Origin of the sequence: Gilliamella sp. Pas-s25 (assembly GCF_009795885.1) — a bacterium.
In the GTDB taxonomy this organism is placed as follows: Bacteria; Pseudomonadota; Gammaproteobacteria; order Enterobacterales; family Orbaceae; genus Gilliamella.
Genome location: NZ_WTEV01000003.1, coordinates 57672 through 115342 on the forward strand (window position 1 = coordinate 57672; position 57671 = coordinate 115342).

Here is a 57671-nt window from a genome sequence, read left to right on the forward strand (position 1 = left end):
GAAAAATCATTTAATGATGGTTTAAATATATACATATGCTGTGACTAGACAGCTTGATTCATACATCAAAGTCAAATCTGAACGGTTGTACAGAAGAGTTTAGCAATGTAAACAGTGAAATACGATGGGAATGTAGCTATCAGCCTGATGGACTGATAAAAATTCCTGATATGAAACTTGTTATTAGTAAATTAGAGTACATACAGATTTGGGAAACTTTATTTAAAGAATTATCTACGCTTATTGAAGAAAAGCTTAATAAAAAAATTAATCTACCCTTTTAATAATGTTTAAAAGTATTTAATTGGTTTGGAAAGTATAAATATCAGTCCAATGACCTTGTACGGTTCGGCAACAAACAGCCACGTTGGGGTTTTACTTATGGCAATGGCGGTACCAGACCAACCGAAATAGAATACTCAGTTTTCCAAAATGGGAAAATGCGTTAAATCATGTTGTTAAAAATGAGGCTAACTAAATGGATATTGAAATTGCGAAAAATATATTAAAAGAATTTATTATTGCTATGAATCATTGGGAAGTTCATTATTATCCATTAGTAAAAAATGATTCATCAAATGATATTCGTTTAAAAATGATGAATGATTTAAATTTTATATTTAATAAATTTTGCACAAAAAAAGAACGAAAATATGGTAGGCAAATTTCATTAGGGTGTGGAAATCCGCCTGAATATTCGCCAGATGAAAAGATATTAAAAACTGAAGAATTAAAAGGTAATAAAGCAGCTATTTATACCCAAGAACAACATGGGGTTGAAGATCAATTTCGCTATACTCTGCATTATACAAATCATGAGTGGCGTATTGATAAAAAAGAAGTTTATGATGACTCTGACAATAAATGGAAAAAATATGTACTGTAACAGATAAAAACTAGCTTATGATCCGATCGACAACATCAGCATTATCAATTTGTCTACTGTTAACCAAATACGATGCAAAACACCACTTTAGGGAAACAAGTACGAATCAATAGAGTAAAATATCAAATATTACAGGGACAATATTTAGACAGAGAAACCGGCTTACATTACAATACTTTCAGGTATTATGATCCGGATATTGGTAGATTTACTTAGCTCGTCCCGATTGGAATGCTGGACGAACTGGACCAATTAATATGGGTAGTGATACGGCTAAAAAATTAGGTATAGATAATATTCTACAAAGATTATCTAGAATATCTGGAAATAGGCCTGTAAATGCTATGATCTTTAAGACTTCAGTTGAAGTCAAAGCTAAAGGAATCAGAATTCCAGGGAAATGTGGCGGGCGATAAATGAAAAAATTATATTTTCTAAAATATGGCAGTAATAAATCTAAAAAAGAGATAAGTGAATTGTTGAATAATAAATGGGATATAACTTGCTCTGAACATGATAGCTCTTATTTTGGGGTGTACTTCTCTTACTGTGGTCTTTATGCGGACACATTAACTATTACAGATAATTATATCCCGCTATCCGACGAGTGGTTAGATGAAGAAAATAAAGAATTCTGTACATTAATAAAAGTATCTTTTATCAATGGAAAAAATGCTGATAAATTAAATAGATATAATTTTTTAAAAAATGTACTTAATCAGGTCGATATTCTATCGATGATAAGTGACGAATATTTTGAAGAAAATTAATCAATAAATAATATGACGCCGATTGAGTATAAAACACTAAAACAGGCAGCTTAATTTTCTACGTGAGTTGTGTACTAGGTTTGGGGTAGTTACATACAATCAAAATGTTAAATAAATTTAAATTTTGGATATCCAAAAATACTAACTACTCTTATGTTTATCATAAAAATGATTTATCAGAAAGTATCGTTATCGATTTTGAAAATGATATTTATATTGCTCGATTTACTGTTTGGGCTGATCTAAGTTGCATGTCAGAAATAATAAATTTAAATACTGATCAATATAAAATTAATAAAAGAGAAGAATTTACTTCACTTGATGAATTGCTATCTATATTTAGAATTTTTTCAGATTATTTAAATATAAAAAATTAAAATAAAAAATATATTTTTTATACATTTATATTATTAAAGATTTTATTGGATATCATGAACCATTGAAAAAATAGATTGATGTAGAAGAAGCTATTGATAAACTAATTTCGCCTGAATTAGATTGCAGACAAGAAATTATAAATAAATGCCTAGACTTAGGTATAACAAAAGATAATGCTTTAAACAAAACAAAAAAATTTGAAAATATCGTAGAACTATGACTAAAGATGACGCATTACATTTCTTATCAAGACATCAGCCTATGCCTTCTGATAAAGAGCTAACTCAAGATATCATTGATAAATATGATGACGTAAGAAAATTTTTTATTAAAAATCCAGATAAAAGGGCAATTGAGTTATTTTTAAGATCTTTTGGCGAGGGTGATGGATGGGGTGTATATCAGCTAGTAGAGGATTTTTTTTATCAATGCGATGATATTGATGTTAAAAAAGAGATCAAAAAAGTTCTTGAAGATACAACAATACCCGACAATATTAGGTATTGGGCTACACAAATAGCCACAGCTTTTAGTGATGAAATATTAAGAGATGGACTTCAAATATCTTTGTTATCTAAAAATATCGATATAAGAGATGTCGCTAAGATAGCAATTAATCAATTAGATGAATGTCAAAAAAATCAAACTAATTAGCATTGTAAATGGAAGCATAAAGCAATCCATATAAACACACTAGTCATAATGTTATAAATATAGTAAGGGATGTAGATAAATGGTAAATATTAATGAAATTCGAGATTTTATAAATAGCTCATTATATAAAACGGCATTAGATAAATTGGAGAAAAAATATAAAATTACAACAAACGGAAAAGAGTTACCATCGGTATTGTTTGAATATAATGCCAATGATATAAATTTGTCTGGTGCCACTTTATCTGATTTAGAAAACATATATGTCGAATAGTCTTGCTTCTTTTTTGAAATATATAGCGATTAAGTTAATCGTCCTTCTTGATGAACCAGATGAACAAGAAGGGAATGATGAAAAGGATGTCACTATTGCAGTTGATGCGCCCTATGAAGATTTTCTTATTATTCATTTATTAGAATATTATTTACTTACTAACGATGTTGATAACCTGATTAATTATCTAAAAAAAATAAAAATACCTTATAGTAAGAAATATTGTGGACAGTTAAAGAAAATATATGCATTACTTTAATAAAAAAATCGGCAAGATTTACAATCTTTAGCGATAAAAAAAGTGAATGAACTTATACATAGGCTTATCATCATTCATACGTAAATAATTGAGAGACTATTAGAAAAATAAAAAAGCGTGATTTACCCACTGATATACAAAAAAAGTATTATCACAAGATGCACATAAAGATTATTTTTTATGTTTGGATTATAGTCGTCTTTATGTGGCTAAGAGATAGGAATATCTAAAATTTCATCTAGAGAGGTTGCTCCAAAAATGCCGTTTTCAACTACTTTAGAGCGGTGTTTTACAACTAAAACCAGTGGTAAGTCGATAAAATTAAGGTATAAACAATATGAATACAGAAGAAATCAAAACCAAATACGGTATAATTTATGCACGAAGCGCATTAATGTTATCTGACGTTAAATTAGAATGTATACCATTCACTTTGGTTGTTGATACATCATTAGCGTTATCGTGCTGTAAACCGAAGATATCGAATGTTCCAGAAGTTAAAGTTACATTTACTTTCAGTGATATTTATAGTTTATTTATTTATAAAATGGATGAGTACCCTTATGAACAATATTTAAAATCTAGTTTCGATTTAGTTGATGAGGTTCATAAAAAAGGCAGGCAACGTATAGTACTTAGTACTTATGATCATATTTTTGATGTAATAGGTAGATATGAAATTAAATATTACTAAAAATAAAAGCATAGAAGCTGGTTCTATAATTAAATGTATGTAGGATAAAAAGCTACGACAACGCTAGTAGTAATTAAGCTAATAAAAGTTTAATGTCAACAATGGCGGGATGGATATGGGCTCTAATATTAAACTGGGCTTGTAAGATGGAGAGTTAGATGAATATACATGAAAGATGGTTAACTTTTGTATTAATTGATAATAATAATTCATTTAAAGAAATGTTGACTGAGATAGAACTAGCATTTAAATGTAAATTATCCTGTAAAGATGAAAAAGGTCGTTATATTGCTAGAGCTGAATTGGATAATTTTAGTATTGCTGTTATTGACAAAATTGATAGGCTTAGTGAATTATTATGCGATGAACATTATACCTTTGAAATAACAATAATTTCTGATAAATACTTTAATTCTAAATTTGAAAGTTATATAAAAGAAATCCTAACTAATAATTTCATACAATGGGAACGGCCAATTTGGGCGCCTTTCGAAGTTACTCCACTGAGTGAGCGAAATAATTAAATACTCCCTAAAGGAAATATCATGAGTGTGAAAAATAATGGTAAGTTTACTTGTATAGGTGCATGCTAGTGACGCAATTAGAAAAAAATCTTGATCTTTTAAAGATTCTTACTTACAAAATTAAAACTTGGGATAGAGGAAATGATTATATAGCGCTATCAAAGCTGATATCTGATTTAGAAAAACTTACTAGAAAAGAATACTCTTTGTATTATAAAAAGTTTTTTACTGATATCTCATTAGCTGAACAATTAATCCAATTGTATAAAAATGAAAATTTAAACAAAGAAACCATTATAAATATAGTATCTTGTATAGGTAATATGATAGAACGATATAGCCTGCCTCCTTTAAATGATTTTTTTGATTTTTTCAATGAATTAAAAACTATTAAGAAAATTGATTACTATGTTTCTTTATTTATTACTGAATTTCCTCAGTTTTATAAGGACAACAAAAAATGGGATTACCTATTATCAATTCTAAATATAAGTCCTAAAGCGAAATCAGAAAGAAATTTTTACATTGAAATAAAAAAGATTTTAAATCGTAATGAATCCATTCCAAATAACTATATAGATCTATTTATCGCTTCTTTTGAAGAAATGTATAATAAAGCTAAAAATGATTTTTATAAAAATGATTATAAAGAAATAATTTTGAAGCTAAGCAAGTTAAAATAAATTTTTTAAAATAGAATATACAGTTTTTGGATTGTGTAACTATAATGATTAATTTAATAATTACTTCTGATACTATTCGTGTATCAAAAAGTAAAATATCAACTCAAGTATTTTCGGAAATATATTTTCAAATCGGAGATATTTGCTTTCCAGACGAAAAATGGGACGATTTCACAGTAATTATATTAAACTGGTGGTTAAAAGAAGCTCATAAAATTCAACAAAAGAACATAGTCCATTTTATCTTTATGGATGGACCATTCTATTTTGAGTTTTTTTAGTTAATAAAATTTGTAGTATCAGATTTATAAATAATAGGTATGATAAACACGAAATAGTATATAGCGGTGCAATAGCTCCAATCATTTGTTTAAACTATTAATGAAAAATGCAAATTTATTAATTCGTAACTTACCTCGTGAAGCAGAAGAATTAAGAGACGTAAAAGAGTTAAAAGAAAATTTGAAATTAATACAAAATGAGAGTAAATATTTTCGAGATTGGATTTATTGATACAAATATTTTAGTATGATGTATTTTTATACCGAGTAAATAATTTAAACCTTAAGTGGCAATATGTATGATGAATATATCTATCACACCAAGAATTGGAATTTGAATGAGTAAATTAAACATATTCCAGCTAACTTTAAATAAAAGTTATTATACATACATCAATTCTTCCATTTTTGACCTCTAACATAAGCTATTAGTTCATTTTTATTGTGTGGCTCATCAGGAATTTTCAAAAATGAATCATAGCTACAATAACCAATAATCGATGATTCTATATCCGCTAAATAATCAAAAGCAGCTTCAGGTATATCATCATAATCCGTATCAGATAAGTTATCTTTTATATATACAAAAGCAAAGTTATATATTCTGTGCCTATCCCATTTAGAACGTACTAATTGCTCAAAGAATAAATCCATTAACCGCTGTGAATTATCATTTATATCCCATAAGCGCATTATTTTTTTTAAATCTGCAAATGCCTTTTTTTCATCAATGAAATCGCAATACATATTGACAAATAGCTCCACGAAGAATGTAACGTTTGAGACTGACCTAATAAACATCAGTAGCAAAATCCTGTTGTTATTTCTTAAGGTGCCATATCTCTTTCCCCTTTGGCAGACTCAGTTTTAGCGGGTAAATACGTTATCCTTTTTGTTTAGATTTTTATTCCTTTATATACATAAATAGGTTTCATTGTTCCTCTTTCGCCATTTTCGCCAAGACAAAAGGTAAAATCTTTATTAACAAAATAAGTAGCCGGAAATAAACCATCACGTCTATTTTCAAGATAAGATAAAAAATTTTTTAAAGAAGATAAATATAGCTGCATATTCTTTCCTTTTCCATCAACTAGTATATAACCCTGTATATTTATATCTATATCAAGATGGCGAATATCCATTGCTCCTTGGGGCGCCATGTATTGATTCCATAACGGACCATGGGTTTGCATATCTTTTTTTATAAAAGGCTTTCTAAAATTATGAATAATCGCTTTTCTAATTTCAACTGCCTTATTGTTCTCAATTTCAATATCAAAAAACTTGGTATATGTCGAAAATAATATGTTCATATGTTAATGCCATATATCAAAAATACGCGTCTGTCTGCAATTATATTTTTTTATTCGTTGAAGCTCATCAAATGGGACTGTACCTATGATAACCATAGCTATGGTATCCAAATTCGATATAAAATACCTTCTAGTGTGTTGCAATGCGTTCGTTTATTGTAAAAGTAGAAGCTCAACAGCCCTTACCTAGTGATTTAAGCGATTAACTGTGGCTTTGATATAATGCGTCTAAAATATATCGTAATTGTTTGACCTCTAATTGACCGGGTGCTGATGCATTTTTAGCAGCGCCAAAGGTCATTGCTGAGCCAAATGTGGAACCTGCTATGCGGCTAATGATACCAAGATCTGCCATCGCCATAGTGATAATGGGTTTTGTGGCGTATTTTTCGTTCATTTCAGTGGTTGCAGCAAGCAAGGTTAACACATCATTAGTTGTTTGTGGCATGACGGCAATTTTAGGTATATCGGCACCAAGGTCTTGCATCTTTCTTAATCGATAGATGATATCGCTTTTAGCGGGTGTTTTTTCAAAATCATGGTTTGATGCAACAACAAATACTTGGTTTTTGTGTGCAACAGTAATCATATCTTTTACGTAATCATCGCCAATAAATAATTCGACATCAATCAAATCGACAAGTCCACTACAAGCCATTTCTTTGTTTAATTCAATATATGATGTTAATGGCCAAGGTTTGACACCACCTTCATTTGCGGTTCTAAAGGTGAATAAAAGCGGTTTATTCGGTAATAAATCGCCTATTGTTTTTGCCATCTCTTTTACTGCATTGATATTATCAACGTTCGTAAAGTGATCAACTCGCCACTCTAAAACATCAAAATCAATAGATTGTAAAAGTTTAACTTCATCAATTAATTCTGCTTTAGTTTTACCAACAATTGGCACAATAATTTTGGGCGCGCCCAAACCGATCTTAAGTTGTTTGATAGTGACTGTTTTCATTTTATATCCTGTTAATCGTCGATGCTTTTATTATAGGGTTTTATTTTATGGGTTAGATCAAATAAAATAAAAGAGTAAAAAAGTTGATATAATGTAATAACACTTAGTTCAACTAATCATTAAAGCCCATTTGTTCTTTCACATATTCAATAGGGGCATCTTCACCTGTCCAAATTTTTATTTGCGCAGCGCCTTGCCATAACATCATGCCTATACCATTTAATGTTTTACAGCCTTGTTGTTCAGCTATTTCGAGTAGTTTTGTTTTACGTGGACTGTAAATACAGTCTGTAACAACAAGATCAGGACTTAGCATTGTTGGATCAGTAATTAAGCTTTGTCCTTCTAATGGTTTCATCCCAACACCTGTTGCATTACAAAGAACCGCACTCGTTGCAATTTCTTGGCGTAGCTGATCTTTATCAGCTAGATCGATAACACGCACATGACATTGGGTATTTTGATTCAATTTTTTTGCAACCGCTTCGATCTTGGCATAGCACTCATCTTTTTGGTTAAAGATGGTGATCTGTTTTACACCATCAAGCGCAGCTTGTACCACAATGGCTGTCGCAGCGCCGCCGGCACCAAGGATGGTTATTTTTTTTCCTATCACATTAATGTTGGCTTCTTTAAGCATACGCATATAACCCATTCCGTCAGTGTTATAACCGATTAAAACCCCATTATCATTTAAAATAGTGTTACATGCGCCACTCATTTCAACAGCAGGTGTTAACTTATCAAGGTATTGGCAGACAAGTTGTTTATTAGGCATAGATACTGCACTACCACGTAAACCTAATGCCCGAAGTCCTTTAATTGCATCAGGCAGTTTTTTTTGGTCAACTTCAAATGCTAAATAAACATAAGGCACATCTAGTTTTGAATAGATGGTATTTTGCATTTGAGGGGATAAACTATGCCGAATAGGGTAAGCCATTAAACCAATCAATAAAAAATGTCCGTCGATATTATTTCTCATTAACCACTCTCCACAGTCGCCTTGTTTTTTTAGTCAGGCAATTTATTTTTAAAATTCTTTAGCAATACGTTTTTGGGTTTGTGTATTAGATAGGAGTGAGTATACACTATCGATTGCACTTTCAACATCTATCGCCTAAAATAATAAGCTTTTCTTCTTAACTAAGAATTTATTTATGAATATTGTGCTTGATTTGTTCTCGTCAATAAATGCAGTTGTAGTTGCGGTAATTTGCATGCTAATTTTGTCTCTTTGCCGTGTTCATGTCGTTATTAGCTTAATTATAGGTGCATTTGTTGGTGGGTTATTTAGCCATTTATCGTTGAAACAAACCATTGATGCATTTAATACTGGGATCAGCAATGGGGCGAATATTGCACTTTCTTATGCGATGTTAGGCGCATTTGCAGTGGCGATATCAAAATCTGGCTTACCTGAATTATTGGCGGATAAAGCGATCAAGCAGCTTACATCAAGTGATGCGAAAAGACGTATTAAATGGGTTTTAATTGTCATTATTGTGCTTGTTAGTATTTCTTCACAAAATGTGATTCCTATTCATATTGCCTTTATACCGCTTTTAATTCCGCCACTTTTATATGTGATGTCGCGATTACAGCTTGATAGAAGGATGATTGCTTGTATTATGACATTTGGGTTAATTACGCCTTATATGTTTTTACCTGTGGGATTTGGGAATATCTTTTTAAATCAAATCTTATTAAAAAATATTACTGCATCAGGCATGGATGTGAGTCATGTTAATGTGATGCATGCAATGGCGATTCCCGCGTTAGGTATGTTTATTGGTTTATTATGGGCTATCTTTGTCAGTTATCGTAAGCCTCGAGAATATAAAATCATTCAGGGTGAGACCAATTTAGATGCGTTAAACAATGTGAATAAGCGGTCTTTGATTGTTTCATTATTGGCAATTTTTCTCTCTTTTACTGTGCAACTTTACACTGGATCAATGATTTTAGGTGCTTTAATTGGCTTTATTTGCTTTATTGTATCGGGTTCAATTAAATGGGGTGAAGCGGATGGTATTTTTACTGACGGCATCAAAATGATGGCAATGATCGGTTTTGTGATGATTTCAGCACAAGGTTTTGCCGAAGTATTAAAACAGACTCATGAAATCGAACCACTTGTTATTCATAGTGCGGCTTTATTTGCTGGCAATAAAGTGATTGCTGCTTTTGTTATGATGTTAATTGGGCTGATTATTACCTTAGGTATTGGCTCGTCATTTTCGACAGTCCCTATCATTGCTGCAGTTTATGTGCCACTTTGTGTGCAGCTTGGTTTTTCGCCAATTGCAACAGTGTGTTTAATTGGCGCATCTGGTGCAATTGGTGATGCAGGATCGCCGCCTTCAGATACCATTTTAGCAACCTCTGCAGGGCTAAATCATGATGGGCAACATGACCATATTCGCGATAGCGTTATCCCAACATTTACCCATTTCAATATTCCGTTATTTATTGCCGGTTGGGTTGGATCGTTAATTTTATAATCAACTATTGTTGAATTTAGGTTACTATCATTATGAATAATCGATCACATCAAAATATTCGAGCTATTTGTGCACAAGCTATTTTTAATGTGCTAGAAGAAGGTCAATCATTAAGTGCTACATTGATAACTTTAAATCATAAAATAGCCGATAAAGATAAGGCATTAGTACAAGAGATCTGTTTTGGTGTGATGCGAGTATTGCCAGAACTTAATTTTTATATTCATACTTTAATGAGTAAAGTGTTAACCGGTAAGAATAGAATTTTGCACTATCTATTGTTAGTGGGGATTTACCAGACTCTTTATACTCGAATCCCAGAACATGCCGCAGTTGGCGAAACAGTCAATGCTGTCAATACACTTAAAAAAACACAACTTAAAGGGTTAATAAATGGCGTACTACGCGAATTTTTACGCCAGCAAACCTCATTACAACAAAAATTTACGCAAGATAGCAAGCAACAAAACCAGCAATCATTACACCCAAGTTGGCTGTTAACTCGTCTTAAACAAGCCTATCCACAGCAGTGGCAGGCTATTGTCAATGCTAATAATCAAAAGCCACCAATGTGGTTACGGGTTAATCTTAATCGATATACAGTCAGTGAGTACCAACAATTACTCGCTGAGCAACAAATTGAGTCTGATGTCTTGCCTGAGTTACCTAGTGCACTGCGATTATTGTCGCCTGTCAATGTGACTAAATTACCCTATTTTGATGAGGGCGCAGTTACGGTACAAGATCTGTCTGCTCAATATGCAGCTTATTTGTTAGCACCACAAAATGGCGAGTATATTTTGGATATGTGCGCAGCACCTGGTGGTAAAACCACACATATTTTAGAAGTTGCCCCAAAAGCACAAGTTTTAGCTGTGGATGTTGATTCTAGCCGAGCGAAGCGCATTCACGAAAACCTAACTCGATTAAACTTATATGCCGAAGTTAGAGTTGGCGATGGATTAACCCCAGAACGATGGTGTGAAGGGCAACAATTTGATCGCATTTTACTTGATGCACCTTGCTCGGCAACAGGGGTTATTCGCCGTCATCCAGATATAAAATGGTTACGCCGAGATAGTGATATTGCACAATTAACAGCGTTACAATATGCGATTTTAAATAGAATTTGGCCTTATTTAAAAACCGGTGGCACGTTAGTGTATGCGACTTGTTCCATTCTACCTGACGAAAATAAATTACAAATAGATCGTTTTTTACAAGAAAACACCAGCGCCAAATTACAAGGTGAATTTAAACAATTTTTACCTACTGAAAATGGTGGTGATGGTTTCTTTTATGCGATTTTAAAAAAGCATAGTTGATACAACATAAAATATGATTATTTATTAATTATTATAAATATCATATTGATTTTTATTAGTTATATTTGTTTATAATTTCAACTAACTGCTGACCGTGTTGTTGTGCTTTTGTTTTTATTTTAGCTTGCACTTCTTCAACCTCTGGTGAAACACCATATAAAAGTCTTGGTGGCAGATATTCCATTTGCGCATATAAGGCAGATACTTTGACGGGCTCTAATAAATTATCCATTAAATCGTTACGATATTTTTTATAATTCTGTTCTTGTTGTCCTATAGTTAAACTTGGTAATAGTTTTTTACCTTTTAATTTATCGCCTTTGGAGCCATAAGCAAATTGGTAAGTGAATACTTCATCAAACCATATTTTTAATATTGCCGGCATGTTATACCAGTACATTGGATATTGTAAGATGATAAGGTCATGTCTGAGCAATGCGGCTTGCTCCTCTTGCACATTGATTTGATAGTTTGGATAAAGCTTGTGAATATTGCGAATTTCAATATCCTCAACTTTATCTTGTAGTGTTTCGATAATTGTTTTATTGGCGATAGACTGTTTAATGTTGGGGTGACCTAAAATAATTAATGCCATAATGATACCTTTTCCCTTTTTTTGCTATTAAAATGATAGTTACTCTAATTAGTTTATTCGTAAATAAGCTTATAGCAATATCTATCAAACTTGATAGTTAGGTGAATTAATGCAAATAGATGAACAAAGACCATTAAAACGTTATAACAATAAAACTTATGATTGTCCTATTAGTCTATCAATGGATTTAGTTGGTGGAAAATGGAAAGGGGTGATAATTTATTATTTGCTTTCTGGTGAAAAAAGATTCAGCGAATTGAAAACCATTATTCCTCATATTACCGATATGACATTAAGTATACAACTTAAAAAATTAGAGGAGGATGGGTTAATTACTCGACGCGTTTTTGGTGATAAACCCCCTTTAAAAGTTGTCTATAAATTAACTCCATTGGGTGAAAAATTGGGGCCTATATTAGAGCAACTTTGTTTATGGGCGTTGAATATTTAATATCAATATAAGTATCGCGGTGGAATGATTAAAGGCAATTTACAGACTTATCCATTTTGTCAAAAAGTTTCAGGTAACATGGTGTTTTAGTATAAAAGCAGGTAGAAAAATAACGAAATCCTAACTTGGACAATCTGTAGTAGTTATGGTAAATTTTGGGCTTGTTTTATGTTCTGAAGACTTTCTAATATGGCTTACACGCTCACCTACAATGATTTACCTGAAAATATCCAACATTGGCAAGGATTACCACTTTCATTAAATGGTTGTGAAGTGGTTCCTTTAGATTATAATGCAGGTAAAACAGGCTGGATTATTTATGGCAAAAAATTAAATAAAACAGTCTTATCAAAATTCCAAGATCAACTTGCTATGCCAATGGTGATTGTATCATCATGGAAAATCAAAACCTATCAGATTGTTCGCATTGCCGGTGTCATGCCGAAAAAAGCTAAAAGTATTTCATTCACATTAGGTATCGATGTTTCGCCAATTGATAATTTACCAACACTTCATTCCCCAGGTTTATTGGTGATGGATATGGACTCAACAGCTATTGGTATTGAATGTATTGATGAACTAGCTAAATTGCATGGTGTTGGGCAGCAAGTGGCGGAAGTGACTGAACAAGCGATGCGCGGTGAACTGGATTTTGCAACAAGTTTGCGCAAACGTGTGGCAACGTTAAAAGGAGCACATCAAGATCTTTTACTGCAAGTAAAAAATAGCTTACCCCTTACGCCAGGTTTGACCTATTTAGTAAAAGAATTGCACAAAAAAAATTGGCATGTTGCTATTGCCTCAGGCGGTTTTACCTATTTTGCTGATCACTTAAAGCAAAAGTTAAAATTAGTTGATGTTTATGCCAATCAGTTAGACATTAAACATGGCAAGTTAACCGGTAAAGTGAATGGCCAAATTGTTGATGCAAAATATAAAGCAAGGACATTACAACAATTAGCAACAACACTCAATATCCCCATTGAACAAACGGTGGCGATTGGTGATGGAGCCAATGATTTAATGATGATTCGTATAGCGGGTTTAGGCGTTGCTTATCATGGTAAGCCCAAAGTGGTTGAAAAGGCACGAATCAGTATTAATTATGCTGATTTAACGGGGTTATGGTGCATTTTATCAACCAGTTTATTAAGTGAAGGTTAGGAGATTAAATTGGCAAAAGCAGTAAAACGTGCTTACGTTTGTAATGATTGTGGCGCAGATTACCCGCGTTGGCAAGGGCAATGTAGCTCATGTCATGCTTGGAACACGATTACCGAAGTTAGACTGGCTAGCACCTCATCACGTAATGACCGATTAACCGGTTATGCGGGTAGTGGGATTGGGCAGGCTAAAATTCAAAAATTATCCGAAATTAGTTTAGAGGCTTTGCCAAGATTTTCCACCGGTTTTTCAGAATTTGATCGTGTGCTTGGTGGGGGGGTAGTACCCGGTAGCGCGATTTTAATAGGGGGGAATCCTGGTGCAGGTAAAAGCACGTTGTTACTGCAAACCATGAGTAAGCTCTCATCACAAATGAATACACTGTATGTAACCGGTGAAGAATCACTTCAACAAGTTGCGATGCGTGCACATCGCTTGGGTCTACCTGCTGATAATATCAATATGCTGTCCGAAACAAGCATTGAGCAAATTTGCCTGCTTGCTGAACAGTCACAACCTAAACTTATGGTAATTGACTCTATTCAAGTGATGCATCTTACTGATATCCAATCCTCTCCCGGTAGTGTTGCACAAGTTCGAGAAACAGCGGCCTATTTAACACGTTTTGCCAAAACCAAAGGCATTGCCATTATCATGGTAGGGCATGTGACTAAAGATGGTTCGTTAGCAGGTCCCAAAGTGCTTGAGCACTGTATTGACTGTTCTATTTTATTAGATGGTGATGCTGATTCTCGTTTTAGAACGCTACGCAGTCATAAAAATCGCTTTGGGGCAGTAAATGAGCTAGGTGTTTTTGCTATGACCGAACAAGGTTTAAAAGAGGTCAGTAATCCATCAGCAATATTTTTAAGCCGTGGCGATGAGATGCTACCGGGTAGTTCGGTAATGGTATTGTGGGAAGGTACTCGCCCATTACTGGTTGAAATCCAAGCGCTGGTTGATCATTCCATGTATGGCAATCCAAGACGTGTAACTGTTGGGTTAGATCAAAATAGACTTGCGTTATTGCTTGCGGTGTTACACCGGCATGGAGGATTGCAAATGGCCGATCAAGATATTTTTGTTAATGTGGTTGGGGGCGTTAAAGTCACCGAAACCAGTGCGGATTTAGCATTGATAGCCGCACTGGTCTCGAGTTTTCGCAATCGTCCACTACCACAAGATGTTGTTATCTTTGGTGAGATTGGTCTTGGTGGCGAAATTCGACCGGTACCAAGTGGGCAAGAACGTATCTCTGAAGCGGCTAAACATGGGTTTAAAAAAGCAATTGTGCCTATCGCCAATATGCCAAAGAAGAAACCCGAAAATATGCAGATTTTTGCCGTTAAAAAAGTGTCTGAAGCGTTAGATATTTTAGGTGATTTTTAAAAGCTATCTCAATTATCAACCGCTAAAATTACTCCGCCGAGGGTTCTCGGCGGATAAGATTGGCTTTATTGTCTATTAAATTTGCGAATAACCTTGTTTTTAATAACAAATTTCATAGCAAGGTTGATAAGCACTTCCCCCCGGCAATTTCATTCGGTCTTGTTTAACGAAACTACGCAATAAGTTATCAAGTTGCTGCATAATTTCAATATCACCTTGTAATTTATATCGACCATGTTCGCTAATTTGCTTCATACCAAACTCTTTCACGTTACCTGCAACAATACCAGAAAATGCACGACGCAAATCAGCGGCTAATAGTTCCACAGGTTGATCACGATGAAGATTTAATGACGCCATATTAACGTGGGTTGGTTCAAAAGGATGTTGCAATGATTCATCGATTTTCAATAGCCAGTTAAAACCATAAGCATCGCCCGTTTTTAAGCGTGAAGATTTAACATGTTTAACGCCATCTTTCATAATACGTGCAACTTGTTCCGGCGAGTCGATCACGATTTGATAAAGCTTCGTTGCTTCATCGCCTAATGTGCTACGAATAAAATTATCTATTGAAGCAAAATAGTCCTCACACTCTTTTGGTCCTGTCAGAATAAGAGGAAATGTTTGGTGTTCATTGGCTGGGTTTAATAAAATACCTAGAATATAAAGTAACTCTTCGGCGGTTCCCGGTCCACCTGGAAAAATGATAATGCCATGTGCCATGCGCACAAAAGCTTCAAGGCGTTTTTCGATATCAGGCATAATAATCAGTTCATTGACTAGCGCATTAGGTGGTTCTGCTGCAATAATTGATGGCTCTGTCATACCAATAAAGCGGCTTTCTTTATAACGCTGCTGCGCATGACCAACCGCAGCGCCTTTCATTGGTGCTTCCATAACACCAGGGCCACAACCGGTACAAATGTTAAGCTCACGTAAACCCAGTTGCATACCCACTTGCCGAGCATAGTAATATTCGCGTTCGTTAATAGAATGCCCCCCCCAACAGACAACCAAATTGGGCTCTTCACCCACATGGAGCGCATTGGCATTACGTAAAATTGAAAAAACAAGGTTGGTAATATAAAACGAATGATCTCTTTCAAATTTGATATTGGAGATAAGCTCTTTAACGGCGCTAATTTGACTGTTCAAAAAAAGGATATCACGTAATACAGCAAATAGATTGGCTTGAATCGAACGAATAATTCGCCCATCAACAAACGCGCTTTCCGGCGCATTAATCAATTCTAATTTTACGCCCCGTTCTTTACTAATGACATTAATTTCAAAAGACTGGAATCTATCTAACAGATCTTTAGTATTATCGGTTTTAGTACCAGCATTTAGTGTGGCTAACGAACAATTTCTAAATAATTGATAGAGCTCGCTATTGGCTGATTTTTTTAAAATATCGACTTCAGCTTGAGCAAGTAAATCCATGGATCCGAATGGGCTAATATGGGTGATCATTACAACCTCCATTTGTTGTTTTTATCGACAAGGCGACCATTATATACTCAAACTGATTGAATAAGTAAAGTTGATAACTTCAATAACTTCAAATATCTTTTTTAGTTGATTGATATTTTTAATATGATTAGAATTATGTTTTTTTGATAACTTCTCTTGATAGTGGATTAAAAGATAAGATTGATATCTCAAAAATAATATTTAATAATAATCAATAAATTAATTAATGAGAGTGATTTGTGAAGAATGATTTTTGTTTATTAAAAGGAACAGTCAGTTGTTTAACGGTAAGCCAAAATAACCAAGAAACTGACACTAAGCTGACGGCGACGGAGCGAATAGAAAAAGATCTTTATGCGGTGTTTTGTTCAATTATAGCATTTATTTGCTTTTTTATTTGTTGCCGCCCACCTTTAAAAGGGCAACACTTTTGTTGCCATATCGGCAATAAAAAAGTAGAGGGAAGACTTAACACGATTGGTTTTAATGAGGGCGATTATGTTGAAATGCTTGTTAAGCCACAAAAAAATGATGTTTACCAGCCTTATGCAGTACGAATTCCAAAACAACATGCGATAATTTTCCCGCAAAATATTGGTTTAACAACGTTCGCACTTTTAAAAGTTAGTTTTATTTTGATGACGATATTTGCCGTTGTTATCCTGCTTTTTTTGTTAATTATTGAACTATTTAACGGTTGTTCATTAAATTATATTTTTAACATATTTAAATACAGTTTTTTGGGTTGGATCATTGCAATTATTGCTGCTTTTTTGATGGGTGGAGGAGGATACTCTTTTATTTCCAATCAAATTTATGCCTGTTTGGGGTATGAAAAACCGTGGAAATATGATTCTGAAAAAGAAAAGGAACGCTTTAAAAAATTGTATCGAATCAATGACCCTGAAATATTTAACGATCCACAGACCCCTGACTTTGAAAAGTTAAAAAAATTTAAAGCATTAACAGATTACTACTGTAGAACGCCAACTTTACCTAATTGGGTTAAAGTCATTGATGAACGAAACAAAAAATAACAAATAATTGAACAGATAAATATAAGGAATAAAAAATATGGAACAGAATATAGGCGATAACCATTATTACCAAATTATTACTGGTTATATCACCGATTTGGAGGTCTATGACACGCGAGAAAGTTATCTTAATGCTCGCAAACTAGCTGGACGCCCTGATGTCAATTTACTCACAATAGGGCATTTAGATTTAGTTTCTATGGCTAATAGTATGAAAATAACTTCAGCAAAAATTGAAAACATTGATTACGATACAGCCGATATTGAGCAGTATTTTTGCTGTAAATTAGGTGATAAGGTGATTGAAGGCGCATTTTGTCGAACCTTTTTTAATGAGGGAGACTACGTGGAGGCGGTTGTTGATCCACTAGCTGGTGGAAGCTATTTTGCTTATGCATTACGCCGTCCTGCCGATAAGCTTTTATGGTTACATCCTTATGCAACAGAGGGAACAGAAGCTGGCAATTCAAAACTAAATATACCTATTTTACCGCGCATTTTCTTTATTGGTGCTGGAGGATTGGGGGTATTTACTTTCTTTTATTTTGTAGTAATGGCCTTTTCTAAAAATGATTTTTCGCTACTTCTTATGGCTGTTATGGGGGGATTAGTTTTTATTTTACCAACTTATTTATGCTCTTCTGCATTAAAAAAATCAAAATCTGGTTCTGCTATTGCTGATAAGATTTTTGCGACTTTGGGGTATAGTAATCCTAAAACGTTTGATATTGAAAAAGAATATAATGTTTTTGTCGACAAATTATTCGATTTATATAAACAATATTGTGAAAATCACAATGGATATTTAGCGACTGATGAAGATACATATAATGAGTTTATTGATCATTATATACATCAGCAATCAGAAGATGATTCTCAGGACGATATATTACTAAAACAATATTTACGTCAAACCAAAAAAATAGACGGGATTCAATGGGTATTCTTTTATGCTAATACGCCAACTATTCCTAGCTATATTAACGTTATTCATACCGAAAACAGCAATGATAAAAGCGGGCAATAGCTATTATTGTTAATTTTCACCACTTTTAATTAAGTCCAAAAAACACGGGAAAACTCCCGTGTTTGTCATTATTTATATTTGAACTGCTCTATTGGTTCGTCATCAATTTCCTGAATGTGTCTACCTAGTTTTAAAAAAATCAAACGATATTGAAAGGACGCGGTTTACGTCCTTTTTAATTCATAAAATTGGAGTGGTAGGTATCTCCTTTTATTAATATCAATTCTTGCTCTAAAAAGGTATGCAATTTTCGCGTATCTTTTGTACTTCCTCTTCGCTATCTAAAGAATTGCTGATTTTTTGGATTTCAACATGGTTTTTATCGTATTGAGTGTAATTAATACAATTGAATACGATAGGATGCCGATAATTGCCAAAAAATTTAGGCGTAACATCAATAATTTTGATGTTTTTTGGCTGTTGAGATACTGGCTGATTAGCAAAAAAAGCATTATTTTTAAAAAAATAATAGCCACCACTAATAACCAATACTAGAAAAACAGCTCCTAATACCCAAAGTACTTTGTGGCTAATTGATTTACTTTTTTTTTCAATAACAATATTACTCATATCTTATTACCTATATTAACTTACTATCACAACACGAACCTGCATTGAATGCGGCGGTTTGATTTATTTGTTTTAGTTAAGCATTATCATACTTAGCTAGTTATTCATTTATATCTAAATGTGTTAACGGAAGAAAACGATATAAATTACGATAGTTGCTTAATATGTTATTCACTTCTGCTTGTTGTTCTTCGGTTAATTGAGCACTGATTTGCGCTACTTTTGTTGTTGCTTTGGTTTGATTATATTCAACTAATAAACGATACCAAACTAAAGCTAACACATTATTTTGAGGGATTTCTTTACCTTGCTCATGCATTTGTGCAAGTTCAAACCATATTTTATAAATATCAGTCGAGGATAATTTTAAATTTGCATAAAAGTATTTTGAGAAGCGATTTTTTTGATAGTATTCGCTAATTTCAGGATCTAAATGGTACTGACTTAAATCATTTTGTAATAAAACTAATTTAGTATATTCAAACGTATTAATATTTGTATTTTCATAATAAAAAGCTAAAAGCCCTGCAGCAGCAGGGCTGCCTGATTTTAGTGATGTTTTTAGATAAGGTAGCACGGTATTATTTGGCAAATTAACCTGTTTTTGTGCCAGTTCAAAAATTGCATAAGGATTATTATCTGCAACTTGAGCTTTAAGCATTGCATGAAATTGTTCATATTGTTTTGACAATTTGTAATATTGTGTTTTTAAAAATGCTTTCTTTTTATCATTTTTATTACTGCTATCAATCCAACTAAAGAGCAACTCTTTCTTAGGTGTACAAATAAAAGAATTTGCACCGTTATTCATTTGACTTAACAACTCACCTTGTGCAAAGGTATCGCCGCTAGCAGCCAGTGACAATGCGGCTTTACAACCTTGATACGTTTTTAGCCCATTCCCATTTGAATCATGTCTTATTTGGTGATATGTGGCTTTATCGTTTTGGTTCTCTTCGCTTTGAGTTTGTAACCAATCCATTCCATCAACCATAACCGTTGGGGAACGGTACACTTGTTGATGGTTAAGGTATTGGGTTGTTAACCAATCAAATTCAGGATGAGATTTATCAATTGTGATTAAAAAATCCTGTGCGGGTTGATAACCTTGCTTAGCTGCCAAATCAAGATATTGCCAAGCCTCACGATAACTTTGCTCAACGCCTTTGCCTAAATAATAAATGACACCTAGCCGATAATTTGCCTTTGAATTGCCTAATTCAGCCGCTTGTTGGTAATAGGTTATTGCTGTCTTTTCATCCTCAAGAATAAAGTCATATAACGTACCAAATTGATAAAGCGCTGTCGGATTGTTGGGTTCAATTTTTAATGCTGATTGATAAAGATCTAACAATTCATTAGTTGTTTTACCTTCAATATTTCTAGCATCACGATAAAAACCATAAGCTATTTCCTGTTGTTGGGCTAGTTTTAGCAAAAGAGGAATAGATTCAAATTTACGTAATAAAACATAACTTTCAACTTGAAGTGTTTCGACTAGATCTTCTATCAGTTTTTCATAAAAAACTTCTTTATCTTTAGGGTTATCTGCAAAAACAACGTCGATAACCTTTTGGGCTTGAGCAATATCAAATTTGTTTATATAAAATGGCGTAATAACTTGATGCAAAAATTGATTTTGCAATGACATATCAGTTGAAGATGTAACGTATTTATATTTTGTTAAGTTCATCTGATGGTCTGTTAGGTCATCTTGGTACATGCCTAAATGATAATATGTTATTGCTTCTCCAATATCTTTTTCTACACCTAAACCATTTAAATAAAGCCAACCTAACTGGAAAGCCGCTTTTTGCTTAGATTCTTTTGATATGTTACGTTGTTCGACTAATTTCATTAACCATTTTGCAGCCCAAAGATAATTAGGAGTATTTAATTTTGAACCGTCAGGTTGGCCTCCATCCAAAAAGTAGTTAACCATTTGTGCTGGTGTTTGTAACGTTTGTTCGTCAGCAAATTTTCCGGTATTATTTGCTGTATTTTCAAGCCAGTAGAGCGACTTTTTGGGGTCATTGAGCTTATCTTGATAGAGTTTATAAAGTTGATATTGTGCAAGATTATAAAATCCCCAATCGGTACTTGTGCTAGCTATTTTATAATGCTTGATTGCTTTAGCATAATCGGCTTTAACCTCTGTCCCCTCGTGATAAAGCAATCCTAACCAATAATGGGCTTCGCCGACGCCAATTTTTTTACCATTTGGCTGTGCTAACCAAAATGTGCCTTCAACGATTCGAAATTTTGCTTTGTTTGAAATCGGTGAGGCAGCCCTTTCTAACCAATAAAGCCCTTTTTTAATATCTTTAGGCACCAATTCTCCTTTAATATAAGCAATACCTAAATCTTTTTGGGCGATAGGGTATAAGTTTTCGGCCGATTTTGTTAAAAACTCGATATATTTATCGGCCGATTTATCGCGGCAACCTGACAATTTTTTATCATGATGACTAAAATATAACTGATTAGTGTGACAATGATAGCTATCGTTTTTTGTTAAAGGGCTATAAGCCTCAGCGATTTTATATTGGGCAACGCTGTCTTTCTTTTCGATAGCTAAATACCAATCTTCTTGATAGATGACGCTTGCAAATGTATGATTTGGGAAAGCCAAAAATATGGCCAATAAAAAAAATACTCTTATATTATTCATTTCATTATGTCTTGCTTGTTCAAGTTTAAATTACAAAATAGATAACGATCTTCCATCAATTTAGCGAAGTTGGATTAATGGAGTTTTATCAACTTCGAACGAAGAAAAATATAAACTAGGTTGATAATGAATTGCCTTTGCATCATAAAGCCGTTCGGTGTTTAGCGAAGGAGTTATATAATATTGTGTTAGGCGTTTATCTTTTGCCCAATTAGGAATATCGCTAAATGAATAATGATAATAGACCAATCTTGATGTTTTACTGCGTTGATTATACCTTGTTGGACTCGATTCAGTTTTATACACATCATTGACTTTAATGTTGCCAAAACAAAAACCCCCTTTTTCTGGATTAAAATACGTTTTACCTTCTTGGGATAATCGATATCTTGTGGCATAAGTTAATGACCCATCCAACTTGGTTATGGATAATTTACGTTTAGTTAATAAGTTTAAATCGACAAAAATATCTAATAGTTCATCATTCAGATTGTCTTCAACGATATTGTCATCAAAAATATCTTTAGGAAATTGCCTTACTCCTTTAGGTAAAGAATAACACAATGGTTGATTATTATTGATTATTGATTGTAATTCATCTTTATTAATGTTGTTATCACAAGCCACAAGCGACAAACCACAAAGCAACATAAGTAGTGTTTTTAATTTCATTATTGATGCCATCCTTCGTAGATGTGGGTAATTAAACCAATTCCTGACACGCTATAAAGCTGATTGTTTTTATCTAAACTAAATGTAGCAATTGCGGTCTTTGATGGATTATTAATATACGAATTTTGTTTTGATAAAATAGGCTCAATATTGGCAGGAAAATCTTCCACTTTATATTGGTACTCAACAGTAACATAATTACCAACCTTATCGGTTTTGCTTATTTTTTCAACCGTGACTTTACCAAAACAAAAACCAGAATGCCATAATTTAGGCCAAGTTTTATAGTAGCGTTTCCCTTTTTCGGTGAGGTGATAAGTGTATCGATAATTTTGCTCAGAGTGACTTCTCACTTTGATCGACTCATCAACTAATTCGGCATCGACCGCCATCAATAGAGGCTCTGATACAAATTTAGAATAATCAAAGTAATAAGGGAAATTATCAATGTTTGCAAATACAACGCATTCAACGGGTTCACCACTCTCATTAATTGCATCAAAACGTTGTTGAATTTCTTTTTGCCACTGTTCAGATGTTAAATTAAGTGTCGCATCCGCATGTGACTGATTACTAACGATGGTTAACATCAATGCCATACATAACTGACAAGAAGATATATATTTCTTAAATTTCATAAAGTTTTAACGCCCTATACCTGTATCAGAATGATAATAAAATGGTTCAAAAAACAATGCATTTTGCAAGTTAGTTAATTCTTTTGAATCATTTTGATGTTCTGTAGCATCAATAAGTTCAGTTAATGATATTGGAAAGCAACGTCCCTTATTCAGATAATCAAAATTTGCTATAGAAAGTGCCGAATCTGTTAACGCAAATTGACTACAGCGATAAACAGGTTGCTTATCAAATTGATATTCTGGTCGTATTTTAATTTGCTTAGCCCAATCAAATTCCATTAGCGCAGAATTAGCTAACATATTGTTAGGGGTATTGGTTAAAACAATCATATGATCTTTAACAAAAATGACTTGAGCAATAATCTGACCGGTAATAACTTCTTGTCTGTTATTTTCGCGGATACGTTCAAAGATATAACGATAACCAAATTTCATTGTGTGGTTTTCAACATCTAATTGTGGCTCTATTAACCATTCAAAATGTTGATAGCGAGTGTGGTAATTTATTATTTTGCGTTGTAAATTATTTTTTATTTCTTGTAGACGCAGAGGATCATCAAATTGCCTTTTTTCTGCCTTTAAATCAATATAGCCAACATTATGTACAGAAATACACAATTGATTATTATTGCTGTATGCTGGCATCAAAAAACGATTACAATCCTTTTCAAGAAAAGGCCCCTCATAATAAATATAGCCATTTGGTATAGTTAAATCAGCAATATCTTTAATATTAACCGTTTCAGGGCCTGTTAAATAGGTTTCATTATTGGTGTGATTTATTATATTGGTGTTTTCATTTTGTTTTTTAGTGACAAAATAATTGGCAATTTCACCGATTTTATCTTTAGGGATGTCAACGACCTTATTTTTTTTATCCATCCAAGTATCTATTACCACCGATTCATCAACATATCGGTTTAATAAGCACTCTTTTTCAATGTCTAAAGGCCATACAATGTTATCTTGGGGATCTTTTAAAACGATCAAATCTTGTTTACAAGCACTGTTTTGAGTTTCATCGATTTTATCTTCATAGAATAAAACATGACCATCCTGATCCAAAATTTTGGTTAAAAATCCTCCACCTTTATAGTCTTTTTCTGGTAATTTGGTTTTAGCATAAAACAGCACATGATCACCGACTTGAACGGTACTATAATCATCGTATTTATCGAGAGTTTCTCCTGTAGCATTAATTAAACGATACTTATCTTCATCACTATCCTTTTTAACCCAACTTACCGAACCATAAAAAGGGGCGACTTGATAAAAACTATTTTCATAGAGCATTGTCCCTTCGTAATCGTAAAGTTGATACACTGTGTAACTATCTTGATAATTTTTTACCCAAAAATATTGACCAGAAAGATCTACATTATCATCAAAATAATAGCTATTGAGCTTCCATGCATGTTTACCGATATTCACTTCTTTACCGGTTTTTTTATTAATAAGGTATTTGTTATTATTTTTGTCACACAGCTGCATGATTTTATCGAGGGTGGCGTCTTGGCAATGTGGATTGTATTTCGTGTTTAGCTTATTGGGATTCTTGCTGACAAATTGCCCCTGCAAGTCAATATACCCCTGTTTATTATCTTGCGTTTTTACTTCGGCGTAACCATTATTAAATGGATTGATTTTTTTATAATAAACACCTTTTGGGGTAATTAAATGACCATCGGTATCAATTAAAACTGATACCTCGGTATCTTGATAGTCATAAGCAATTCTTTCATTACCTAAATACGTTAACGACCCACCGGGTTTGAAAGTTAAAATATCACCCTGTTTATCAAAAGAATATTCAAAGTTGTTAACTTGCTTAAAATTATTAAAAAAAACATCATTACTTTTTTGTATAATCCAATAATGATCCCTATAAGTTATTGAGTTTCCATTCCCCTCATTATCGACAATTACCTTACCACTGCGATCAAGTAAAAGATGCTTATAAGGAACATAAAGTCTTGCATCATCAGCATACGACGACATTGAAAAATAGGTCAAAATCATTAGATATAAGGCTATCTTTAATCTTTTTTTTATCACTTATTTGCTTCCTTTCCGAAAAAGTTTCCTCAACAATAATAATATTCTATTCATTCATTATTTACGATTATCGTTTATTGAATAATGATAATAGCAAATTTAATGATTATTTTTATTAATGTCTAATTCTAAAATAAATTGAGGTTTATTTCTTGTTATTTTTCAAATATAAATTTTGAAATGGTGTTGTTTGTTTTGGTTGATAAGACGTGTTAATGTTTAGGGGATTGTTTTTACGTAAAAAGCAAACTGTAACTCCCCTCTAACCTAAATAGTACAGACTACAAGTAGAAAATTCTCTATGCTAAAAGTAACTAAGAATTTAATCATGAAAAAATGACTGAACACCAAATTGTATCGATGCTAAAAGAGGCTCAACCCCGTATCCCAGTCAAAACAATTTACCATAAATATGGTATGGGCAATTAAACTTTTTATAAATGACAGGAAAAATATGGCGGTATGGATACTTAAGATATCAAACATTTCAAAGAACTCTAGGCGGAGAATCGTCAATTTAAGCAGATATTTGCTGAACTGAATTTAAAATGGCAGCTTAAGAAGAATTCATAAAAAAACTGTAATGCCGATCTATGCAAGTAAAGCGTGGGCACAGGAGTTATAAGCCCAAACCACAGAAGTGCTATTGTGGGCTTAAGTCGCTATATTTATTAATTATAAGAAGATCACGTTAGCCATAGTTATTTCCTTAAAAGTAGATTTAAAATATACAACTTATAGGGGAATTTTTAGTAATGTTTAATTTTTAAATAAAAAATATTTATCGTTATTCTTTATTTTTAAGCTTTAAAGTAATTAGTTTTTTCTTATCAATTCCTGTGTCGTAGGTGTCTTTTGAGTCAAAATACGTTGCTCTTGCATCAAAGAGGATTTCGTTGTTGAGTGAAATTCTTTTATAGTATTGTTCCAGTCGCTTATCCTGTGCCCAAGCGGGAATATTCGTATAATGATAGTAATAATCGATCCATTTTCCTGATTCGACTTGGTAGTTGGTATATTCTATTTTGACGCTTTGAGTTTTCTCGATTTTATCTAGGATTATATTACCAAAGCAGAATGCCCCTTTACTGCCGATAAAGTATTTTTTCCCTTCTTCAGTTAATTGATATCTTAATCCTTCAATTTTGGTGGGGGATCTAGGCAGGGTGGTTATATCTGTATTGGCATCATAAAATTGGGCTGTGATGTTTTTGGTTTTTAAGAATTTGAGATCGACAAATAGGTCGAGTATTTCAGTTTGTTTATCGAAAAACACATCGTTAGGAAAGATGTTTTGGTTATTTGGCAGGAAATAACATAATGCACGATTATCTTCTCTACTTAAAGTTTCTTGTAGCGATTGCTTATAATCTACATTATTGCAACCAAATAGTAGTAAGCTGAAACTAGTTATCAGTGGATATTTTAGATTCATGATCATTAATCTCAATAGTTTTTAACAATTAAGCCAATACCACGGCTATAGAGCTTTTTTGTTTGTTCATCATAATAAAACCTTACGGTATCGGTTTTTAATTCATTTTGGGGTATTAATTTGGGGGGTAATTTATCAATAACATATTGATATTCAATTTCAATATCATTGCTATACGGCGTTATTTTGGTTACCGACTTGACAATCACTTTGCCAAAACAAAATCCTGACGAACTTAAGTTAGGCCATTTTCTATAGTATTTTTTGCCTTCTTCGGTAAGGTTATAGATATAAACGATGCGATTTTTATCAATTCCGCTAATTTCAATTTGTTCTGTTAGCAAGTCTGCTTCTGTTAACGTTTGTAATAGGATTAATGTGTCAGAGTCGTATCGTCTGTCAAATATGTAATAAGGCGCCGTCATTACTATTGATATGCATTTTATGGGTTCGCCATTACCGTTTATGGTGTCAAATCGTTGTTGGATTTCATTTTGCCATTGTTGTTCAGTTAAATTAAAAACCTCGGGCAGTTTTTCGAGTTCGGATTGGCTTTGTTGTGGCGGAGCATCACACGCATTTAGAGTGAGTCCGATTATTGTTACAGCTATTGTGCTGAGAAGATATTTTATTAATTCCATAAGGTTTTTCCCTCTTTTATTGGGTATCGGTTTTCCCTGAAGGAAAATAACTCATGGTAAGTATTTAATTCAGTTTGCGTCGGATATTTTTCAAAGAGTGTGGTTATCGGTAGTGGAAAGCAAAATTCTTTATCTAAATAAATAAATTTATTGGCAGATAATGCCGAGTCTTTTATTGATAATTTGCTGCAAGGATAAGTCGAGCTGATATCGGCCTTTTCAAAAACCTTAATGCGATTAAGCCAATCAAATTCCATGGGCTTAAAATCGTTATAATCGTCGTAATAATCGTTTTTAAACACAATGATGTGGTCTTTGGCAAATTTTATATATTCGATAATTTGACTGGTTCTGTTTTGATCGCTTTCTGCTATGTGATATCGATAGCCGAATTTTAAACTTTGGTTTTCAAAATCAAATTCAGGGTCGATTAACCATTCAAATTTTTGATAGTCTTTGTATTCTTTATAATCTTCTATTCTTGAAGAAATTTTTGTTTTTAAATTTTCGATGTTGGTTTTGTCATCAAATAACTTTTTGACTTCAAGTAAGTCAATAAATCCGAGTTTATAAACATTTATACATAATCGGTTTTGATTGTCATAAGCTGGCGCGACAAACCTGTCACAATGTTCTGTGTTAGATGGGTTGTATTTTTCACTATATATATATCCTTCCGGTATACTTAGTTCTGCGATACCTTCAATTTTAGTTGTGTTGGGACCTGTAAGATAAATATCACCTTTTTCGAATGTAAATGGATTGGTATTTTTGTTGGATTGAATTTGTGTAAAATAGCGGCTGATTTCGGGAACTTTATCTTTTGGTATTTCAATCGCTTTACTTTCTTGCTTTTTATGTCGATAACTGTTGTCGTTATCGGTTTTTGCTGATTGAATATAACGATCTAAAAGACATTCTCGCTCAAGGTCTGTTGGCCAGACTATTTTGTTTTCTGCATTTTTTAATACTTTTACATCGCGATGACAGTGACTGTTTTGTTCTGAACCAACGATGGCTTCGTAAAGTAAGATGTTGCCATTTACATCAAAGATCGATAATAATATTTGTTTATCATTATCATTATCATTATCATTATCATTATCATTATCATCATCATTATCACTATCTTTATCTTTATTTTTTGGAGTGGTTTTTTGGGCATAGTAGAGTTTTTCTGTGCCAACTTGAAGAAGGGTATAATTATTATATTCACCAATTGTTTTGCCCGTAATATCAATCAAACGTTTTTTTGAATTATAACTATCTTGCACCCAACTTGCTGTACCATATAAAGGCGATACGGCATAGTACTGATTTTGATAATGCATTTTCCCATCATAATCATAAATTTGATAAACATGATAACCATCTTGGTAATTGCCTAGCCAAAAATAACCTGCTGAAAGGTTTTTGGGGATGCAATCAAAATTAGTCGTCCACGCTTTGGAACCAACATCGGTTTCTTTGCCTGTTTTGCTATTAACTAGATATTGGCTGTTATTTTTTTTACATAACTGCATTATTGTATCGGATGTGATTATTTTGCATTGTGGTTTGGTTTGGGATTGCGTTTTTTGTGTCAGTGTTGTTTTAGGGAGTTTTTTAAAAAATTTACCTTGTAGATTTAAATAGCCTTCATCATATTCTGGGGTAGTTACTTCGGCATAACCGTTAATGAAGGGGCCGATTTCGAGATAATAACGCCCTTTGGGTGTAATTAGATTACCATCGGTATCAATGACAACCGATAATTTTGTGTCTTGATAATAATAGGCTATTCGTTCTTCGCCTAGATAAGTTAAGGTGTCAATGGTTTTAAACTTCAATATGTCGCCTTTTTTTTCAAAAGCAAATTTAAAATTATCTATCTTTCTTATATTGCTGTAGAGGAGGCTATCGCTACTATTGGTTAACTGCACAATCCAATAATGATCTTTGTATGTTATTGAGTTAATTTTTTGGCTGTTATCAATAATTACTGTGCCATCACGATCAAATAGTAGGTTGTTATAAGTAATATATTGGCTAGCATTATCAGCTAACGCGAATGTTGAAGATAATAATAAGCTTAAGTTTGTTAGGTATTGGACGAGCTTGATTATTTTTTTATTCATATGGTAAGTAATTTTCCTTTTCAATTTTATTTTTGATTAAGTTGTTAGATAAACGATGCTCATTTGGAAATGAATGATTTAATTGCACGATTTATTGATAGTTAATCTGTTTTCTATAAACACGCTGTTATTGAAAACATCTACTATGCGACAACTTAAACTCTATTCCTTGGTTTATTACCGGTTGCTGATTATAATCTATAATATAGTCAATGAATTAAATCAAATTTATAAAATAGCATAAATTAACATAATGTAAATTTATTTATTCATAATAAATAAGATATTAGGTATGTATAAATATTTTTCTTATTAATACCTTGTCTATAAGTAAGTCTTCATTGCTAGATAACTAGGTCGCTTGCAAAGGTCGATTTGTTCATAGTCAAAAAATAAAGTCTATGTTAGACTGAATCAAACTCTGAAGCTCTTTTGCCTAAGTGATATTTCAATTCATATGGTGGATTAGCCGCGGTATAGCACAGAAATGGCTATGCTTCCCGATTTGGATAAGGTGTTTAAATATATGCAATTAGTTGATAATTATCAGCGTCGATTTCAATATCTGCGTTTGTCGATTACCGAGCTGTGTAATTTTCAGTGTCAGTACTGTTTACCCAATGGTTATCGACCTAACAAGGCTCATAAATTTTTGTCGCTCAGTGAAATTAATAATGTTGTTGCAACATTTACTGAACTTGGTGTGCGTAAAATTCGGTTAACGGGTGGTGAGCCTACTTTGCGTCGTGATTTTATGGATATTTTGTCGATCATCTCTGCTTACCCAAGAGTGAAAGAACTCGCCATTACAACCAATGGTTCTCGTTTATTAAAAAATATTCGTAATTGGCATCAAGCTGGTTTGAATGCTATTAATATTAGCATTGATAGCCTTTCTCCACATTTATTTAAATTAATTACCGGTCAAGATAAGCTTAAAGAATTAATGCAATGTGTGGACAGTTCATTAGAAGTCGGTATAAAAAAAGTCAAAATTAATACCGTTTTGATGAAAAACATGAATGATAATTTAGATGATTATTTGTCATGGATTAAATGTCGCCCTGTAGAGTTACGTTTTATTGAGCTTATGGAAACGGGCGAAAGCCTTGATGTGTTTAATCGCTATCACCAGTCCGGTAGTTTGATTGAAACACAGCTAATTGCACTGGGTTGGCAATTGCAATTGAAAAATCCGCTATCAGGTCCAGCTAAAGTTTATGTTCATGACGACTATCAAGGTAAAATTGGGCTGATTATGCCGTATTCAAAAGATTTCTGTAAAAGTTGTAATCGATTGCGTGTATCATCAATAGGTAAGTTGCATTATTGTTTGTTTGGTGATGCCGCCGTTGATTTGCGTGATTTGCTCCAAAGTCCAGCGCAAAAGCAACAATTAATCGCAAGAATCTTTTCTTCGCTAATGATCAAACCAGAAAAACATCTGTTACATGCTCATAATGTCGGTATTACGCCTAATTTATCCTATATTGGTGGATAATTGGGTGTTTTGTTTTGGTACATTCATCAGTTGCCAATGCTGTATTGCCCAATCTAAAAGTTGCTGTTGTGTGGCATCTTGCCAATCTTGTGGTACACATTGCCCTAAAAATTGCAGAGCTTGAACGGTTAATGATTTAAGATTGTTTAAATCAATCGGGTTGGCATGGTTTTGTTTTGATAGCTTATTGCCGTTGTTATCGAGTACTAGCGGTAAATGGCAGTAGCTTGGCACAGAAAAGCCGAACAGTTGATACAGTGAGATTTGTTTTGCGGTAACCGGTAATAAATCTGCACCTCGCACAATTTCAGTAATGCCTTGCTGATGATCATCTAATACCACCACTAAATTATAAGCAAACAAACCATCTTTACGATGAATAATAAAATCTTCTTGTGCGTTAGCTTGTTCGACGGTTTGTAAGCCACGAATTTGATCAGTAAATTCAAAAACAGGATGATTTTGTTTTAAACGAATCGCAACTTGTTTATTATTACTAGATAAATGTCTTTCACGACAAAAATTATCATAGATACCATTGGTCAGACTTTGAATTCGCTGTCTAGTACAATCACAATAATAGGCTTGTTGATTATCGATGAGCGTTTGTAAAATAGCTTGGTAACGTTCACTGCATGCTGATTGGTATAACACTTCATCATCCCAATATAAATTTAGTGCTTCAAGAGTTTTTAATATCAGTGATGATGCCCCTTTAACTTCTCGTGGTGGGTCGATATCTTCAATACGAACCAGCCATTTACCGAGGCAAGATTTAGCTTGGAGATAGCTCCCCAGCGCCGTTACCAACGAACCAAAATGTAATGGTCCTGATGGTGAAGGGGCAAAACGACCGATATAATGCATAGGTCTAATTGAGAATGATAGATGAAACGGGTGTTACATGCCCATCTGCTTTTCGCGAAGTTCCGCAAGCGTTTTACAATCGATACATAAATCTGCTGTTGGCCTTGCTTCTAAGCGACGAATGCCAATTTCAACGCCACAAGATTCACAATAACCAAAGTCATCTGATTCAATTTTCTTTAATGTTTTTTCAATTTTTTTAATTAGTCTTCTTTCTCGATCTCGAGCACGTAATTCAAGGCTGAATTCCTCTTCTTGTGTTGCTCGGTCAGCTGGATCTGGAAAGTTAGCAGCTTCATCTTGCATGTGAGTAACTGTTTTACCCATTTCACCCTGTAGTTGAGCAAGCCAAGCTTCTAAAATAAGTTTAAAATGTTTTAATTGCTTAGGGTTCATGTACTCCTCGCCTTGTGCTTCTTTATAAGGCTCAAGCCCAGCAATTGAAAGCAGGCTAAGAGAAGATGTATTTACTTTTTGTTCCTTTTTCACAGCAATCCCCTTAAGTACAGATTATTTGAAAGCGCTAAACTATAGCAATAATTCAGCCGTTGGCAAATTTTTTTTATTATTTTTTATGTGCAAAAAATAAGCAAAATAGTGCAACTGTATGTTATTAACTAAGATAAGTAGTTATTCCCACTTTTTTAATCCATTTTTAGGGCATTTAGTTAATAAGTCGTACAGCTTATCGTTATCCGGTAAAATAAGTTCAGGATTGATGTCAAATAGTGGGTAGAGCACAAACTCTCTATTTTTCATATGATAATGAGGGATAGTGAGTCTTTCACTATGCATGATTAAATCATCATACAACAAAATATCGAGATCTAAGGTTCGAGCGCCCCATCGATTGTCTTTACGTATACGACCTTGCGCTTTTTCTATGGATTGTAGTTCGTCAAGTAGTTCAATCGGAGATAAATTTGTCGTTAGTTCGATGACGGCATTAAGATAATCATTTTGGTCTTGTGGACCAAGAGGTTTGCTTCGGTAAAAAGGAGAAATAGCCGTAACTGTTGTGTTAGGCAAAATTTTTAACGCTGCAATTGCACGATTGGCTTGTGACAATGGATCTTCAAGATTACTGCCTAAGGCGATATAACAAGTTGACATAATTAAGATGTTAAATTTTGATTTGATTATTTTTGTAGGAAGCATTTTAACATATAAAATAATGGCTAAAAATGATTATATCAATGGCTAACATATTATGATTTTAGGTTATTAGAATATAACTACTTAATCTTTAACTTATGGCTAATTATACGTTATTTTAGTTATCCATAAGTAAACCAATTTCCCTAATTGCTTATCGACTTTGCTTAGTTTGAGAGTTTTGCATGAATTTAGGTCAACAGTTAAGTTTTTTAATCAGAAATACGCCAATAATCAGTGACCCTCAAGTTATTGATTGTGCTATTAATGGGATAACTGATTATTTTGCTTGCACTTTACAAGCTTGCCATGAAGATGATGTTCATAAATTGCTAGCATGGATAGCAGATGAAGGCGGTAATGCCAGAGCTTGGCTAATTGGTCAGAAAAAGTTAGCTAGCGCAAGGCAAGCCGCGCTACTTAATGGTTTTCAAGCCCATTGTTTAGATTATGATGATGTACATTCAGATGTTCGTGGTCACCCCTCTGCCGTTATTTTATCTGCACTCATTGCCAGTGTTCGATTTGATAATGCTGAGCAAAAAATTGATGGTCGGCGTTTTTTAACCGCTTATGTTATTGGTATCGAAGTGATGGCCTTATTGGGACAAAGCGTTAATCCACAGCATTATGAAAAAGGTTGGCATGCAACTATTACTTTGGGTGGAATTGCGGCAACAGCGGCTATTTGTTATCTCTATGATGAGTCGTTTTTATCGCAAGCATTAACGTTAGCGGCGACTCAAGCATCAGGTATGCGTTTGTTAATGGGCACGCCGATTAAGTTTTTGCATGCTGGGATAGCAGCCGAACATGCCATACAAGCGGTTGAGTGGTTAAGAGCGGGTATACATGCCGATCAGGATTTTTTAGATGATAAATTAGGTTTTTTGGCTATTTATGGACAAGGTAATACACGTTTTGATTTAAGTCATTGGGGTAAAACTTGGAAGATTGTGCATCCCGGATTATGGTTTAAAAATTATTCTTATTGTTCAGCTGCTGCTTATATTGCTGATGCGGGGCAATTACTTTATCGGAATGCTAACTTTAGTGTAGATAAGATTGAGAGTATCACTATCTTTTTTTCTCCACCACAAAGTGATGCAGCGTTAATTTATCAAATGCCTTTGCTTGCTGAACAAGGGCGTTTTTCGGCTGAGTATGTTTTAGCATTAACTCTTTTAGGGTTGCCACTTAGTTTTGAACAGTTTTCAGCAAAGCCTATTGCAAATGGCATAAAAAATTTGATGCAGAAGATGAAACGAAGCTATCAAATACAACTTACACCCCATCCACAGGCGTATAATCAACGTTATGTTGTTGTTGAGATTGTTAATAGTACAGGTGAAAAGTTGAACCAACGAATTGATTTTCCAAAAGGTTCACCAAAAAATCCGTACAGTCAGCACGAATTATCATTGAAGCTGGTCAAAGCCGTAGGTGACCAAAAGACCGCGGATAATTTATTGAAAGATATTCGTGCGCTTGCGGTCGGTTTAGATCTGCATACATTTTTATTGTCACATCTTTTAACGCTTTAACGATTAAAAACTCATGCTATGGTTAAGTCAGTTTTTAATGGTTAAATTTCAAAATCGATTTCATCGGTTAATTGGCGCAAAAAGCGTTGTGTTATTTCATTTTGTGGATTATCAATTATTGATTTTGCCGGTCCTTGTTCAACAATTACGCCATTAGCCATAAAAATAACTCGGTCTGCAACATACTTAGCAAACTCCATTTCGTGGGTCACGATAATCATTGTGATATTTTCTTTAGCTAGCTGTAGCATTACTTGTAGTACTTCGTGTACACGCTCGGGATCAAGTGCGGATGTTGGTTCATCAAACAATAATACTTTGGGTCTGACTGCAAGTGCTCTTGCGATAGCAACACGTTGTTGCTGACCACCAGATAAGGTTATGGGATATTGTGTGGCGTAAGGTAACATACCAACGCGTTCTAATAATGATAAGCCAAGTTGTTCAGCCTCTTTTTTATCTATCTTTTGTCCAACAATTAATGGATAGGTGATATTTTCTAATGCGGTTTTATTTTTAAATAAATTGTAGTGTTGAAAGACCATTGCAGATTGCTTGCGTAAATGAGTTTCCTCTTTATTACTATAATGCTTAGCATCTAGTATTGCTGTGCCAATTTGAATGATGCCGGTGTTTGGTTTTTCTAATAAATTTAAGCAACGTAATAAGGTTGATTTGCCTGATCCTGACGGTCCAATAATTGCAACCACTTCGCCCTGTTCAATGTTTAGGTTGATCTCTTTCAAAACTTCATTATTAGCAAAGCGTTTAGATAAATGTGATACCGTAATCATAACTCGTCTCCTTAACGATGATAGGGGGCTGAGAGTTTCTGTTCTAACTGTTTTTGTATCCAAGAATAGATAACAACAGTCAGCCAGTAAACAATGCCAACAGCTAAATAGGTTTCAAAGTAGAGGAATGAGTTAGCGGTTAACATTTTTCCGGCTGCTAATAGTTCTTGCACGCCAACAAAAAAGGCGACAGACGAATCTTTAAGTAATGAAATGAACATATTACCGGTGTTCGGTAAGGCATTGACCATGGCTTGGGGCAGTATAATACCGCGATAAACTTGTATTTTACTTAAACCCACCGTTAGTCCCGCTTCTTCCTGCCCGTGATCAACCGATTCTAAACTTGCTCGGAAAATTTCGGCTAAATAGGATGAATATTTTAAACTAAAGCAGATAATGGCTGCCGTTGTTGCCCCCATTTGTTTTAAAACAGGAAAAATCTGCGGTAAACCGTAATAAACAATAAACAGTAAAACAACGGAAGGTATTGCTCGAAACAGAGATATATACAGTGCAAAAAGAGTATCGATAATGATTATTTTATTGCTACGCAATAATGCAATCGCTAGCCCTAATGTAATGGCAAACATAATCGATATGATGGTAATAAAAAGGGTAACCGGCAGATAAGGTAATATCTGCGGAAACACATTTAAAAAATAGTTTACATTAAAATTCATAAGGTAATATCTTCGCCAAAATATTTAATTGCCAAATTTTTCAATGTGCCATTAGTGCGTAACTTTTCGAGGGCTTGATTGAATTTTTCACGCAGTGCTTGACCTTTTTCATTTTTACTAAATGGAAATGCGACTTGCTCAATAGTAATGGGTTCACCGACTAATTTGAACGGCAGATTTTTACGCTTAATTTCAGCCAGTAATATCGGTTTTGAATTAACATAGCCATCAACCCGTTGATATTCCGTATCATACATTGCACCATCTCGTGTTTCATAGGTCTTGATAGTGATTTCATTGTTAGGAAAGGCTTTTTTTAGATTGTTTATATGATTTGAGCCTAGCACACCAGCAATAGTTTTGCCTTTAAAATCAGATAATTGATTAATATTATTGTTATCTTTGTGAGTAAAAATTTGGCTACCATAAAAGCTATAGGTGTTGGAAAAATCATATTTGGCTTGACGAGCAGGTGTAACTGCAACCGCATTGGCAATAGTATCTAACCGCCCAGAATCAAATTGTCCCATTAAGCCACCAAATTCGGCAATGTTCCATTCGACTTTGTAGCCTAATTCTTTGGCAATCGCCTCGGTAACTTCAACATCAAATCCGACTAATTTGCCATCTTGCTTATACCCGTTTGGGTAGCTCTGTCCTGTAGAACCCACTTTAATAATATTTTGCTCTGTGACTTGATGGCTGGATTGATTATCACAACCGATTAAAGTTAGGCTTGTTAATAAAAGAGCGGACAGTAGTGTACTTATTTTTTTCATTGTTTATTACTCCTTTTTTTCCATTCGGTATAGCTTTTATGATTTAAAATTTTTTCAAAATAGAGCGTAGTATGATCTGACGTTAAATCCGCTTGCCCTATTTTTTTATAGCCTTTATTTATGTACGTCTGGGCAAGCCATGGATGATTTGCGGCGGTGCCTAACGTGACGGCAGGTAACTTTAGTTGGTTAATTAAAATTTGCTGTTCAACAAAATCCCATAATGCATTACCATAGCCTTGACCTTTATATCGTGGAGCTGTTGCAAACCAACCTAAATGGGGTAACCCATAAGGTCCTGGGTTGTTGCCCCACGGAAAGCGAATGCTTAAAGTTGATAGTAGCTCACCATCTTTTTCAAATAAATACACGGCATTAGACTCAATATGCTCAGCAATCTGCGATTGCTTGATTGCTGCTGCGGCAAAATGAATGCCTAATTGAGTTGTGGCTTGATAAGCACTATGCAGTAGGGCTTGATAAGCTGGAATATCTTTATCAGTCATTAAGCGAAAACTCATGCTAATACTCCACACTGTTCAGCGTATTGAATGACTTGTGCTACTTTTTCAGGAGCAGAGCCAAGATAGTTAATTGGATCTAACCAAGTATTAAGCTCCGATTCGGTAAATTCTTTGTTTAAACTTGGATCTTCTAATAATATATCTTTAAATGGTCGATTTTGTTCAAACGCTTTCATGGCGCTTTGATAAACCAGTTGATGAGCAGTTTGTTTGCCTAATCGCTTACCAATTTCGAACATGACTTTTTCTGATAACAGCAGGCCATTTTGTAGTGATAAGTTAGCTAACATCCGATCAGCATTGACTTTTAGACCTTTAAGTACCGCTAATGCTATTTGTAGTTGCGCTGAAATGTAAAGGTTAATTTCGGGTAGTGCGATCCATTCTGCACGCCAACTCATGGCATCGCGTTCATGTTCAACTTTCATCGATTCATGAATTAAAGCGACACTTTTTAATAACGGTGCAGTTAAGCTTGCTAACCCTTCTAATGCGGCTGGATTTCGTTTGTGAGGCATAGTGGTTGAACCGATTTTTCCGTCAGAAAAGGGCTCTTCAACTTCGTTAATTTCGGTGCGCATTAAGTTATAAAATTCATTGCCAATTTTACCCAATGTACCACTAATTAAGGCGATGACTGATGCGTATTCAGAAAACCGATCACGCGCAGCTTGCCAACCGATATTAGGGGTATTTAGCCCTAGTAACGTTAACGCATGCGATTCAACCTGTGGGCCTAACTTGCCTATTGATGCATACGTACAAATTGCGCCACTAATATTACCGACTAATACCCGTTGTTTTATTTCACTTAATCGTTGTAGGTGGCGAATAAATTCATCTAACCATACTGCAAGTTTAAAGCCAAAGGTTGTGGGAAGCGCTTGCATGCCATGCGTACGCCCAACCATGGGTAAATATTGATACTGTTTGGCTAAACGTTTTAGTTCGAGTGCCACCTGTTTGCTATCGCGTTCAATGACAACAAATGATTGTTTTAATTGTAAAACAGTTGCAGTATCGACAATATCTTGTGTGGTTGCCCCGTAATGAATATATTGACCGGCATCACCTACTTGTTTTTGTAGTGCGTTAATGGTCGACATTAACGAGTGTTTGGCCTTTGCCGCTTCTTCGGCAATGTGTTGTATTGATAATTTAGTTGCATCAGCTTTGGCTATGATTGCATTGGCAGCTTCAGCGGGAATTACACCTAGCTCGCCTTCTGCTTGAGCTAAAGCAACTTCGACCTCTACTTGTTTTTGCAGGCGATTTTGCTCTGACCAGATCGCCCTCATTTCGCTTGTACCAAAGTTATTGCCTAAAATTAAAAAATCTAAAATATGTGACGCCACCAACCTATCCTCAATCATTGTTATTATCCTGTTAAATAATTATTAGTAATTAATGGGGGATCGTCTAATAATCTGTTTGTCTATGGATATAACTAATTGGAATAAAAGATTAATGAAAATGGGCAATTTTTATGATTTAAATCATAAACAGGATGCTTTTTGAGTCATGAGGATGCTTACGCTAAACAATTTCATCTTTCTGTACAAATAACTCAGAAAAATAATTGATTTTATTTGGTTTTTTCTTGTTTTCTGTTTTTTGAATCGCTAATTATTTGCCGATTATGCAACATTGCCATTAAAGTACGTATCACGCTTGCGACTTTACCCATTTATTTTAGGGCTAGCAATTTTGGTGAATTGTTAATTGAGACGATGGCGATCACCAGTTTTTATAAATGAGATGCTGAAAATTCTCAATTCATCACGAAACGGTATAGAATCCTGAATATTTTTTACAAAAAATATAACCTAAAACGTGAATAGTTTTATGAATACCGCATAGTGAGCACACAACTCACCTAGAAAATGACGCTAACTATTTTCGTATTTATATTTAATGGTAGTCATGTTATTTAATGTTTAATGAGTTTTTTCGGTGCGATAAATGGTTGGACAACTGACCTTAAAGCGGTTAGCCAAATCGGTGACGGTGATTTTTCTTTATGATGTAGGTACCATTTTGTTTATCTGGGATACGGCGTTATATCTATGAATGACAGTCGCTTTTCAAATTATGGTAAATAACGCAAGTAATTCTTACAGTTTATCTTTTATATAAACAAGGGATTTGAAAAAATATTAAAAATAAAATCAATGCTTTTTATGAATGCTTTTTAATAATCAAAATCATCTTAACTTTAAAAGACCAAGAAAAACACTCTTTATTTGAGTGTTTTTCTTGTGACTTAAACAATAGCATTAACAATGTTCTAGTATTTGTTTATTACAATTTTTATAGCACTTGAACAATGGATTCGCAAAGTCTGGACATGTTATCTAACGTCATGCCCGCCACATTGATACGCCCTGAATTAACTATATAGATACCATAATCATGGCGTAACTTTAGCACTTGTTCTTCGTTCAAACCACTGAACGAGAACATACCATTTTGTTTGGCGATGAAGCTAAAATCTTGATTCGCTCCTTTATCTTGTAAGGTTTTTACAAATAGTTGTCGCATGCGGTGAATGCGTTGACGCATACTTGTTAATTCATCGATCCACTCTTCTTTTAATTCTTCATTGTTTAAAATGTAAGAGACGATTTTAGCACCATGTGCAGGTGGGTTAGAGTAATTTGCCCGAATAATTGTTTTGACTTGACTAAAGGCGCGATCGGCAATTTCAGCATTTGCAGCAATTAAGGTAAATGCTCCAACCCGTTCGCTATAGAGACCAAAATTTTTAGAATATGAGCTTGCAATCAGTAATTCAGGGTGGTTTTGAGCAAATAATCTTAATCCGTAAACGTCTTCTTCGATACCTTTACCAAAGCCTTGATACGCTAAATCAAATAATGGTAACCAGCCATTTTTTAAGGCTAAATCTGAAATCGCTTGCCATTGTTCTGGGGTTGGATCGATACCTGTCGGATTATGACAACAACCATGGAACAATACCGCTTCACCTGAAGCAACTAGGCTTAAGCTACTCATCATGGCATCAAAATCAAGAGTGTGTGTTTGTGCACTATAATAATGGTATTCACGGACTTCAAGGCCAGCCGCTTGGAATACACTACGATGATTTGGCCAAGTTGGGTTACTTACCCAAACACGTTTTACTTTGGTCCGGCGGGATAAAAAATCCGCCATAATGCGTAAAGCCCCTGTCCCGCCAGGTGCTTGTGCGGTTCTTGCTCGTTCATTTTCGCGACCAAAAAGTAGAATTTGTGTTGCAAGATTGAAAGCGTTGACGCCATCAATAGCTAGGTAACTTTTGGTTGTTTCGTCATTTAATAAAAAATGCTCTGCTTTTTTCACACTTTCTAAAATAGGTGTTTTAGTGGTTTCATCTTTGTAAATACCAACACTTAAATTTATTTTATTGGTGCGTTCATCCTTATTATAAAGATCGGCTAACCCTAAAATGGGATCGGCTGGAGCTGCTGTTAAATATTCAAACATAATTCACCTATCTGATCTAATGACTTTCAACGCATTATATACACATTATTTTGTAAGATACAATTTTGATAATCGTTACTTTTGCAAAAGGTGTATACAAGTATTGTATTATTGCTAAACAACTATTGTCTAACATGTAACAATTAGCTTATCTAAAAAGATAGTTAAATTGTGTGCTAGGACAGTTAATTCACCGGTAATTAAATCTTCTTTTACAATTTCACCTGTTAAATTATTGATGGCAATGATTTCAGTGCTTTCATTCGTCGATGCGATAAAAATGGTTGGTATGCGTTTTAATTTTTTTTGTTGAGATAAATGAGCAATTAAATTTTGTTCTAATGTTGCAAAATCATCATCATTCCATGCTTGAATTAAGGTTAAATGGATATTGGTAAATTGAGCTGTCATATTGCCAGCATATTGTGTGCCATAAAAAAAGTGAGCACTGGCGTGTAATGTGATGCCAATGATTTGTTCAGCAATTGTGAGCTCTCTTGGTGGCTCCAATAAAAATGGTTGCCAATATACCGTAAGCTGTTGCGTTTTTAAAATGCAAGGCGAGGGGATAGCATGTAATTCTTCGCTTGCTGGTGCGAAATTGAATTGGTTAATCCAACGAGTAGTAAAATTAAGTAAAGCGATTTTATCAGTAGAGCTCATAAACAAATATATCTCATATTCAAATTATCATGTTATTTAATCGTCATTATACTGATTAAGTTTTGCTATGCATAATCGCATCAACGTTTTATTTTTGTTAATTGGCTAATTTGTAAAAAAGCTTGTAAAGCTGTTTTTAGGTAAATAGGCGTTTTAGTATAAAAATTTAAGCAAATCAATTAAGTTATTGATCATGTGGTCACAACAGTTGAAAATGAGAAAAATGACCGCTTAACTGTTTGTAAAACAGCCAGTTTAATTTGCTTGCTATCCTTGGCTGAAACGTTAATAATAGAGAGGGATAATTTTATCCTTGTAATGCAGCAATGGCGTTAGACATTACAGTTTGTCAAAATAAAATAGCGTAAGTAGAATTATTATAATTAGATAATATGTTTATTTTAAACAATTACATAAAGATTTAGTTTGTTTGCCAAAATCGGTAAGATACGGTGGGTTGCAAATTAACCATGTTCATAGCGTCAATAAATTATACAATTAGGTTTTTTGTAAAGTATTTAGTGCTTTTAATTTAATATTTTGCTTAATGTATTATATTGATGTGGTATAAGCGGTATCGGATTCACATAAAATAATAACAAAAATAACATAAATAAAATAATGAATGCTGTATACAAATATTTAGTTAAGTACCATTATTCATCATTGTTAAAATAATCACTTATCAATAATAAGATTCTACCTACAGTTAATTAAGATTAATCAAGAGTGTAGAATAATGAAAAGAATGTTAATCAACGCAACCCAGCAAGAAGAGCTGCGCGTTGCGCTTGTTGATGGTCAGCGCTTATATGATTTAGATATCGAAAGCCTTGGTCATGAACAAAAGAAGGCCAATATTTATAAAGGTAAAATTACTAAAATCAATCCAAGTTTAGAGGCTGCGTTTGTCTCTTATGGTGGTGAACGTGATGGATTTTTACCTTTAAAAGAGATTGCTGAAAGCTATTTCCCATCTAATATTAGTGGTCGCCGTAGTATTAAACATCTACAAGAAGGACAAGAAGTCCTTATTCAAATTGAAAAAGAGATTCGTGGCAAAAAAGGTGCAGCTTTAACGACCTATATCAGCTTAGCTGGTAGTTATTTAGTCTTGATGCCGAATGATCCTCGTGCTGGTGGTGTTTCGCGCCGTATAGAGGGTGAAGAACGAGCCGATCTTAAACGTATTATTGATGCTATCGAAAAGCCTAAAGGTATGGGTGTGATAGCTAGAACAGCAGGGGTTGGTAAAAGCCAAGAAGAGTTACAACAAGATTTAGACGCTTTAGTTAATTATTGGACTGCCATTCAAAATGAGGCCAAAAAGCATCCTGCGCCAAGTTTAATTCATAAAGAAAGCGATATTATTACACGAGCATTCCGTGATTATTTACGTGATGATGTCGGTGATATTTTAATTGATAATCCTAAAGTACTTGATATGGCTAAAAAACGATTAGCTGATTTAGGGCGTGTTGAGTACGTTAGTCGCTTAAAACTTTATGAAGGGGATGTGCCATTATTTAATCATTTCCAAATTGAAGGTCAAATTGAGTCGGCATTCCAGCGTGAAGTTCGCTTACCTTCTGGCGGTTCAATTGTCATTGATGCTACTGAAGCGTTGACTGCAATCGATATTAACTCAGCTAAATCAATTCGTGGTAGCGATATTGAAGAAACCGCATTTAATACTAACCTTGAAGCAGCCGAAGAAATTGCGCGCCAACTACGCTTACGTGACTTAGGTGGTTTGATTGTTATCGATTTTATTGATATGACACCAGTTCGTAATCAGCGTGAGGTAGAAAATCGCCTTAAAGAAGCAATGAAGACTGACCGTGCGCGTATCCAAACGACCCGTATTTCTCGTTTTGGTTTACTCGAAATGTCTCGTCAACGTTTAAGCCCTTCATTACGTGAAGCCACTCATCATATTTGTCCACGTTGTCAAGGAACAGGTACGGTTCGTGATAATAATTCATTGTCTTTATCGATTCTTCGATTAATTCAAGAAGAAGCAATGAAAGATAATACTGTACAAATCGATGTCATCGTACCAGTACCTATAGCGAGCTATTTACTCAACGAAAAACGTCGCGCTATCACTAATATTGAAAGCATGCATCCTGATGTCAAAATTGTGATTGCTGGTGATGAAGAGATGGAAACACCACTGTATAAAGTGATTCGTAAGCGTAGAGGCGAAGAAACAGACGTACTAAGTTATAATCTTCCAAAATTGATTCGTGAACTTGAAGAAGAGGAAGATGAACAGCAAGCTGTGGAAGTTATTGTTGAACAAGCCGTATTATCAGGCCCTAAAGTTGAAGCATGTGTAGCGCCAAAAGAAAAAGTCGATCCCAAAACGAAAAAATCAGGCAGTTTGTTTAGTGGATTGTTTGGTAAACTACGTAAATTATTTGTGACAGAAAAAGCTGAACCTCAACCAGAGGTTAAACCCAAAACGGTAAAAAGACGAGATAATCAACGTTCCAATAATCGACGTCATCGCAATAACAGAAACAATAATTTAGCAAGTAATACTAACATTGTTGCAGCAGGCTCTACAGAGGAGATTAAAGAGTCGAATCGAAATAATCATCGCCGAGCTAAACAAAATAATAATGCAAATACTCATTTGTCAAACTCAGAAAATAATATTAAGGCAGATAGAGTTGCGGGTGAAGCGGTGCAACCAAAACAACGTGAAGCGAAACCAAGACGCCAACAACGCACTTTAACTAAAAATGTTCGTGTCAAAAATGCTGATACTACGATGCAAGTTGAACAAGAAAGAGTCATTATTCCTTCTTTATTATTACCGGTTATTGTATCTGAACCATCTAAAGACAATATTATCTCGGAATCTCAACCGAAGCGTCAGCGCCGTACGTCAAGACATTTACGAATGAATGGTCAACGTAATAATAAACGCCGTGTTCGTAATGTCGCTCTAAAACAGTCGCCAATGCCGTTACCATTTGCTGCTGCGTCATTAGAATTAGCCTTAGGTCGAGTTACTGTTGATTACAGTCAAATAACGAATGACGAACCAAATATTGTGGCACCTGTCATCCCTTCACTTTTACTTCCTGTCATTGTTAAAAATGAAGAGCACCTAAATGATGTTGCTACTGTTGATGAGGTATCAACAAGTTCATCATTAATCGATGTTCAAGAAAATGTTAAAGATAGTGAACAAAATAGTCATGATGTTGATTTAGTCATTAATGGTTCACAATCAATCGGTTATTCTTCTTCTGCAATGACCAAAGCACCCGCGCCAGAATATGTGACTTCTGCTATTGGCATAAAATCACGCGAAGAGTTAAATTATCGTTTTGAAGGTAAAGGTAATGCCGGTGGTTTAAGTGCTCAAGATCATGCTTATGCCGCAGCAAGTAAACCGGTGATTCCGGATAACCAATAAATAGATTAAAACGCGGTGATGTGATTATGTCGCCGTGTTTTATTTACTTATAATATCGATAAAGATAAACAATGATTATCTATATTTTCAAAAAAATAGTCACGTTTTTGTTTATTATCTGCGTGTTGGCTCAGATTAGCTTCTGTTTAGTCTATTTTACCCCTCATTCAACGTTTAACTTTAACAACCTAAGTTTTATTGATGCTTACAGTGTTTTTTTTAAGCAGTTGCTACAAGGCCAATTCAGATTATTAACTGGTGAAACGCTTCCGTTTTTTCATACATTATTGGCTACATTTGAACTTTGTATTCTCGCATTATTTGTTGCTTTACTGATTGGATTACCTTTAGGTATTTTTCTTGGGCTTAGTAATTTTACTTGGTTAAATAGTACGATTCGCTTAGGATCTTTATTATTATATTCTTGTCCTATTGTTATGTTTGTAATTATCGTCATGTATTGGTTATCACCAACTTGGTCGGTATCGATGAATTTCGATGTGTCGCCAGCAGTTGCCGGTACTTCGTTATTGGATATTTTTGTTTCATCAAAGCCATTTCAATGGCAGGTATTATTTGAGCAGCTTCACTATTTGCTTTTGCCGATCATGATTTTAGCCATTCAACCAAGCATTATAACTATTCAATTAGTCAGTCAAAATGTAAAAAGTACCGCCCGGCAGAATTTTATCAAAATGGCAATTATTCGAGAACGATCACCATTTAAAATTTTGCGTCGGCACTTATTACCTAATGCTATTCCTGCGACCATTCCACAATTGACGTATAATACGACAACACTGTTGTTTTCAACTATGGTTATTGAAATTTTATTTAATCGAGTAGGGCTAGGGCAATGGGTGATGATTGCTTATCACCATCATAATTATTTTATTATTTCTATTGCCATTCTAGCTTGTGGCACTGTTATCAGTTTATTAGCGCTATTAGGTGAAATTTCGGCAGTTGTTATTTATCCTTTGCGTCATAAGGAACATTATGTCTAGGCTTGCTAGGTTAATAAAAGGTCTAAAGTTAAGCTTTAGTCGGTTGCACAGCAATCTTTACTTAATTGTTGGCTTTTATGGCATATTGGCGATTACATTTGTAGCATTATCAACTCAATGGTTTTTTCATGCTCATTTAAACCCTAGTTACCCAGCTTTATTGCCACCTGCTTGGTGGTCTAGTGGTGATATCAATCATATACTTGGTACTAACGCGAAAGGACAAGATATTTTTAATTATTTGTTAATTGGTTATCGTTCAACCATGTCAATGACATTAAAAGCAGTATTTTATGTGGTTGCCATTGGCGGGGTAATTAATTATTTAATGTTTTTTATATCATTTATACGCCCTTTTGTGTTGTTTGTTTTTAAATTCTGTATGGTTGTACCGCCGTTACTTGGTGTGATTGTGGTTAGCTTATTATTAAAAGATGATATTACCAATATGTTATTGGTGATTGGGTTATCTTATTCCCCACGCTTTATTTACAATATTCATCAACGTGTTATCAACGAATGGAATAAAACGTATATTACGGCCTATAGACTTGATGGACTATCTTCGTTTTCAATTTTAAATCATTATATTCTACCTAACATTGTGCCTATTTATTTGACCGAAATTGTATCTTTATTTGGATCGGTTATTTTGTCAGTTACTACCATGACTTTTTTGGGTTTTGCTAATGATGTTTCCCGACCGGATTTGGGAATGATGATGTTTCAAATGAAAGATATCATTGCTAGTAATTATTTGGCCTTTTTATCTCCAGGCATTGCAGTTTCAGCTACAATTATTTTGGTATATTTATTCAACTTTGGATTATATGGCCGGCGAGCAGGAACTTAATTATGGCATTATTAGATATTCGAAATTTAACCATTGAGTTTATTACGCCAGAGGGTCTTTTGCGCGCAATTGATCGGGTTAATTTGAAATTATCAGAAGGTGAAATTCGAGGCTTGGTTGGTGAATCAGGTTCAGGAAAAAGCCTTATCGCTAAAGCTATTTTAGGGGTCACTAATCATAACTGGAAGATTTCAGCCGATCGTATTTATTTTAATAATATTGATTTACTTAAACTCTCTCCTAGACAACGCCGAAAAGTGATTAGTGCCAATATCTCGATGATATTTCAAGAGCCACAATCTTGTTTAGATCCCTCTATGAAAGTTGGGCAACAGTTAATCAGTGCAATCCCAAGAAGAACATTTAAAGGGCATTGGTGGCAGCGATTATTTTGGCGTAAACATCGAGCGATTGAGTTATTGCATCGGGTAGGTATTAAGAATCATAAGGAGATATTAAAGTCCTATCCATTTGAATTAACCGAAGGCGAATGTCAAAAAGTGATGATAGCCATTGCCTTGGCTAATCAGCCAAAGCTACTTATTGCTGATGAACCAACCAATGCAATGGAAGCCACTACCGAAGCACAAATTTTTAGGTTGCTTGCTAGTATGAATCAAAATATGGGGACTACTATCTTGCTTATCAGCCATGATTTGCAAATGGTAACCAGATGGACTGACCGTATCAATGTACTGTATTGTGGACAAACCGTTGAAGTTGCTAACAGCGAAGATTTAATAAAATCACCTTATCATCCTTATACTCAGGCGCTGATTTATGCTATCCCTGATTTTGGTAAAGCAATGCCACATAAAAGTCCGTTAAATACCTTACCCGGAGTGATTCCATCACTGGAGCATTTACCAATAGGCTGTCGATTAGGACCACGATGTCCTTATGCACAAAAAAAATGTATTCAAGCACCCGAATTACTACCGATAAAAGATCGTTCTGTTGCTTGCCATTTTCCGTTAAATATTGATGAGTTACCATAAATAATAGGAATAAACATGAATCCAATATTAAAAGTACGTAACTTATCAAAGCATTTTAAAATAGCTAAAGGGCTTTTTGGTCATTTACAAATTAATGCGGTTAATCCAATATCATTTTCATTAAATGAAGGTAAGACTTTAGCGATTATTGGGCAGAATGGGTCAGGAAAATCGACCTTGGCTAAAATGTTAGTTGGTATGATAAAACCTGATAGTGGTGATATCTGGATTGCTGGTAATAAAGTTGAATATGGCGATTATAGTCATCGTTGTCAACTGATTCGCATGATTTTTCAGCATGTTGAAAGCTCATTTGACCCAAGGCTGCGTATTGGACAATTGTTAGAAATACCACTTAAATATAATACTAATTATGATGCTCATGAGCGTGAAAAGCTAATTAGTAGTGTATTAAAGCAAGTTGGATTGTTGCCCGAACATGCCTCTTATTATCCTTCCGTGATGGCTGCAGGTCAAAAGCAACGTGTAGCATTGGCAAGAGCTCTAATTTTAAAGCCCAAGGTCATTATTCTTGATGAGGCTTTGGCCGCGTTAGATATTTCGATGCGCTCGCAGATTGTTAATTTAATGCTGTCATTACAAGCTCAACAAAATATTTCTTATGTCTATGTAACACAAGATATTGGTATGATGAAACATATTAGTGATGATATTTTAGTTATGCACAATGGCGATCTTGTTGAGTCTGGCAATACTGCTGAAGTATTGGCTTCACCATTAAGTGATATTACCCAAAAATTGATAAATAGCTACTTTGGTGAGGCGTTGACTGCTGATACCTGGCGGACTGATACGCGCACTTTTTAGCTCATAAACTTAGCTATTATTTGCATTTTAACGTGTGAGGTAATGATCACTTTTTTTGGATTATGCACCTGTTTTTAATCTGATTATTATAATGATTTTGTTAAATAAAAAATCTCGACAAATAAACTAAAAGGCACTATATTTAGCTATATGGATTTCTAGACGTCTATTTTGTGTTAAAACTAATTTATCGTTTTTAGGAGCTTTTGTTATGCCTATTTGTATTCCTGACTCATTACCTGCGGTTGATGTGCTACGTAATGAAAATGTATTTGTTATGACTTCATCACGAGCTAATACTCAAGAAATTCGTCCACTTAAGCTTCTTTTTCTAAACCTCATGCCTAAAAAAATAGAGACTGAAAATCAATTTTTACGTTTACTTTCTAATTCATCTTTACAAATTGATATTCAGCTATTGCGTATTGATCAGCGTGAGTCAAAAAATACACCTGTCGAACATTTAAACAGTTTTTATTGTGATTTTGATGACATTCGTGAACAGAATTTTGATGGGCTAATTATAACTGGTGCTCCACTAGGAAAAGTGGCTTTTTCCGATGTTGTGTATTGGCCTAAATTAACTGAAATTATCACATGGGCAAAAGAGCATGTTACTTCAACCATGTTTGTTTGTTGGGCGGTGCAAGCAGCATTAAATGTATTATATGATTTACCTAAATTCACTCGTACACATAAGTTATCGGGTGTTTATCAGCATCAAATTGTTCAACCTAATGCAATTTTAACGCGAGGCTTTGATGATACCTTTTTAGCGCCGCATTCCCGTTATGCCGATTTTCCAATTGATAAGATTATAAATTACACGGATTTGTCTATTTTAGCCAAATCTGACATTACAGGACCTTATTTAATGGCAACGCCTGATAAACGTATGGCTTTTGTGACAGGGCATCCTGAATATGATTCATTTACATTAGCTAATGAATATTTTCGTGACTTGAAGGCAGGTATTAATCCAGCTATCCCGTATAATTATTTTCCTGATAATAACCCCGATGTTGAGCCAAAAGCAACGTGGCGTAGCCATGCTTATCTGTTATTTAGTAATTGGCTTAACTATTACGTTTATCAATTAACACCATATGATTTGACTACTCGTAATTTGACCATTGATGATTAATTTATCCAATGCTCCTTTTTCTATCTCACTATTGTAGAATATAATAAGTTTAGCGGATAACTTAATAGCCAATAGTAACATGGGGGCTAATATTAGTATGATGTAAAGTTGAACAATTCTGACAAGCTTGATAAATAGGATTTTTAAATACCAACCAATAATGGTTGAAAAAATTGCAATAATTTATGACAGATTATCAGAATATCTTTTTAGTCCAGAGCATTAAACTTGTAACCAAAATGTCACTGGACCATCATTAACCAATGACACTTGCATCTCGGCGGCAAATTGACCCGTTTGAGTGGTTATTTTTTGTTGACACTGCTTGACAAAAAACTGATAAAGCCTATTTGCTTCATCAGGTTTAGCACCTTTGGTAAAACTTGGACGCATTCCTTTTTTGGTATCGGCAGCTAGAGTAAATTGAGAAACAACTAATACTTCGCCGTTAGCTTGGCTAACATTTAGATTCATTTTTCCGTCATTATCACTGAAAATACGATAGCCTAATACCTTCTCACATAAACGAATCGCTTTTTGCTCGTCATCGTCTTGCTCCACACCGAGTAAAATCAGCAACCCCTGATTAATCTGTCCAATAATGTGATTGTCTACAGTAACGCTAGCTTGCTTTACTCGTTGAATTAAGGCGATCATAAATTAATTACTCCGGTAAAGAGGGATTATTCATAACAGTTTTTTTTGTCGATTATAGTCAGTTAAGGTGGCAGCAAATTCGGCTCCGAATAAAACAATACACCAAGACAAATAGATCCAAACTAACATAATAGGAATAGAAGATACTACTCCGTAAATGAGTTGATAGGTTGGAAACGAAGTTACATACAGTGCAAACGCACGTTTACCTAATTCAAATAATACTGCAGCGACAAGTGCACCAATCATCGATTCTTTAAAAGGTACAGATTCGGTCGGAATGATACTATAAAGTAACCAAAATCCAACCACAGAAATAAAAAAGGGCAAACAATTAAGTAGGATATTGTCAGTTGCTGCTGTCGATAGCCATTTGAGCGAAAAGATATAAGAACTAACTGCCACACTAGATCCAACTAAAATAGGACCTAAGGTTAGTATCGTCCAATACATGGTTAGATTGTACATGAAAGCACGTTTTCGTTTGGTTTTCCAGATATGATTAAGTGCTGTATTAATTGAGTTGATAAGCAATAGTGAGGTCACAATCAATCCTATTATGCCAACAAATGTCATTTGTTTAGTATTGGTGATGAATTGTTCTAGATAATTTTGGATAGTATCACTGGCGGTAGGGACAAGATTATTATAAATCAATTGTTTTAATGAATGACTAATTTCATTAAACATTGGAAACGCAGACAATAAAGAAAAAATAACGGTAATGAGTGGTACTAGTGCAAGTATCGTCGTATAAGCAAGTCCTGCAGAAGAGGTGGTTAGACGATCTTGGTTAATACGAGTCCATAACATTTTCGTAAAAAGTTGTATTTGCTGAAGTGTTTTCATTGTCTTTTTTCTAGTTAGAAATAACACAATCATTAATCCCATTACTATTTAATGAGTTTAATACCTTATTTGCTTCTTGTTTACTGGTATATGGCCCTACTGTGACTCGATATAATTGGCCTGAAGATATATTGCCACTAAAGCCTGTCATCGCAAGTTTAGCTTTTAGTGTATCAGCATTGGATTTATCCTTAAATGCCCCACATTGTAGTAGCCATTTAGTCATAGTTTGTGTTGTTTGTGATGTGGCATTTGATGACTGATTTTTCGTCGCTGTATTTTCTTGCGAAGAAGGTGTAGTTGTACGAGTGTTATTGACAAAGCTATCTAAGATTTGTTGTCTTTCTCTAGCAATTGAACTTGATGTGGAACCATAGTTTGCATTAGGCGTTTCTAATTCTTTAAGATATGTCCAACGCTCTTGGGGTTGTTCGGGTAATGTTATCACTGGAGGCTGAGTTTTTGCTTTTGGTGGTTTAACATTTTTTTTAGGGGCATTATTCACAACAAAATAGAGAATCGCGGAAAATAGAATAATGACAATAATCGCCAAGAATATCATCAAATTAGGCTTGTTTCGTGACTTATTTTTTTTGGATTGGCTCTTTTTTCTCACATAATCACGCTGAACCACAATAGACTCTCTTCTATTATTTTATTAACATTGCATAAAAGGTTAGTATACAAATAAAAAAAGTGGCTTACACCACTTTTTGTCATTTTCTTTAACTATGATAGTTAACAGATAAAATTATTAAGCTAATGCTTTAATTTGTTTAATTAAATTCGCTTTATGACGTGCTGCTTTATTTTTGTGGATTAAGCCACGAGCCGCTTGACGGTCAACAACTGCTTGCATGTCTTTGAATGCTACTTCAGCTGTTTGTTTATCACCAGCTGCAACAGCGGCGTAAACTTTTTTAATATAAGTACGCATCATTGAACGGTTACTAGCATTATGTTTACGACGTTTTTCGGATTGAACCGCACGTTTCTTAGCTGATTTGATATTAGCCAAAGTCAACTCCCAAGTTTATATAAAAATTACATATTAATAAGGTCGCAGAATATGCCTGATTTTCTCCCTTTTGTCAATGCCGTTGCATAAAAAATATGATCGGTAATTTTTATCTCTATAATAAATGTTTACTATTCGACCAATAAAGCCTATAACCTAAAAAGAAATTTTATGTTAGAATATCGAAAGTTTTATTTTTATTCTATTTTATAAGAGGAAGTATCATGTCTATTATTAGAATGCAAGATCTTGATCTAAAAGGAAAACGTTTATTCATTCGCTCAGATCTTAATGTGCCGGTCAAAAATGGTAAGGTCACTTCCGATGCGCGTATTAAAGCATCATTACCTACTATTGAAGATGCCATCAAAAAAGGTGCTAAGGTAATGGTTACCTCTCATATCGGTCGACCAACAGAAGGAGAATATAACCCAGATTTCTCTTTACAACCTGTTGTTGATTATTTAAAAGAGCATGTGTCATTCCCTGTTCGTTTAGTAAAAGATTACCTAGATGGTGTTGATGTTAAAGAAGGTGAATTAGTTGTTCTTGAAAACGTCCGTTTTAATGTTGGCGAAAGCAAAGATGATGAAACTTTATCTAAAAAATATGCTGCGCTTTGTGATATTTATGTGATGGATGCGTTTGGTACGGCTCACCGCGCTCAGGCATCTACACATGGTGCGGGTAAATTTGCGCCAGTTGCTTGTGCAGGTCCATTATTAGCAGCTGAACTTGATGCATTAGGTAAAGCGTTAGATAATCCAGCAAGACCAATGGTGGCGATTGTTGCTGGTTCAAAAGTTTCAACTAAATTAACTGTGCTTGATTCGCTATCAAAAATTGCTGACCAAATTATTGTCGGTGGTGGAATTGCGAACACATTTATTGCTGCTGAAGGTTATAATGTAGGCAAATCGCTTTACGAAGCAGATCTTATTCCTGAAGCTAAAAAATTAATGGCGAACTGTGAAATCCCAGTCCCAACTGATGTGCGTGTTGCAACTGAATTTAGCGAAACAGCTACTGCAACTGAAAAATCAGTTCAAGATGTTAAAGAAAATGAACAAATTCTTGATTTAGGTGATAAATCAGCAGAGGTATTGGCTGATATCATTAAAAATGCTAAAACCATTTTGTGGAATGGTCCTGTCGGTGTTTTTGAATTTGCTAATTTCCGTCGTGGTACTGAAATTGTTGCCAAAGCAATTGCTGATAGTGATGGTTTTTCCATCGCAGGTGGTGGTGATACATTAGCTGCAATTGATCTATTTGGTATTGAAGACAAGATTTCTTATATTTCAACTGGTGGCGGTGCCTTCCTTGAGTTTGTTGAAGGTAAAAAGCTACCTGCTGTTGCAATGTTGGAAGCGAGAGCGAAAGCGTAGTATTTAAGTTCAGTAAAAGGATGAGTCAATTACTCATCCTTTAATTTTTTAAAATAAATTTATAGGTAATAAAATGGCTACTAAGATTTCTGATGTTGTTAAACCTGGTGTTGTGACTGGTGATGATGTTCAAAAAGTGTTCCAAATCGCTCGTGATAATAACTTTGCATTACCAGCAGTAAACTGTGTTGATACAAATACAATCAATGCGGTGATTGAAACTGCTGCTAAGGTTGGATCACCAGCCATTGTTCAATTTTCAAATGGTGGCGCTCAGTTTATTGCAGGTAAAGGTCTGAAATTAGAAGGCCAAGAATGTGCTGTTTTAGGTGCGATTTCTGGGGCAAAACATGTTCATCTTATGGCTGAAAAATATGGTGTCCCTGTTATTGTTCATACTGATCATTGTGCAAAAAAATTACTCCCATGGGTTGATGGGTTACTTGATGCAGGTGAAACTCATTTTGCTAAAACTGGTAAACCATTATTCTCTTCTCATATGATTGATCTTTCTGAAGAGTCACTCAAAGATAACATCGATATTTGTTGTCAATATCTTGCTCGTATGTCAGCAATGAAAATGACATTAGAGTTAGAATTAGGATGTACTGGCGGTGAGGAAGATGGTGTTGACAACAGTCATATGGATAGCTCAGCGCTTTATACTCAACCAGAAGATGTGGCTTATGCTTATGAGCGTTTAAGTGCCATTAGTCCTCGTTTTACTATTGCGGCATCATTTGGTAATGTGCATGGTGTTTATAAACCAGGTAATGTTAAATTAACACCAAAAATTCTAGATAACTCACAAAAATATGTATCAGAAAAGTTTAACGTACCTGCAAAATCATTAAACTTTGTATTCCACGGTGGTTCAGGTTCAACGCCGGAAGAAATTGCTGAAGCAGTCAGTTATGGTGTAATCAAAATGAATATTGACACAGATACCCAATGGGCTAACTGGGCAGGTGTTTTAGATTACTACAAAGCAAATGAGGCATATCTACAAGGCCAATTAGGTAATCCTGAAGGTGCTGATGCTCCGAATAAAAAATACTACGATCCGCGTGTATGGCTGCGCAAAGGTCAAGATTCTTTAGTTGCTCGTTTAGAACTTGCATTTAAAGAGCTTAACGCCGTTAACGTTCTTTAATATTATTGGTATTAAGACTAAAAGCAAGGTTTTTGCCTTGCTTTTAATTTATCCGTTCTTAAATAGATCTTGCTTTTTTATTTGGGTTATAGGATAATCTTGCCCTCATTTAACTTAGGGGAGCTGTCTATTTATTAATAGTTATTATTAATAGAGGCGTTTGCACCCGAGCAAAGGAAACGAAAAATGGCAAAAAAAGTACAAGCTTACATCAAGTTGCAAGTTGCAGCTGGTGCAGCAAATCCTAGTCCACCTGTTGGTCCAGCACTTGGTCAACACGGTGTTAATATCATGGAATTTTGTAAAGCGTTTAATGCAAAAACAGAAAGCATGGAAAAAGGCTTACCGATTCCTGTTGTAATTACAGTATATTCTGACCGTTCATTTACATTCGTAACTAAAACGCCACCGGCTGCAGTTTTATTAAAGAAAGCAGCTAAAATCAAGTCTGGTTCAGGCGAACCTAACAAGAAAAAAGTTGGTAAAGTAACGAGTGCACAAATTCGCGAAATCGCTGAATTAAAAGCTGCAGATATGAATGGTGCTACCATTGAAACGATGATGCGTTCTATTGAAGGAACAGCACGTTCAATGGGTTTGGAAGTGGAGGGTTAATCAATGGCTAAATTATCTAAGAAAGCTAAACTTATCCGCGAAAAAGTAAATGCGACTAAGCAATATGAAATTAATGAAGCTATTGCTTTATTAAAAGAACTTGCTACCGCTAAATTTACAGAAAGTGTTGATGTTGCCGTTAATTTAGGTATTGATTCACGTAAATCAGACCAAAATGTTCGTGGCGCAATCGTGCTTCCACACGGTACTGGGCGTAGCGTACGTGTTGCTGTATTTACTCAAGGAGCAAATGCAGAAGCCGCTAAAGAAGCTGGTGCTGAATTAGTGGGTATGGAAGATCTTGCTGATCAAATCAAAAAAGGCGAAATGGATTTTGATGTTGTTATTGCATCACCTGACGCTATGCGTGTTGTTGGTCAATTAGGTCAAATTTTAGGACCGCGTGGTTTAATGCCAAACCCTAAAGTTGGAACTGTAACCCCTAACGTTGCTGAAGCTGTAAAAAATGCTAAAGCTGGTCAAATTCGTTACCGTAATGATAAAAATGGTATTATCCATACTACTATCGGTAAAGCTGATTTTGATGCAGATAAACTTAAAGAGAATTTAGAAGCATTACTTGTTGCGTTAAAACGTGCAAAACCAGCATCTTCTAAAGGTGTCTTTGTTAAGAAAGTAAGTCTTTCAACTACAATGGGCGCTGGTGTTGCAATTGATCAAGCAACATTAAATGCAACTGTTTAATTATTTTATAGTTAAACAAAAAAAATCGGTTGGTGTCTGGCCTTAACCAGACCCCGTCCAAGACCGTAGGTGTAGTTGAAATTTGACTACTTAATTTTCCTACGTAGACGGTGACAGAACCTGATAAGATATATATAGAAGGATTCTGCTCATCGTGGTTGTGCTAGTTACATTTGTAGCTAGTTAAAATTAGTCTAGGCTTTTGCCTAGTATAATCCAGGAGCAATACCAATGGCACTAAATCTTCAAAATAAACAAGAAATTGTTGCTGAAGTTAATGAAATCGCCAAAGGTGCGCTATCTGCAGTTGTTGCTGATTCTCGTGGCGTAACTGTAGAAAAAATGACTGCATTACGTAAATCTGCTCGTGAAGCGGGTGTTTATATGCGTGTTGTTCGTAATACGCTATTACGCCGTATTGTTGAGGGTACTCAATACGAGTGTTTAAAAGATACGTTTGTAGGTCCAACTCTAATTGCATTTTCAAATGAGCACCCAGGTGCTGCAGCGCGTCTTTTTAAGGCGTTTGCGAAAGAAAATGACAAATTTGAGATTAAAGCCGCAGCCTTTGAAGGTGAGTTAATTACTGCAGCGAACATTGATCGCTTAGCAACATTACCTACTTATGAAGAAGCATTAGCTCGCTTGATGTCAACCATGAAAGAAGCCGCAGCTGGCAAATTGGTTCGCACTCTTGCAGCGGTTCGTGATCAAAAAGAAGCTGCTTAATTGTCAGTTTGATTATGAATATTATCAATTAAAAAAATGTAAATTTAGGAAACTATATTATGTCTATCACTAAAGAACAAATTTTAGATGCAGTTGCTGAAATGTCTGTTATGGACGTTGTTGAACTTGTATCAATGATGGAAGAAAAATTTGGCGTTTCTGCAGCGGCAGCAGTTGCAGTTGCAGCAGCAGGTCCTGCTGAAGCAGCAGAAGAAAAAACTGAATTTGATGTAATCTTAAAAGATGTTGGTGCTAATAAAGTAGCTGTTATCAAAGCTGTTCGTGGTGCAACAGGTTTAGGCTTAAAAGAAGCTAAAGATCTTGTTGAATCAGCTCCAGCTACAGTTAAAGAAGGCGTTAGCAAAGCTGATGCTGAAGAACTTAAAAAGGCACTTGAAGAATCTGGTGCAGTTGTCGAACTTAAATAAGTTTATCGATAATACGATAAATGGCTGGGGGTTTTATACCTCCAGCCTTTTTGCGCTATAATAAGTTAAAGAATTTTATTTGAAGATTATCAATAAAAGTAATATAGAAATAGTATATTTATTAAGCCTAATCAATTGATATTTATAGATATTTTCGATGAGGTGTCAGGTGCCATCAGTTAGCGATAGTACGCCTGATGAATATTTAATCATGCTATAATAGCAGATAAGCAAGTTGAGGAACTAATGGTTTACTCTTATACCGAGAAAAAACGAATTCGTAAGAATTTTGGTAAGCGTCCACAAGTCTTGGATATACCGTATCTTCTTTCTATTCAACTTGATTCGTTCCAGAAATTTATTGAACAAGATCCAGAAGGACAATATGGCTTAGAAGCTGCATTCCGTTCAATATTT

Annotated in this window: 60 protein-coding genes, 1 pseudogene and 1 riboswitch (2 of these 62 cut by a window edge); of the genes and pseudogenes, 33 read left to right on the forward strand and 28 right to left on the reverse strand. The window is 34.5% G+C overall.

Annotation, left to right across the window (positions count from 1 at the left end):
• The 11 genes and pseudogenes from GQ593_RS02330 to GQ593_RS02380 form a co-directional block, all read left to right on the forward strand.
• A protein-coding gene (locus GQ593_RS02330) for a hypothetical protein (RefSeq protein ID WP_065637501.1) crosses the window boundary here: on the forward strand, positions 1-48 show its end. 267 nt of this gene lie to the left of the window's left edge; 48 of the gene's 315 nt are visible here — the last part of the coding sequence; its start codon lies off the left edge, out of view; the stop codon is at positions 46-48.
• A gap of 430 nt (positions 49-478) precedes the next feature.
• Positions 479-886, forward strand: coding sequence for an NTF2 fold immunity protein (locus GQ593_RS02335; RefSeq protein ID WP_160430447.1), 408 nt, complete (start codon positions 479-481; stop codon positions 884-886).
• 129 nt (positions 887-1015) lie between these two features.
• Positions 1016-1099: pseudogene (locus GQ593_RS14160) on the forward strand (RHS repeat-associated core domain-containing protein); the annotation flags it as partial.
• A 203-nt stretch (positions 1100-1302) separates the two neighbouring features.
• Positions 1303-1656 carry a hypothetical protein gene (locus tag GQ593_RS02345; protein WP_160430448.1) on the forward strand — a complete coding sequence of 118 codons (354 nt, stop codon included), beginning with the start codon at positions 1303-1305 and terminating at the stop codon, positions 1654-1656.
• A gap of 104 nt (positions 1657-1760) precedes the next feature.
• Complete coding sequence (locus GQ593_RS02350) at positions 1761-2033, forward strand: immunity protein TriTu family protein (protein WP_160430449.1); 273 nt, start codon at positions 1761-1763, stop codon at positions 2031-2033.
• 262 nt (positions 2034-2295) lie between these two features.
• On the forward strand, positions 2296-2688 hold the full coding sequence (locus GQ593_RS02355; protein ID WP_160430519.1) for a hypothetical protein: 393 nt from the start codon (positions 2296-2298) through the stop codon (positions 2686-2688).
• Positions 2689-2767: 79 nt separating this feature from the next.
• Positions 2768-2962 carry a hypothetical protein gene (locus tag GQ593_RS02360; RefSeq protein ID WP_160430450.1) on the forward strand — a complete coding sequence of 65 codons (195 nt, stop codon included), beginning with the start codon at positions 2768-2770 and terminating at the stop codon, positions 2960-2962.
• Positions 2952-3221, forward strand: a complete 270-nt coding sequence (locus GQ593_RS02365; protein WP_160430451.1) for a hypothetical protein — start codon at positions 2952-2954, stop codon at positions 3219-3221. Before GQ593_RS02360 ends, GQ593_RS02365 begins: the two co-directional genes overlap by 11 nt.
• A gap of 337 nt (positions 3222-3558) precedes the next feature.
• Positions 3559-3915, forward strand: coding sequence for a hypothetical protein (locus GQ593_RS02370; RefSeq protein ID WP_160430452.1), 357 nt, complete (start codon positions 3559-3561; stop codon positions 3913-3915).
• A gap of 158 nt (positions 3916-4073) precedes the next feature.
• The gene (locus GQ593_RS02375) at positions 4074-4439 is read left to right on the forward strand and encodes a hypothetical protein (protein WP_160430453.1); all 366 of its coding nucleotides are present in this window, start codon (positions 4074-4076) and stop codon (positions 4437-4439) included.
• Between the two features lie 68 nt (positions 4440-4507).
• The gene (locus GQ593_RS02380; protein WP_141673026.1) at positions 4508-5122 is read left to right on the forward strand and encodes a hypothetical protein; all 615 of its coding nucleotides are present in this window, start codon (positions 4508-4510) and stop codon (positions 5120-5122) included.
• Between the two features lie 674 nt (positions 5123-5796).
• On the opposite strand, the gene GQ593_RS02385 is transcribed toward GQ593_RS02380, so the two are convergent.
• From GQ593_RS02385 to GQ593_RS02400, 4 genes are all read right to left on the reverse strand, one after another.
• Positions 5797-6150: a hypothetical protein gene (locus GQ593_RS02385; RefSeq protein WP_160430454.1), complete on the reverse strand. Its 354-nt coding sequence runs from the start codon at positions 6148-6150 to the stop codon at positions 5797-5799.
• Between the two features lie 149 nt (positions 6151-6299).
• A complete protein-coding gene (locus tag GQ593_RS02390; RefSeq protein WP_160430455.1) occupies positions 6300-6716 on the reverse strand; it encodes a hypothetical protein in 417 nt (138 codons plus the stop codon).
• A gap of 202 nt (positions 6717-6918) precedes the next feature.
• Positions 6919-7683 (reverse strand): type I 3-dehydroquinate dehydratase, encoded by a 765-nt coding sequence (gene aroD, locus GQ593_RS02395; RefSeq protein ID WP_160430456.1) that lies wholly within the window; start codon positions 7681-7683, stop codon positions 6919-6921.
• Positions 7684-7795: 112 nt separating this feature from the next.
• Positions 7796-8668, reverse strand: a complete 873-nt coding sequence (locus tag GQ593_RS02400; protein ID WP_160430457.1) for a shikimate dehydrogenase — start codon at positions 8666-8668, stop codon at positions 7796-7798.
• A 175-nt stretch (positions 8669-8843) separates the two neighbouring features.
• Here GQ593_RS02400 and GQ593_RS02405 point away from each other — a divergent pair, with 175 nt between their 5' ends.
• Together GQ593_RS02405 and rsmB are read left to right on the forward strand one after the other, a co-directional pair.
• Positions 8844-10187, forward strand: coding sequence for a Na+/H+ antiporter family protein (locus tag GQ593_RS02405; RefSeq protein WP_160430458.1), 1344 nt, complete (start codon positions 8844-8846; stop codon positions 10185-10187).
• A 32-nt stretch (positions 10188-10219) separates the two neighbouring features.
• On the forward strand, positions 10220-11512 hold the full coding sequence (rsmB, locus tag GQ593_RS02410; protein WP_160430459.1) for a 16S rRNA (cytosine(967)-C(5))-methyltransferase RsmB: 1293 nt from the start codon (positions 10220-10222) through the stop codon (positions 11510-11512).
• A gap of 55 nt (positions 11513-11567) precedes the next feature.
• Here the strand turns inward: rsmB and GQ593_RS02415 are convergent, their stop codons facing one another.
• Complete coding sequence (locus GQ593_RS02415) at positions 11568-12107, reverse strand: NAD(P)H-dependent oxidoreductase (RefSeq protein ID WP_160430460.1); 540 nt, start codon at positions 12105-12107, stop codon at positions 11568-11570.
• Positions 12108-12216: 109 nt separating this feature from the next.
• Here GQ593_RS02415 and GQ593_RS02420 point away from each other — a divergent pair, with 109 nt between their 5' ends.
• The 3 genes from GQ593_RS02420 to radA all read left to right on the forward strand — a co-directional run bounded on the left by GQ593_RS02420 (position 12217) and on the right by radA (position 15111).
• Positions 12217-12558 (forward strand): winged helix-turn-helix transcriptional regulator, encoded by a 342-nt coding sequence (locus GQ593_RS02420; RefSeq protein WP_160430461.1) that lies wholly within the window; start codon positions 12217-12219, stop codon positions 12556-12558.
• A gap of 189 nt (positions 12559-12747) precedes the next feature.
• Complete coding sequence (serB, locus tag GQ593_RS02425) at positions 12748-13722, forward strand: phosphoserine phosphatase (RefSeq protein WP_160430462.1); 975 nt, start codon at positions 12748-12750, stop codon at positions 13720-13722.
• Positions 13723-13731: 9 nt separating this feature from the next.
• Entirely contained in the window at positions 13732-15111 is a 1380-nt protein-coding gene (gene radA / locus GQ593_RS02430; protein ID WP_160430463.1) for a DNA repair protein RadA, read from the forward strand.
• A 99-nt stretch (positions 15112-15210) separates the two neighbouring features.
• Here radA and ppnN read toward each other — a convergent pair whose 3' ends face one another.
• Positions 15211-16587 (reverse strand): nucleotide 5'-monophosphate nucleosidase PpnN, encoded by a 1377-nt coding sequence (gene ppnN / locus GQ593_RS02435; RefSeq protein WP_160430464.1) that lies wholly within the window; start codon positions 16585-16587, stop codon positions 15211-15213.
• A gap of 239 nt (positions 16588-16826) precedes the next feature.
• On the opposite strand from ppnN, the gene GQ593_RS02440 reads away from it, so the two are divergent.
• A complete protein-coding gene (locus tag GQ593_RS02440) occupies positions 16827-17624 on the forward strand; it encodes a hypothetical protein (protein ID WP_160430465.1) in 798 nt (265 codons plus the stop codon).
• Between the two features lie 37 nt (positions 17625-17661).
• A complete protein-coding gene (locus GQ593_RS02445; protein WP_160430466.1) occupies positions 17662-18651 on the forward strand; it encodes a putative type VI secretion system effector in 990 nt (329 codons plus the stop codon).
• A gap of 231 nt (positions 18652-18882) precedes the next feature.
• On the opposite strand, the gene GQ593_RS02450 is transcribed toward GQ593_RS02445, so the two are convergent.
• The 8 genes from GQ593_RS02450 to GQ593_RS02485 all read right to left on the reverse strand — a co-directional run bounded on the left by GQ593_RS02450 (position 18883) and on the right by GQ593_RS02485 (position 29453).
• Complete coding sequence (locus tag GQ593_RS02450) at positions 18883-19221, reverse strand: hypothetical protein (protein ID WP_160430467.1); 339 nt, start codon at positions 19219-19221, stop codon at positions 18883-18885.
• Positions 19222-19321: 100 nt separating this feature from the next.
• Complete coding sequence (locus tag GQ593_RS02455) at positions 19322-21892, reverse strand: tetratricopeptide repeat protein (RefSeq protein ID WP_160430468.1); 2571 nt, start codon at positions 21890-21892, stop codon at positions 19322-19324.
• Between the two features lie 60 nt (positions 21893-21952).
• Entirely contained in the window at positions 21953-22564 is a 612-nt protein-coding gene (locus tag GQ593_RS02460; protein ID WP_160430469.1) for a hypothetical protein, read from the reverse strand.
• Entirely contained in the window at positions 22564-23202 is a 639-nt protein-coding gene (locus GQ593_RS02465) for a hypothetical protein (RefSeq protein WP_160430470.1), read from the reverse strand. Before GQ593_RS02465 ends, GQ593_RS02460 begins: the two co-directional genes overlap by 1 nt.
• A gap of 6 nt (positions 23203-23208) precedes the next feature.
• Complete coding sequence (locus tag GQ593_RS02470; RefSeq protein ID WP_160430471.1) at positions 23209-25260, reverse strand: WG repeat-containing protein; 2052 nt, start codon at positions 25258-25260, stop codon at positions 23209-23211.
• Between the two features lie 787 nt (positions 25261-26047).
• The gene (locus tag GQ593_RS02475) at positions 26048-26701 is read right to left on the reverse strand and encodes a hypothetical protein (protein ID WP_160430472.1); all 654 of its coding nucleotides are present in this window, start codon (positions 26699-26701) and stop codon (positions 26048-26050) included.
• A 5-nt stretch (positions 26702-26706) separates the two neighbouring features.
• Entirely contained in the window at positions 26707-27336 is a 630-nt protein-coding gene (locus tag GQ593_RS02480) for a hypothetical protein (RefSeq protein ID WP_160430473.1), read from the reverse strand.
• The gene (locus tag GQ593_RS02485; RefSeq protein ID WP_160430474.1) at positions 27327-29453 is read right to left on the reverse strand and encodes a hypothetical protein; all 2127 of its coding nucleotides are present in this window, start codon (positions 29451-29453) and stop codon (positions 27327-27329) included. The genes GQ593_RS02480 and GQ593_RS02485 overlap by 10 nt, the downstream gene beginning before the upstream one ends.
• Before the next feature lie 407 nt (positions 29454-29860).
• Positions 29861-29986, forward strand: a riboswitch (molybdenum cofactor riboswitch).
• On the opposite strand from GQ593_RS02485, the gene moaA reads away from it, so the two are divergent.
• The gene (gene moaA, locus GQ593_RS02490; RefSeq protein ID WP_160430475.1) at positions 29980-30954 is read left to right on the forward strand and encodes a GTP 3',8-cyclase MoaA; all 975 of its coding nucleotides are present in this window, start codon (positions 29980-29982) and stop codon (positions 30952-30954) included. (Overlaps the previous riboswitch by 7 nt.)
• Here moaA and gluQRS read toward each other — a convergent pair.
• From gluQRS to folK, 3 genes are all read right to left on the reverse strand, one after another.
• On the reverse strand, positions 30934-31821 hold the full coding sequence (gene gluQRS, locus GQ593_RS02495; protein WP_160430476.1) for a tRNA glutamyl-Q(34) synthetase GluQRS: 888 nt from the start codon (positions 31819-31821) through the stop codon (positions 30934-30936). The genes moaA and gluQRS overlap by 21 nt on opposite strands.
• A gap of 33 nt (positions 31822-31854) precedes the next feature.
• The gene (gene dksA / locus GQ593_RS02500; protein WP_065586606.1) at positions 31855-32310 is read right to left on the reverse strand and encodes an RNA polymerase-binding protein DksA; all 456 of its coding nucleotides are present in this window, start codon (positions 32308-32310) and stop codon (positions 31855-31857) included.
• Between the two features lie 141 nt (positions 32311-32451).
• Positions 32452-32934: a 2-amino-4-hydroxy-6-hydroxymethyldihydropteridine diphosphokinase gene (gene folK, locus GQ593_RS02505; RefSeq protein ID WP_160430477.1), complete on the reverse strand. Its 483-nt coding sequence runs from the start codon at positions 32932-32934 to the stop codon at positions 32452-32454.
• Between the two features lie 227 nt (positions 32935-33161).
• On the opposite strand from folK, the gene GQ593_RS02510 reads away from it, so the two are divergent.
• Positions 33162-34520 (forward strand): MmgE/PrpD family protein, encoded by a 1359-nt coding sequence (locus tag GQ593_RS02510; RefSeq protein WP_160430478.1) that lies wholly within the window; start codon positions 33162-33164, stop codon positions 34518-34520.
• Positions 34521-34561: 41 nt separating this feature from the next.
• On the opposite strand, the gene GQ593_RS02515 is transcribed toward GQ593_RS02510, so the two are convergent.
• The 7 genes from GQ593_RS02515 to syd all read right to left on the reverse strand — a co-directional run bounded on the left by GQ593_RS02515 (position 34562) and on the right by syd (position 41449).
• Complete coding sequence (locus GQ593_RS02515; protein ID WP_160430479.1) at positions 34562-35314, reverse strand: amino acid ABC transporter ATP-binding protein; 753 nt, start codon at positions 35312-35314, stop codon at positions 34562-34564.
• An 11-nt stretch (positions 35315-35325) separates the two neighbouring features.
• Positions 35326-35997 (reverse strand): amino acid ABC transporter permease, encoded by a 672-nt coding sequence (locus GQ593_RS02520; protein WP_160430480.1) that lies wholly within the window; start codon positions 35995-35997, stop codon positions 35326-35328.
• Entirely contained in the window at positions 35994-36776 is a 783-nt protein-coding gene (locus GQ593_RS02525) for an amino acid ABC transporter substrate-binding protein (RefSeq protein WP_160430481.1), read from the reverse strand. Before GQ593_RS02525 ends, GQ593_RS02520 begins: the two co-directional genes overlap by 4 nt.
• Positions 36773-37297: a GNAT family N-acetyltransferase gene (locus GQ593_RS02530; protein WP_160430482.1), complete on the reverse strand. Its 525-nt coding sequence runs from the start codon at positions 37295-37297 to the stop codon at positions 36773-36775. Before GQ593_RS02530 ends, GQ593_RS02525 begins: the two co-directional genes overlap by 4 nt.
• On the reverse strand, positions 37294-38655 hold the full coding sequence (gene purB, locus GQ593_RS02535) for an adenylosuccinate lyase (RefSeq protein WP_160430520.1): 1362 nt from the start codon (positions 38653-38655) through the stop codon (positions 37294-37296). Before purB ends, GQ593_RS02530 begins: the two co-directional genes overlap by 4 nt.
• 955 nt (positions 38656-39610) lie before the next feature.
• The gene (locus GQ593_RS02540; protein ID WP_160430483.1) at positions 39611-40786 is read right to left on the reverse strand and encodes an amino acid aminotransferase; all 1176 of its coding nucleotides are present in this window, start codon (positions 40784-40786) and stop codon (positions 39611-39613) included.
• 129 nt (positions 40787-40915) lie between these two features.
• Positions 40916-41449: a SecY-interacting protein gene (gene syd / locus GQ593_RS02545; RefSeq protein WP_160430484.1), complete on the reverse strand. Its 534-nt coding sequence runs from the start codon at positions 41447-41449 to the stop codon at positions 40916-40918.
• Between the two features lie 739 nt (positions 41450-42188).
• Between syd and rne the strand changes: the two genes are divergently transcribed.
• The 6 genes from rne to metA all read left to right on the forward strand — a co-directional run bounded on the left by rne (position 42189) and on the right by metA (position 49712).
• Positions 42189-44882, forward strand: a complete 2694-nt coding sequence (rne, locus tag GQ593_RS02550; protein WP_160430485.1) for a ribonuclease E — start codon at positions 42189-42191, stop codon at positions 44880-44882.
• A gap of 71 nt (positions 44883-44953) precedes the next feature.
• On the forward strand, positions 44954-45889 hold the full coding sequence (locus GQ593_RS02555) for an ABC transporter permease subunit (protein ID WP_160430486.1): 936 nt from the start codon (positions 44954-44956) through the stop codon (positions 45887-45889).
• On the forward strand, positions 45882-46742 hold the full coding sequence (locus GQ593_RS02560; protein ID WP_160430487.1) for an ABC transporter permease subunit: 861 nt from the start codon (positions 45882-45884) through the stop codon (positions 46740-46742). Before GQ593_RS02555 ends, GQ593_RS02560 begins: the two co-directional genes overlap by 8 nt.
• Positions 46743-46744: 2 nt before the next feature.
• Positions 46745-47740, forward strand: coding sequence for a peptide ABC transporter ATP-binding protein (locus tag GQ593_RS02565; protein ID WP_160430488.1), 996 nt, complete (start codon positions 46745-46747; stop codon positions 47738-47740).
• A gap of 15 nt (positions 47741-47755) precedes the next feature.
• Positions 47756-48568, forward strand: a complete 813-nt coding sequence (locus tag GQ593_RS02570) for a peptide ABC transporter ATP-binding protein (RefSeq protein ID WP_160430489.1) — start codon at positions 47756-47758, stop codon at positions 48566-48568.
• Between the two features lie 211 nt (positions 48569-48779).
• Positions 48780-49712 (forward strand): homoserine O-acetyltransferase MetA, encoded by a 933-nt coding sequence (gene metA / locus GQ593_RS02575; protein WP_160430490.1) that lies wholly within the window; start codon positions 48780-48782, stop codon positions 49710-49712.
• A gap of 222 nt (positions 49713-49934) precedes the next feature.
• Here the strand turns inward: metA and dtd are convergent, their stop codons facing one another.
• The 4 genes from dtd to rpsT form a co-directional block, all read right to left on the reverse strand.
• A complete protein-coding gene (gene dtd / locus GQ593_RS02580) occupies positions 49935-50369 on the reverse strand; it encodes a D-aminoacyl-tRNA deacylase (RefSeq protein ID WP_160430491.1) in 435 nt (144 codons plus the stop codon).
• 30 nt (positions 50370-50399) lie between these two features.
• Positions 50400-51218 carry a virulence factor BrkB family protein gene (locus GQ593_RS02585; protein ID WP_160430492.1) on the reverse strand — a complete coding sequence of 273 codons (819 nt, stop codon included), beginning with the start codon at positions 51216-51218 and terminating at the stop codon, positions 50400-50402.
• 10 nt (positions 51219-51228) lie between these two features.
• Positions 51229-51852 carry an SPOR domain-containing protein gene (locus tag GQ593_RS14055; protein WP_160430493.1) on the reverse strand — a complete coding sequence of 208 codons (624 nt, stop codon included), beginning with the start codon at positions 51850-51852 and terminating at the stop codon, positions 51229-51231.
• Between the two features lie 120 nt (positions 51853-51972).
• A complete protein-coding gene (rpsT, locus tag GQ593_RS02595) occupies positions 51973-52236 on the reverse strand; it encodes a 30S ribosomal protein S20 (protein WP_025316521.1) in 264 nt (87 codons plus the stop codon).
• A gap of 224 nt (positions 52237-52460) precedes the next feature.
• Between rpsT and pgk the strand changes: the two genes are divergently transcribed.
• The 7 genes from pgk to rpoB all read left to right on the forward strand — a co-directional run.
• Entirely contained in the window at positions 52461-53624 is a 1164-nt protein-coding gene (gene pgk, locus GQ593_RS02600) for a phosphoglycerate kinase (protein ID WP_160430494.1), read from the forward strand.
• A 73-nt stretch (positions 53625-53697) separates the two neighbouring features.
• Positions 53698-54777 carry a class II fructose-bisphosphate aldolase gene (gene fbaA / locus GQ593_RS02605; RefSeq protein WP_160430495.1) on the forward strand — a complete coding sequence of 360 codons (1080 nt, stop codon included), beginning with the start codon at positions 53698-53700 and terminating at the stop codon, positions 54775-54777.
• A 186-nt stretch (positions 54778-54963) separates the two neighbouring features.
• Positions 54964-55392, forward strand: a complete 429-nt coding sequence (rplK, locus tag GQ593_RS02610; protein ID WP_034884321.1) for a 50S ribosomal protein L11 — start codon at positions 54964-54966, stop codon at positions 55390-55392.
• A gap of 3 nt (positions 55393-55395) precedes the next feature.
• Entirely contained in the window at positions 55396-56097 is a 702-nt protein-coding gene (rplA, locus tag GQ593_RS02615) for a 50S ribosomal protein L1 (protein ID WP_085247026.1), read from the forward strand.
• Between the two features lie 231 nt (positions 56098-56328).
• Positions 56329-56826, forward strand: a complete 498-nt coding sequence (gene rplJ / locus GQ593_RS02620; RefSeq protein WP_065638973.1) for a 50S ribosomal protein L10 — start codon at positions 56329-56331, stop codon at positions 56824-56826.
• A gap of 59 nt (positions 56827-56885) precedes the next feature.
• Positions 56886-57254 carry a 50S ribosomal protein L7/L12 gene (gene rplL / locus GQ593_RS02625; protein ID WP_085247025.1) on the forward strand — a complete coding sequence of 123 codons (369 nt, stop codon included), beginning with the start codon at positions 56886-56888 and terminating at the stop codon, positions 57252-57254.
• Positions 57255-57500: 246 nt separating this feature from the next.
• A protein-coding gene (rpoB, locus tag GQ593_RS02630; RefSeq protein ID WP_160430496.1) for a DNA-directed RNA polymerase subunit beta crosses the window boundary here: on the forward strand, positions 57501-57671 show its beginning. It continues 3858 nt past the right edge of the window; only the first 171 of its 4029 coding nucleotides appear in the window; it begins with the start codon at positions 57501-57503; its stop codon lies beyond the right edge, outside the window.

Bases quoted from the DNA above. Each gene is read 5' to 3' on its own strand.
- GQ593_RS02335 (WP_160430447.1), top strand. From the start codon at position 479: ATGGATATTGAAATTGCGAAAAATATATTAAAAGAATTTATTATTGCT.
- GQ593_RS02345 (WP_160430448.1), top strand. From the start codon at position 1,303: ATGAAAAAATTATATTTTCTAAAATATGGCAGTAATAAATCTAAAAAA.
- GQ593_RS02350 (WP_160430449.1), top strand. From the start codon at position 1,761: ATGTTAAATAAATTTAAATTTTGGATATCCAAAAATACTAACTACTCT.
- GQ593_RS02355 (WP_160430519.1), top strand. From the start codon at position 2,296: ATGCCTTCTGATAAAGAGCTAACTCAAGATATCATTGATAAATATGAT.
- GQ593_RS02360 (WP_160430450.1), top strand. From the start codon at position 2,768: ATGGTAAATATTAATGAAATTCGAGATTTTATAAATAGCTCATTATAT.
- GQ593_RS02365 (WP_160430451.1), top strand. From the start codon at position 2,952: ATGTCGAATAGTCTTGCTTCTTTTTTGAAATATATAGCGATTAAGTTA.
- GQ593_RS02370 (WP_160430452.1), top strand. From the start codon at position 3,559: ATGAATACAGAAGAAATCAAAACCAAATACGGTATAATTTATGCACGA.
- GQ593_RS02375 (WP_160430453.1), top strand. From the start codon at position 4,074: ATGAATATACATGAAAGATGGTTAACTTTTGTATTAATTGATAATAAT.
- GQ593_RS02385 (WP_160430454.1), bottom strand. From the start codon at position 6,150: ATGTATTGCGATTTCATTGATGAAAAAAAGGCATTTGCAGATTTAAAA.
- GQ593_RS02390 (WP_160430455.1), bottom strand. From the start codon at position 6,716: ATGAACATATTATTTTCGACATATACCAAGTTTTTTGATATTGAAATT.
- aroD (WP_160430456.1), bottom strand. From the start codon at position 7,683: ATGAAAACAGTCACTATCAAACAACTTAAGATCGGTTTGGGCGCGCCC.
- GQ593_RS02400 (WP_160430457.1), bottom strand. From the start codon at position 8,668: ATGAGAAATAATATCGACGGACATTTTTTATTGATTGGTTTAATGGCT.
- GQ593_RS02405 (WP_160430458.1), top strand. From the start codon at position 8,844: ATGAATATTGTGCTTGATTTGTTCTCGTCAATAAATGCAGTTGTAGTT.
- rsmB (WP_160430459.1), top strand. From the start codon at position 10,220: ATGAATAATCGATCACATCAAAATATTCGAGCTATTTGTGCACAAGCT.
- GQ593_RS02415 (WP_160430460.1), bottom strand. From the start codon at position 12,107: ATGGCATTAATTATTTTAGGTCACCCCAACATTAAACAGTCTATCGCC.
- GQ593_RS02420 (WP_160430461.1), top strand. From the start codon at position 12,217: ATGCAAATAGATGAACAAAGACCATTAAAACGTTATAACAATAAAACT.
- serB (WP_160430462.1), top strand. From the start codon at position 12,748: ATGGCTTACACGCTCACCTACAATGATTTACCTGAAAATATCCAACAT.
- ppnN (WP_160430464.1), bottom strand. From the start codon at position 16,587: ATGATCACCCATATTAGCCCATTCGGATCCATGGATTTACTTGCTCAA.
- GQ593_RS02445 (WP_160430466.1), top strand. From the start codon at position 17,662: ATGGAACAGAATATAGGCGATAACCATTATTACCAAATTATTACTGGT.
- GQ593_RS02450 (WP_160430467.1), bottom strand. From the start codon at position 19,221: ATGAGTAATATTGTTATTGAAAAAAAAAGTAAATCAATTAGCCACAAA.
- GQ593_RS02455 (WP_160430468.1), bottom strand. From the start codon at position 21,892: ATGAATAATATAAGAGTATTTTTTTTATTGGCCATATTTTTGGCTTTC.
- GQ593_RS02460 (WP_160430469.1), bottom strand. From the start codon at position 22,564: ATGAAATTAAAAACACTACTTATGTTGCTTTGTGGTTTGTCGCTTGTG.
- GQ593_RS02465 (WP_160430470.1), bottom strand. From the start codon at position 23,202: ATGAAATTTAAGAAATATATATCTTCTTGTCAGTTATGTATGGCATTG.
- GQ593_RS02475 (WP_160430472.1), bottom strand. From the start codon at position 26,701: ATGATCATGAATCTAAAATATCCACTGATAACTAGTTTCAGCTTACTA.
- GQ593_RS02480 (WP_160430473.1), bottom strand. From the start codon at position 27,336: ATGGAATTAATAAAATATCTTCTCAGCACAATAGCTGTAACAATAATC.
- GQ593_RS02485 (WP_160430474.1), bottom strand. From the start codon at position 29,453: ATGAATAAAAAAATAATCAAGCTCGTCCAATACCTAACAAACTTAAGC.
- moaA (WP_160430475.1), top strand. From the start codon at position 29,980: ATGCAATTAGTTGATAATTATCAGCGTCGATTTCAATATCTGCGTTTG.
- gluQRS (WP_160430476.1), bottom strand. From the start codon at position 31,821: ATGCATTATATCGGTCGTTTTGCCCCTTCACCATCAGGACCATTACAT.
- folK (WP_160430477.1), bottom strand. From the start codon at position 32,934: ATGTCAACTTGTTATATCGCCTTAGGCAGTAATCTTGAAGATCCATTG.
- GQ593_RS02510 (WP_160430478.1), top strand. From the start codon at position 33,162: ATGAATTTAGGTCAACAGTTAAGTTTTTTAATCAGAAATACGCCAATA.
- GQ593_RS02515 (WP_160430479.1), bottom strand. From the start codon at position 35,314: ATGATTACGGTATCACATTTATCTAAACGCTTTGCTAATAATGAAGTT.
- GQ593_RS02520 (WP_160430480.1), bottom strand. From the start codon at position 35,997: ATGAATTTTAATGTAAACTATTTTTTAAATGTGTTTCCGCAGATATTA.
- GQ593_RS02525 (WP_160430481.1), bottom strand. From the start codon at position 36,776: ATGAAAAAAATAAGTACACTACTGTCCGCTCTTTTATTAACAAGCCTA.
- GQ593_RS02530 (WP_160430482.1), bottom strand. From the start codon at position 37,297: ATGAGTTTTCGCTTAATGACTGATAAAGATATTCCAGCTTATCAAGCC.
- GQ593_RS02540 (WP_160430483.1), bottom strand. From the start codon at position 40,786: ATGTTTGAATATTTAACAGCAGCTCCAGCCGATCCCATTTTAGGGTTA.
- syd (WP_160430484.1), bottom strand. From the start codon at position 41,449: ATGAGCTCTACTGATAAAATCGCTTTACTTAATTTTACTACTCGTTGG.
- rne (WP_160430485.1), top strand. From the start codon at position 42,189: ATGAAAAGAATGTTAATCAACGCAACCCAGCAAGAAGAGCTGCGCGTT.
- GQ593_RS02555 (WP_160430486.1), top strand. From the start codon at position 44,954: ATGATTATCTATATTTTCAAAAAAATAGTCACGTTTTTGTTTATTATC.
- GQ593_RS02560 (WP_160430487.1), top strand. From the start codon at position 45,882: ATGTCTAGGCTTGCTAGGTTAATAAAAGGTCTAAAGTTAAGCTTTAGT.
- GQ593_RS02565 (WP_160430488.1), top strand. From the start codon at position 46,745: ATGGCATTATTAGATATTCGAAATTTAACCATTGAGTTTATTACGCCA.
- GQ593_RS02570 (WP_160430489.1), top strand. From the start codon at position 47,756: ATGAATCCAATATTAAAAGTACGTAACTTATCAAAGCATTTTAAAATA.
- metA (WP_160430490.1), top strand. From the start codon at position 48,780: ATGCCTATTTGTATTCCTGACTCATTACCTGCGGTTGATGTGCTACGT.
- dtd (WP_160430491.1), bottom strand. From the start codon at position 50,369: ATGATCGCCTTAATTCAACGAGTAAAGCAAGCTAGCGTTACTGTAGAC.
- GQ593_RS02585 (WP_160430492.1), bottom strand. From the start codon at position 51,218: ATGAAAACACTTCAGCAAATACAACTTTTTACGAAAATGTTATGGACT.
- pgk (WP_160430494.1), top strand. From the start codon at position 52,461: ATGTCTATTATTAGAATGCAAGATCTTGATCTAAAAGGAAAACGTTTA.
- fbaA (WP_160430495.1), top strand. From the start codon at position 53,698: ATGGCTACTAAGATTTCTGATGTTGTTAAACCTGGTGTTGTGACTGGT.
- rplK (WP_034884321.1), top strand. From the start codon at position 54,964: ATGGCAAAAAAAGTACAAGCTTACATCAAGTTGCAAGTTGCAGCTGGT.
- rplA (WP_085247026.1), top strand. From the start codon at position 55,396: ATGGCTAAATTATCTAAGAAAGCTAAACTTATCCGCGAAAAAGTAAAT.
- rplJ (WP_065638973.1), top strand. From the start codon at position 56,329: ATGGCACTAAATCTTCAAAATAAACAAGAAATTGTTGCTGAAGTTAAT.
- rplL (WP_085247025.1), top strand. From the start codon at position 56,886: ATGTCTATCACTAAAGAACAAATTTTAGATGCAGTTGCTGAAATGTCT.